General features: G+C 69.4%; 47 protein-coding genes. 23 read left to right on the plus strand and 24 right to left on the minus strand.

The genetic code is table 11. The features are described 5' to 3' along the window. Nucleotides 1-84 precede the first annotated feature (84 nt). Nucleotides 85-765, minus strand: a complete 681-nt coding sequence (gene nucS / locus ACFWP7_RS34905; RefSeq protein WP_384390032.1) for an endonuclease NucS — start codon at nucleotides 763-765, stop codon at nucleotides 85-87. A gap of 243 nt (nucleotides 766-1,008) precedes the next feature. Between nucS and ACFWP7_RS34910 the strand changes: the two genes are divergently transcribed. Then, nucleotides 1,009-1,401: an SCO5389 family protein gene (locus ACFWP7_RS34910; protein WP_384390034.1), complete on the plus strand. Its 393-nt coding sequence runs from the start codon at nucleotides 1,009-1,011 to the stop codon at nucleotides 1,399-1,401. Between the two features lie 132 nt (nucleotides 1,402-1,533). Here ACFWP7_RS34910 and ACFWP7_RS34915 read toward each other — a convergent pair whose 3' ends face one another. After that, entirely contained in the window at nucleotides 1,534-2,562 is a 1,029-nt protein-coding gene (locus tag ACFWP7_RS34915) for an LLM class flavin-dependent oxidoreductase (protein ID WP_384390037.1), read from the minus strand. A gap of 223 nt (nucleotides 2,563-2,785) precedes the next feature. Between ACFWP7_RS34915 and ACFWP7_RS34920 the strand changes: the two genes are divergently transcribed. Beyond that, nucleotides 2,786-3,118, plus strand: coding sequence for an ATP/GTP-binding protein (locus ACFWP7_RS34920; RefSeq protein WP_384390040.1), 333 nt, complete (start codon nucleotides 2,786-2,788; stop codon nucleotides 3,116-3,118). 84 nt (nucleotides 3,119-3,202) lie between these two features. Here the strand turns inward: ACFWP7_RS34920 and ACFWP7_RS34925 are convergent, their stop codons facing one another. The 3 genes from ACFWP7_RS34925 to ACFWP7_RS34935 form a co-directional block, all read right to left on the minus strand. Next, nucleotides 3,203-4,042: an ABC transporter permease gene (locus ACFWP7_RS34925; RefSeq protein WP_384390043.1), complete on the minus strand. Its 840-nt coding sequence runs from the start codon at nucleotides 4,040-4,042 to the stop codon at nucleotides 3,203-3,205. Then, entirely contained in the window at nucleotides 4,039-5,280 is a 1,242-nt protein-coding gene (locus ACFWP7_RS34930; protein WP_384390046.1) for an ABC transporter ATP-binding protein, read from the minus strand. The genes ACFWP7_RS34925 and ACFWP7_RS34930 overlap by 4 nt, the downstream gene beginning before the upstream one ends. Before the next feature lie 253 nt (nucleotides 5,281-5,533). Further along, nucleotides 5,534-6,415 carry a hypothetical protein gene (locus ACFWP7_RS34935; protein WP_384390048.1) on the minus strand — a complete coding sequence of 294 codons (882 nt, stop codon included), beginning with the start codon at nucleotides 6,413-6,415 and terminating at the stop codon, nucleotides 5,534-5,536. A gap of 171 nt (nucleotides 6,416-6,586) precedes the next feature. Here ACFWP7_RS34935 and ACFWP7_RS34940 point away from each other — a divergent pair, with 171 nt between their 5' ends. Continuing rightward, nucleotides 6,587-7,657, plus strand: coding sequence for a hypothetical protein (locus tag ACFWP7_RS34940; protein ID WP_384390051.1), 1,071 nt, complete (start codon nucleotides 6,587-6,589; stop codon nucleotides 7,655-7,657). On the opposite strand, the gene ACFWP7_RS34945 is transcribed toward ACFWP7_RS34940, so the two are convergent. The 5 genes from ACFWP7_RS34945 to mce all read right to left on the minus strand — a co-directional run bounded on the left by ACFWP7_RS34945 (nucleotide 7,638) and on the right by mce (nucleotide 15,270). Beyond that, a complete protein-coding gene (locus tag ACFWP7_RS34945; RefSeq protein WP_384390054.1) occupies nucleotides 7,638-8,408 on the minus strand; it encodes an ABC transporter permease in 771 nt (256 codons plus the stop codon). The two genes, ACFWP7_RS34940 and ACFWP7_RS34945, sit on opposite strands and share 20 nt — an antisense overlap. A gap of 2 nt (nucleotides 8,409-8,410) precedes the next feature. Then, nucleotides 8,411-9,412 (minus strand): ABC transporter ATP-binding protein, encoded by a 1,002-nt coding sequence (locus ACFWP7_RS34950; protein ID WP_384390057.1) that lies wholly within the window; start codon nucleotides 9,410-9,412, stop codon nucleotides 8,411-8,413. Nucleotides 9,413-9,619: 207 nt separating this feature from the next. After that, on the minus strand, nucleotides 9,620-10,555 hold the full coding sequence (locus ACFWP7_RS34955; protein ID WP_384390060.1) for a cellulose-binding protein: 936 nt from the start codon (nucleotides 10,553-10,555) through the stop codon (nucleotides 9,620-9,622). 183 nt (nucleotides 10,556-10,738) lie between these two features. Beyond that, nucleotides 10,739-14,587: a polarized growth protein Scy gene (gene scy, locus ACFWP7_RS34960; protein ID WP_384390062.1), complete on the minus strand. Its 3,849-nt coding sequence runs from the start codon at nucleotides 14,585-14,587 to the stop codon at nucleotides 10,739-10,741. Between the two features lie 242 nt (nucleotides 14,588-14,829). Continuing rightward, a complete protein-coding gene (gene mce, locus ACFWP7_RS34965; RefSeq protein WP_384390066.1) occupies nucleotides 14,830-15,270 on the minus strand; it encodes a methylmalonyl-CoA epimerase in 441 nt (146 codons plus the stop codon). Nucleotides 15,271-15,416: 146 nt separating this feature from the next. Here mce and ACFWP7_RS34970 point away from each other — a divergent pair, with 146 nt between their 5' ends. The 3 genes from ACFWP7_RS34970 to ACFWP7_RS34980 all read left to right on the plus strand — a co-directional run bounded on the left by ACFWP7_RS34970 (nucleotide 15,417) and on the right by ACFWP7_RS34980 (nucleotide 19,220). Further along, nucleotides 15,417-16,619 carry an acetyl-CoA C-acetyltransferase gene (locus ACFWP7_RS34970; protein WP_384390069.1) on the plus strand — a complete coding sequence of 401 codons (1,203 nt, stop codon included), beginning with the start codon at nucleotides 15,417-15,419 and terminating at the stop codon, nucleotides 16,617-16,619. A gap of 53 nt (nucleotides 16,620-16,672) precedes the next feature. Next, nucleotides 16,673-17,629, plus strand: a complete 957-nt coding sequence (gene meaB, locus ACFWP7_RS34975) for a methylmalonyl Co-A mutase-associated GTPase MeaB (protein WP_384390071.1) — start codon at nucleotides 16,673-16,675, stop codon at nucleotides 17,627-17,629. Between the two features lie 340 nt (nucleotides 17,630-17,969). Next, nucleotides 17,970-19,220, plus strand: a complete 1,251-nt coding sequence (locus ACFWP7_RS34980) for an MFS transporter (RefSeq protein WP_384390074.1) — start codon at nucleotides 17,970-17,972, stop codon at nucleotides 19,218-19,220. Nucleotides 19,221-19,240: 20 nt separating this feature from the next. On the opposite strand, the gene ACFWP7_RS34985 is transcribed toward ACFWP7_RS34980, so the two are convergent. Beyond that, a complete protein-coding gene (locus tag ACFWP7_RS34985; protein WP_384390077.1) occupies nucleotides 19,241-19,933 on the minus strand; it encodes a PepSY domain-containing protein in 693 nt (230 codons plus the stop codon). 135 nt (nucleotides 19,934-20,068) lie between these two features. Here ACFWP7_RS34985 and ACFWP7_RS34990 point away from each other — a divergent pair, with 135 nt between their 5' ends. Further along, nucleotides 20,069-20,785, plus strand: a complete 717-nt coding sequence (locus tag ACFWP7_RS34990) for a response regulator transcription factor (RefSeq protein WP_384390080.1) — start codon at nucleotides 20,069-20,071, stop codon at nucleotides 20,783-20,785. After that, on the plus strand, nucleotides 20,782-22,194 hold the full coding sequence (locus tag ACFWP7_RS34995) for an ATP-binding protein (protein ID WP_384390083.1): 1,413 nt from the start codon (nucleotides 20,782-20,784) through the stop codon (nucleotides 22,192-22,194). The genes ACFWP7_RS34990 and ACFWP7_RS34995 overlap by 4 nt, the downstream gene beginning before the upstream one ends. A gap of 327 nt (nucleotides 22,195-22,521) precedes the next feature. On the opposite strand, the gene ACFWP7_RS35000 is transcribed toward ACFWP7_RS34995, so the two are convergent. The 4 genes from ACFWP7_RS35000 to ACFWP7_RS35015 form a co-directional block, all read right to left on the minus strand. Further along, nucleotides 22,522-22,998 carry a MarR family winged helix-turn-helix transcriptional regulator gene (locus ACFWP7_RS35000; protein ID WP_384390085.1) on the minus strand — a complete coding sequence of 159 codons (477 nt, stop codon included), beginning with the start codon at nucleotides 22,996-22,998 and terminating at the stop codon, nucleotides 22,522-22,524. A 92-nt stretch (nucleotides 22,999-23,090) separates the two neighbouring features. Beyond that, nucleotides 23,091-23,888 carry an AIM24 family protein gene (locus ACFWP7_RS35005; RefSeq protein ID WP_384390088.1) on the minus strand — a complete coding sequence of 266 codons (798 nt, stop codon included), beginning with the start codon at nucleotides 23,886-23,888 and terminating at the stop codon, nucleotides 23,091-23,093. After that, nucleotides 23,885-24,535 carry an AIM24 family protein gene (locus tag ACFWP7_RS35010; RefSeq protein ID WP_384390091.1) on the minus strand — a complete coding sequence of 217 codons (651 nt, stop codon included), beginning with the start codon at nucleotides 24,533-24,535 and terminating at the stop codon, nucleotides 23,885-23,887. The genes ACFWP7_RS35005 and ACFWP7_RS35010 overlap by 4 nt, the downstream gene beginning before the upstream one ends. A gap of 1 nt (nucleotide 24,536) precedes the next feature. Beyond that, on the minus strand, nucleotides 24,537-25,169 hold the full coding sequence (locus ACFWP7_RS35015; protein ID WP_384390143.1) for an AIM24 family protein: 633 nt from the start codon (nucleotides 25,167-25,169) through the stop codon (nucleotides 24,537-24,539). A gap of 256 nt (nucleotides 25,170-25,425) precedes the next feature. Between ACFWP7_RS35015 and ACFWP7_RS35020 the strand changes: the two genes are divergently transcribed. The 4 genes from ACFWP7_RS35020 (at nucleotide 25,426) to ACFWP7_RS35035 (ending at nucleotide 30,004) form a co-directional block, all read left to right on the plus strand. Continuing rightward, entirely contained in the window at nucleotides 25,426-25,773 is a 348-nt protein-coding gene (locus ACFWP7_RS35020) for a DUF3817 domain-containing protein (RefSeq protein WP_384390146.1), read from the plus strand. After that, nucleotides 25,770-26,063 (plus strand): MTH1187 family thiamine-binding protein, encoded by a 294-nt coding sequence (locus ACFWP7_RS35025; protein ID WP_365440933.1) that lies wholly within the window; start codon nucleotides 25,770-25,772, stop codon nucleotides 26,061-26,063. Before ACFWP7_RS35020 ends, ACFWP7_RS35025 begins: the two co-directional genes overlap by 4 nt. Nucleotides 26,064-26,257: 194 nt before the next feature. Continuing rightward, complete coding sequence (locus ACFWP7_RS35030; protein WP_384390095.1) at nucleotides 26,258-28,045, plus strand: glycosyltransferase family 2 protein; 1,788 nt, start codon at nucleotides 26,258-26,260, stop codon at nucleotides 28,043-28,045. Between the two features lie 3 nt (nucleotides 28,046-28,048). After that, the gene (locus tag ACFWP7_RS35035) at nucleotides 28,049-30,004 is read left to right on the plus strand and encodes a galactose oxidase-like domain-containing protein (RefSeq protein ID WP_384390097.1); all 1,956 of its coding nucleotides are present in this window, start codon (nucleotides 28,049-28,051) and stop codon (nucleotides 30,002-30,004) included. A 22-nt stretch (nucleotides 30,005-30,026) separates the two neighbouring features. Here ACFWP7_RS35035 and ACFWP7_RS35040 read toward each other — a convergent pair whose 3' ends face one another. After that, complete coding sequence (locus tag ACFWP7_RS35040) at nucleotides 30,027-31,040, minus strand: glycoside hydrolase family 6 protein (RefSeq protein WP_384390100.1); 1,014 nt, start codon at nucleotides 31,038-31,040, stop codon at nucleotides 30,027-30,029. A gap of 190 nt (nucleotides 31,041-31,230) precedes the next feature. Here ACFWP7_RS35040 and ACFWP7_RS35045 point away from each other — a divergent pair, with 190 nt between their 5' ends. The 4 genes from ACFWP7_RS35045 (at nucleotide 31,231) to ACFWP7_RS35060 (ending at nucleotide 34,893) form a co-directional block, all read left to right on the plus strand. Further along, on the plus strand, nucleotides 31,231-31,740 hold the full coding sequence (locus ACFWP7_RS35045) for a MarR family winged helix-turn-helix transcriptional regulator (protein ID WP_384390103.1): 510 nt from the start codon (nucleotides 31,231-31,233) through the stop codon (nucleotides 31,738-31,740). Nucleotides 31,741-31,815: 75 nt separating this feature from the next. Continuing rightward, nucleotides 31,816-32,154, plus strand: coding sequence for a DUF3817 domain-containing protein (locus ACFWP7_RS35050; protein WP_384390106.1), 339 nt, complete (start codon nucleotides 31,816-31,818; stop codon nucleotides 32,152-32,154). An 83-nt stretch (nucleotides 32,155-32,237) separates the two neighbouring features. Next, a complete protein-coding gene (locus ACFWP7_RS35055) occupies nucleotides 32,238-33,938 on the plus strand; it encodes a methylmalonyl-CoA mutase (protein WP_384390108.1) in 1,701 nt (566 codons plus the stop codon). 169 nt (nucleotides 33,939-34,107) lie between these two features. Further along, nucleotides 34,108-34,893 carry a hypothetical protein gene (locus ACFWP7_RS35060; protein WP_384390110.1) on the plus strand — a complete coding sequence of 262 codons (786 nt, stop codon included), beginning with the start codon at nucleotides 34,108-34,110 and terminating at the stop codon, nucleotides 34,891-34,893. 24 nt (nucleotides 34,894-34,917) lie between these two features. Here the strand turns inward: ACFWP7_RS35060 and ACFWP7_RS35065 are convergent, their stop codons facing one another. Continuing rightward, nucleotides 34,918-35,544 carry a TetR/AcrR family transcriptional regulator gene (locus ACFWP7_RS35065; RefSeq protein WP_384390113.1) on the minus strand — a complete coding sequence of 209 codons (627 nt, stop codon included), beginning with the start codon at nucleotides 35,542-35,544 and terminating at the stop codon, nucleotides 34,918-34,920. A gap of 283 nt (nucleotides 35,545-35,827) precedes the next feature. Between ACFWP7_RS35065 and ACFWP7_RS35070 the strand changes: the two genes are divergently transcribed. The 4 genes from ACFWP7_RS35070 to ACFWP7_RS35085 all read left to right on the plus strand — a co-directional run bounded on the left by ACFWP7_RS35070 (nucleotide 35,828) and on the right by ACFWP7_RS35085 (nucleotide 40,169). Next, a complete protein-coding gene (locus ACFWP7_RS35070) occupies nucleotides 35,828-36,814 on the plus strand; it encodes a tetratricopeptide repeat protein (RefSeq protein ID WP_384390116.1) in 987 nt (328 codons plus the stop codon). 646 nt (nucleotides 36,815-37,460) lie between these two features. Next, a complete protein-coding gene (locus tag ACFWP7_RS35075; protein WP_384390119.1) occupies nucleotides 37,461-38,105 on the plus strand; it encodes a DUF6230 family protein in 645 nt (214 codons plus the stop codon). A gap of 185 nt (nucleotides 38,106-38,290) precedes the next feature. Then, nucleotides 38,291-38,890 carry a DUF6114 domain-containing protein gene (locus ACFWP7_RS35080; RefSeq protein ID WP_384390122.1) on the plus strand — a complete coding sequence of 200 codons (600 nt, stop codon included), beginning with the start codon at nucleotides 38,291-38,293 and terminating at the stop codon, nucleotides 38,888-38,890. Beyond that, nucleotides 38,880-40,169 carry a hypothetical protein gene (locus tag ACFWP7_RS35085; protein WP_384390124.1) on the plus strand — a complete coding sequence of 430 codons (1,290 nt, stop codon included), beginning with the start codon at nucleotides 38,880-38,882 and terminating at the stop codon, nucleotides 40,167-40,169. The genes ACFWP7_RS35080 and ACFWP7_RS35085 overlap by 11 nt, the downstream gene beginning before the upstream one ends. A gap of 90 nt (nucleotides 40,170-40,259) precedes the next feature. Here ACFWP7_RS35085 and pyk read toward each other — a convergent pair whose 3' ends face one another. The 3 genes from pyk to pta form a co-directional block, all read right to left on the minus strand. Then, nucleotides 40,260-41,693, minus strand: coding sequence for a pyruvate kinase (gene pyk / locus ACFWP7_RS35090; RefSeq protein ID WP_384390127.1), 1,434 nt, complete (start codon nucleotides 41,691-41,693; stop codon nucleotides 40,260-40,262). A 197-nt stretch (nucleotides 41,694-41,890) separates the two neighbouring features. Continuing rightward, nucleotides 41,891-43,114: an acetate kinase gene (locus ACFWP7_RS35095; RefSeq protein WP_384390149.1), complete on the minus strand. Its 1,224-nt coding sequence runs from the start codon at nucleotides 43,112-43,114 to the stop codon at nucleotides 41,891-41,893. A gap of 38 nt (nucleotides 43,115-43,152) precedes the next feature. After that, nucleotides 43,153-45,243 (minus strand): phosphate acetyltransferase, encoded by a 2,091-nt coding sequence (pta, locus tag ACFWP7_RS35100; RefSeq protein ID WP_384390130.1) that lies wholly within the window; start codon nucleotides 45,241-45,243, stop codon nucleotides 43,153-43,155. A 258-nt stretch (nucleotides 45,244-45,501) separates the two neighbouring features. On the opposite strand from pta, the gene ACFWP7_RS35105 reads away from it, so the two are divergent. Beyond that, nucleotides 45,502-46,530 (plus strand): ATP-dependent 6-phosphofructokinase, encoded by a 1,029-nt coding sequence (locus ACFWP7_RS35105; protein ID WP_384390133.1) that lies wholly within the window; start codon nucleotides 45,502-45,504, stop codon nucleotides 46,528-46,530. 52 nt (nucleotides 46,531-46,582) lie between these two features. Here ACFWP7_RS35105 and ACFWP7_RS35110 read toward each other — a convergent pair whose 3' ends face one another. From ACFWP7_RS35110 to ACFWP7_RS35125, 4 genes are all read right to left on the minus strand, one after another. After that, a complete protein-coding gene (locus tag ACFWP7_RS35110) occupies nucleotides 46,583-47,212 on the minus strand; it encodes a helix-turn-helix domain-containing protein (RefSeq protein WP_384390151.1) in 630 nt (209 codons plus the stop codon). Between the two features lie 189 nt (nucleotides 47,213-47,401). After that, the gene (ppk2, locus tag ACFWP7_RS35115) at nucleotides 47,402-48,358 is read right to left on the minus strand and encodes a polyphosphate kinase 2 (protein ID WP_384390136.1); all 957 of its coding nucleotides are present in this window, start codon (nucleotides 48,356-48,358) and stop codon (nucleotides 47,402-47,404) included. A 39-nt stretch (nucleotides 48,359-48,397) separates the two neighbouring features. Continuing rightward, nucleotides 48,398-48,640, minus strand: a complete 243-nt coding sequence (locus ACFWP7_RS35120) for a DUF6411 family protein (protein ID WP_384390138.1) — start codon at nucleotides 48,638-48,640, stop codon at nucleotides 48,398-48,400. A 79-nt stretch (nucleotides 48,641-48,719) separates the two neighbouring features. Further along, nucleotides 48,720-49,904 (minus strand): phosphatidylserine/phosphatidylglycerophosphate/cardiolipin synthase family protein, encoded by a 1,185-nt coding sequence (locus ACFWP7_RS35125; RefSeq protein WP_384390154.1) that lies wholly within the window; start codon nucleotides 49,902-49,904, stop codon nucleotides 48,720-48,722. A 227-nt stretch (nucleotides 49,905-50,131) separates the two neighbouring features. On the opposite strand from ACFWP7_RS35125, the gene ACFWP7_RS35130 reads away from it, so the two are divergent. Then, nucleotides 50,132-50,305, plus strand: a complete 174-nt coding sequence (locus ACFWP7_RS35130) for a hydrophobic protein (RefSeq protein ID WP_384390141.1) — start codon at nucleotides 50,132-50,134, stop codon at nucleotides 50,303-50,305. A 226-nt stretch (nucleotides 50,306-50,531) separates the two neighbouring features. Continuing rightward, nucleotides 50,532-50,870: a PRC-barrel domain containing protein gene (locus ACFWP7_RS35135; RefSeq protein ID WP_384390157.1), complete on the plus strand. Its 339-nt coding sequence runs from the start codon at nucleotides 50,532-50,534 to the stop codon at nucleotides 50,868-50,870. The last annotated feature ends 52 nt before the right edge of the window (nucleotides 50,871-50,922 follow it).

Raw genomic sequence — 50,922 nt, forward strand, 5'->3', positions numbered from 1 at the left:
ACCAGGTCTTGAAGGCCGACGTCACGCAGGGATCCGGATTAACCAACAGCGTCCGAAGACGGACCCGGCCCTCTCGGCTTGCGCTCAGAACAGGCGCAGTTTGTCGTCCTCGATGCCCCGCAGCGCGTTGTAGTCCAGGACCGTGCAGCCGATGCCGCGGTCGGTGGCGAGGACGCGGGCCTGCGGCTTGATCTCCTGGGCGGCGAAGACACCGCGGACCGGCGCGAGGTGCGGGTCGCGGTTCAACAGCTCCAGATAGCGCGTCAGTTGCTCCACACCGTCGATCTCGCCGCGCCGCTTGATCTCGATGGCGACGGTCTGGCCCTCGGCATCACGGCACAGGATGTCGACGGGCCCGATGGCCGTCATGTACTCGCGGCGGATGAGCGAGTAGCCCTCGCCGAGGGTCTCGATACGGTCCGCGAGGAGCTCCTGAAGGTGCGCTTCTACGCCGTCCTTGATCAGACCGGGGTCTACACCGAGTTCGTGCGAGGAATCGTGGAGGATTTCCTCCATCGTGATGATGAGCTTCTCGCCCGCCTTGTTGATGACGGTCCAGACGCCCGCTGTGTTTTCATCGTCTCCGGACCCCTCCTTCAGAGTGCAGGGCGGCGACATCCAGTTGAGGGGCTTGTAGGCCCGGTCGTCCGCGTGGATCGAGACGCTGCCGTCCGCCTTCACGAGGATGAGGCGAGGGGCTGACGGGAGATGGGCGGTGAGCCGGCCCGCGTAGTCGACGGAGCAGCGGGCAATGACGAGACGCATGGTCCGCAACGCTACTCGACGGGCAGTGGTCCACGCGATTCGCCCTGGAAGACGCCTGTTCGGTCGTGGCTGATTGTGTGCCTAGTGAGAGTTCGCTATGTGCGCATTCTCCTGGTGCCGTCACCGTACGTTGCTTACCGTATAAACAGGAGGTCGCGATGCGTGTACTCAGCGTGTTCGATATCGCGAACTCCCTTCCCTGTCCGGCAACCCCCGAGGTCTGGGGGTGCGAGAGGAGAACTCATGTCGCTCGACGTCTCACCGGCCCTACTCGAACAGGCCGAGCGAGGCGAGGTCGACGAAGCTGAATTCGTCGACTGCGTCCGGACCTCCCTGCCCTACGCATGGGAGATGATCAGCTCCCTGGTGGCCCAGCTGAAGGTGGACGGCGGGAACTTCGCCGACAACCAGACGCCCCCGCCGGACGAGCAGGCGCGTGGCCAGCTGCTGCGTGCGCTCGCGAGTGACGCGATACGCGGCGCGCTGCAGCGGCACTTCGGAGTGCGGCTTGCCTTCCAGAACTGCCACCGGGTGGCGGTGTTCCCGCTGGACGTCTCAGTGGACGACACGCTGGCACGATTCACCTCGGTCCGCAGCCAACTGCTGAACCAGTCGCCGGAGTTCCGGGACTGCTGACGCGGTAGCCGCATTGCTTGCCGCCCCGTACGCGGGAGGTGTTTCTGTACGGGGCGGCAAGCCCCCGCGAATCCGGCTCGTCGACCGGCCCGTACCGGGCCCGTCGGTACCCGGGCGCCGGTCTCCGAGTGGTCACCGGAGCTGGGGGAGCACTTCGGCACCCAGCCGTCGTACGTTCTCCTCGGTGGCCGCCAGATCCCCCGAACCCTCCACGAGCAGCGCGAAGCGTGAGATGCCGGTGCGTTCCGAAGTCGCCGCCAGCCGGTCGGCGCACAGCCTGGGGGTGCCCACCGGGTGCAGCCCGCAGAGCAGTTCGGTGTACGCCAGAGGGTCCCGCATCACGCGGGCGCGGTCGTCGACCGTCACATGGGCGTCAAGCCCCTGCTTCAGCCAGCCCGGCATCGACTTGAGGAGCGTCTCGACGGCGTCGGTGCGGCGGTCCGCGATCTGGCAGACCCCGGCCGACACATGCGCCGCCGTGGCGATCTCGTCGGCGGGCCGCCCGGCCACCCGCGCGAACTGCCGCCACAGGGCCACCATTTCGGCTTTCTCCTCGTCCCCGACGTGCATTCCGAGGAGCATCGGCAGCCCGCGCTCGGCCGCGAGCCGTACGCTCGAAGGCGAGGTGCAGGCGACGACCACCTCGGGGCCCGGCGCGCCGTTCAGCGCCTCCGACGGCCTGGGTACGACGGCGACTTCACGGAAATCGAAGCGCTCCCCGGTGCCTGCGACGGACGGTTCGCGCAGCCAGCGCATCAGCAGTTCGAGCGATTCCGGGAACCCCTGCTCGTACGCCGTGAGACCCGAGCCGAAGACCTCCAGGTCGACCCAGGGGCCACCGCGCCCCACGCCCAGCGAGAACCGTCCGCCGGACGTCACATGCAGCAGCGCCGCCTGCTCGCCGAGAGCCACCGGGTGCACGGTGGGCAGCACGCTCACCGCGGTGCCGACGCGGATCCGCTGCGTACGGCCGAGCAGCAGGGCCGCCAGGGTGATCGCCGACGGGCAGGTGCCGTACGGCACGAAGTGGTGCTCGGCCAGCCAGACCGAGTCGAGTCCGGCCTCCTCGGCGACCTCGGCCGACCGCACCGCACGGTGCAGGGCCTCCCCCTGGCCCTGCCCCGGAAACTGGGCGGCCAGTACAAAACTTCCAACGCGCATCGTACTTTTCCTGCTTCCTTGGCTCCGACGCGGAGCTCCCCCACTCGGCATAACCGCCCGACACGTGCCGAAGACACGGCCTCTCGGAGAGATTTCCGGATTGTCTGCAAAATCGGCCGAAGGGAGGGCGTTCTGTGGGGGTTGGTGGAGTACGTGTACCCCTGTGTGTGCCGCGTAGGCTGGACTTGGCCCCTGCTCCCTGTATAGCTCCGTGAGGTGTCCTGTGTCCCCGCGTCGCAACCGTCCGAAGGGCGTCGGCTCGTCCGGCCCGAGCCCGTCCCCGGACGACGGCGGCCGCTACGGCGGCTTTCAGTCCACGGAGAGCTGGCAGGGCGAGGAATGGAGCGTGCGCCATGTCGCGGGCGCGAGTGCCGAGGGCAAGACCTACCGCTGCCCGGGCTGCGACCAGATGATCCCTTCCGGCATCCCGCACGTGGTGGCCTGGCCGGAGCACTCGGGCGTCGACGACCGCCGCCACTGGCACAAGTCCTGCTGGAACGCGAAGGACCGCCGCACCTCGCGGGTGCAGCGGTCCCGTAACGCGCCCAGGTTCTAGGCGACTTCACACATCCCGGTCACACATCCCGGTCACACATCTCGGTCACACATCCCGGTCGTGCATCCGGGTCGTGCATCCGGGTCAGACGTCCCGGCGTTCGAGAAGCGCGAACGCGCCGGCGATCGCCGCCGCCGTCACCGCGGCGAGCAGGCCGAGCTGCGGCCCGCCCGTACCGTTCTCGTTGTCCAGGTGGAAGATCTTGGCGAGGGCGTTGGGAGCGTTGTACTCCAGCATCTTGTCGCCGATCGTCCGCAGGCTCTCGGACATGAAGAGGAATGCGGGCATGATCGCGGGCACCAGGACGAGCCCGAGCATCGCGGTGATCGCGCCGGCCGAGTGACGGAGCATCGAGCCGACCGCGAGGGCGAGGGTGCCGAGCAGCGAGACGTACAGCGCGCCCATCACCACCGTGCCGCCCCAGGAGACCTCCGACGAGCCACCGTGCACCCCCGAGGTGAACAGGCCGACGATGCCGATCGCGAAGGCCGACACGGCGAACGCCACGACGAAGAAGATGATCAGCTTCGCGGTGAGCACCCGGTGGCGCTGCGGCGAGGCCGTGAACGTCGTACGGATCATGCCCGTGCCGTACTCGGACGAGACCACCAGGACACCCAGGGTGATCAGGCAGATCTGCCCGAGGATCAGACCGAAGAAGGCCGGGATCGTGTACGGGACGTCGCCGAAGTCCTCGTCGGTGGTCTGGATGGCGACCAGGAAGCCGATGCCGACGACCAGGAGCAGGAAGACACCGAGCGTCCACATCGTGGAGCGCACCGACTTGATCTTCGTCCACTCGGAGGCGAGCGCGTGCCCCAGGTGAGTGGGCGTGACCGGGATCGGTGAGGTGTACGAACTGCCGTGCGGCGCCTGCCACTCGGGTGCGGCCTGCTGCGGCATCGGGGGCTGGGGCGTGCTCATCGGGCGTCCTCGGGCTTGGTCAGGTCGGGGGCGGCGGCCGGCGCTGCGGGAGCCTGGGGCGCGGCCTGGGCGTAAGGGTTCGCGGCCGGGGCACCGGGGGCACCCGGAGCGCCGTACGGGCCCGGCTGAGGCGCGCCGGGAGCGGCAGGGGCGCCGTACGGGCCCGGCTGCGGGGCGCCCTGCGGCATCGCGAACGGCTGCCCGCCCTGCTGGGGCGGCGGCGGCGCGTACCAGCCGGGCTGGCCCTGACCGGGCACCGGCATCTGCGGCGGCGGCATCGCGCCGGGCGGCAGCTCCTGTTGGAGCCCGGCCTTCTGGTCGACGGTCGAGCGGTAGTCGACGGCGCCTTGCGTCATCCGCATGTACGCCTCCTCCAGCGAGGCCTGGTGGGGCGACAGCTCCCACAGCCGTACGTCGGCGGAGTGCGCGAGGTCGCTGATCTGCGGCAGCCGCAGGCCCATCACGCGCAGCGCGCCGTCCTGCTCGGGCAGCACCTGGCCGCCCGCCTCGGTCAGTGCGGCGGACAGCTTCTCGCGCTGCTGCGGCTCGGTGTCCGGGGTGCGGACCCGGGCGAAGTCGGCCGAGTTGTGCGAGATGAAGTCCTTGATGTTGCTGTCCGCGAGCAGTTGCCCGCGGCCGATCACGATCAGGTGGTCGGCGGTCAGCGCCATCTCGCTCATCAGGTGCGAGGAGACGAAGACCGTACGGCCTTCCGCGGCGAGGGACTTCATCAGGTTGCGGACCCAGAGGATGCCTTCGGGGTCGAGGCCGTTGACCGGCTCGTCGAAGAGCAGCACCTGTGGGTCGCCGAGCAGCGCGGCCGCGATGCCGAGCCGCTGGCCCATGCCGAGCGAGAAGCCCTTGGAGCGTTTTCTGGCCACCTCCTGGAGGCCCACCACACCCAGGACCTCGTCCACGCGGCGGGCCGGGATACCGGACAGCTGAGCGAGGCAGAGGAGGTGGTTGCGGGCGTGCCGGCCGCCGTGCACGGCCTTGGCGTCGAGGAGCGCGCCGACCTGGCGGGGTGCGTTCGGCAGCTTGCGGTAGGGGAAGCCGCCGATCGTCACCTGCCCGGAGCTGGGGTTGTCGAGGCCGAGGATCATCCGCATCGTCGTCGACTTGCCCGAGCCGTTGGGCCCGAGGAAGCCGGTGACGGCACCTGGCCTCACCTGGAAGGAAAGGTTGTACACGGCTGTCTTGGCGCCATAGCGCTTCGTCAGGCCGACTGCCTCGATCATGCTCCGCACCCATCGAAAGGTTCTGGACGTCTCGGACGTCGGGGCACACGCCCCCGTAAGGGTTAGGAGGATATCGGTGCGCTGACGGTTCCCATCAAAAGAAAGTAAAACAGTGCAGGTCAAGCCGTTTTCTTGACAGGTACGCGTCTGGCCTGGTCAGAGGCGGAAACGGAATCCCCCGGTGCTGAAACGGAATGGATCGGGCCGGATGCGAAGGAAGCGCCGGGCCCGCGTCACCGACTGATCAGAACCGCTACGGAAGCGAGTCGTGCAGCGGCGGCAGGTCGTCGTACAGCCGCAGCTCGGCCGATTCGTCGACGTACGGCAGGAAGTCGGTCTGCGGAAGTACCCAGCCCTCCTTGCCGAAGAGCAGCGTGCCCTGCTCGCGCAGGGAAGGGTCGGCTCCGGCGCGCCGGACCCAGGTCGCCGGGTCGGGCCCGAGCAGCTCACGCAGCCGGGTGGAGTCGGCGAGCAGCGCCGCGAGCAGCGCGGACTGGTCGCCGCCGCCAGGGCGAGGCCGGCCGGTCACCGGGTCGGCGAGCACGCCGTGTGCGCTGAAGTAGATGTACGCGGCGCCGAGCCGTTCCCCGGACGGCATGGTCATCTCGAAGGCGTCGCCCGGGAGTATCGCCCGCCGGTAGTCCGGGAACTCGGTGTCGTCCACCGCCTTGAGCTGCGTCGAGTCCAGCCAGGTGACGACGAGCGTGGCCGACGCGTCCCGGTCGACGTACGGCGTCCCCGCCACGTATCCCGCGGGGCTGATGTGCCCGGAGCAGCCGACGCCGATGCCGCGCACCCCTACCGGCACCATCGGCACGGTCGCCGGAATGCCCAGCCGGGTGAGCTTGTGGGCGACCTGGCCGGGGGAGGCGTTCGAGCCGACGGCGATGACCGGGTGGCGGCGCCCGGTGGCGACCTGGCCGAGGCCGGCGAGGGCCTCGTCGAGGCGTTGTGACTCCTCCCGCTCCTCCACGTACCACTCGCCGAGCCGCAGCGGCCGTACGCCGAGATGGAACAGCTCGCCCCCGGTCAGCAGGGAGGGCTCGGTGGTGGGGCGGCCCGGATACGTGAGCGGCTGCTTGGCGGGGACGTCGTCCAGGCCCAGCGCTCGGAGGCTTCGGTCCTTCGTCGTCACGGTGACGCCCTTCGGGGGTGGTCGCGCGATACAGGCACAGCTTTCCACGCGAGGTCTACCCGGGACGGGCCCAGGTCTTGCCCACCTGAATGGGGTTGGCCGGAACGGACACCGGGAATCATGCCGTCTCATTGTACGAGTGGGGACGAAGTCTGTTACGGGGTATGTGAGTTGAGCTTGTTGAGAAGTGGGCAGCGCCGCTGGGGGCGGGCGGGGCGCGACCGGACGCATCCGCGCTTCCGTACGTCTGTTCGCTGGTGGATCGCCGGACGCACCGTCCACGCCCTGCTCCTGATGACGCTGGGTGCGCTGGCCGGCCTTTCCGTCGCCGTCGCGGCGCTGTGGACGGTGACGGAGCACTCGCCGCGGTCGATGGCGGATCGCTTCTCGGACAAGGAGCGGCTCTTCGACCTCAGCCTCACGGTGCTGCGCGCCTGCGTCGGGACCGACAACCTCGAACCCGAGGTGGACAGCACCGCGCACCAACTGCTCGCCACACTCGCCTCGGTCACCGGGGCGATGGTGCCCGCGGTGCTCCTCGGGATCGTGCTGATCAAGCTGTTCGCGCTGCGGCCGTTCGTCTGGCGGCGCCGGGCCAGCGTCTCGCAGGCCTGGACCGCCGACTTTCCCGGCTACTCGCGGGACCACGCGGACAGCGAGGACGCGATCATCGCCGTCCGTTTCTACAACCGCTTCGACAACCTCTCGGTGGTGGACCTGCGGGCCCGTGTCCACCTGCGTTATCTGGAGCGGTCGCCGCACGACGGCAGCCTGGTCATCTACAAGCAGTGGCTGAAGGTGCTGGACGCGAACGGGGAGCTCGCCGAGGAGCGGTCCTGGCTGGCGGTCGAGCGCGGGGCGCCCTTCACCGTGTGGATACCGGTGGACGCGCCGGTGGCCGAGCTGCCGTTCCGGCACATCCAGGGCAAGGACCTGTCCGGGTCGTACGGAGTGAAGCTGCTCGTGCGGCTGACGGCGCGGACCGTGGGTCTGGGCACCGAGGTCGCCGACGAGCGCTGGTTCGACCTGGCGGGCGGCGACTTCGAACTCGGCCGCTTCGTGCCGCTCCAGCCGGATCTGGACAAGGACGTGTGGCGCTGGGAGGGGTGGACGGACTTCGACGGGGTGCTGGAGTCCCGGCCGGACGGCCGGAACCCCTTGGGGCCCTCCCGACCGGACGCCGAGGACCCCGTGCGTCCGTCCGGCCCGGACGGCGGGAGCCCTACGCGTCCCGCTTCTTGAGCAGGACATACCCCCCGATGACGGCCACCGCCACCCACGCCACCATGATCGCGAGGCCGCCCCAGGGGCCGTACGGAGTGTCGTCGTCGATCGGGGTCACGACCTGCATGATCTTGCTGCCGGCCTGGTCGGGGAGGTACTGGCCGATCTTCTTGGTGGCGGAGACGTTGCCGAGGATGTTGGAGATCAGGAAGAAGAACGGCATCAGGATGCCGAGGGAGAGCATCGGGCTGCGCAGCATCGTCGCGACGCCCATCGAGAAGACGGCGATGAGTGTCATGTAGAGGCCGCCGCCGATGACGGCGCGCAGCACACCGGGGTCGCCGATCGACGCCTTGTGCGAGCCGAGCATCGCCTGGCCGAGGAAGAAGGCGACGAAGCTGGTGATGATGCCGACGACGAAGGAGAGGACCGTCGCCACCGCGATCTTGCCGAAGAGGAACGTGCCGCGCCGCGGGACGGCCGCGAGTGAGGTGCGGATCATGCCGGTGCTGTACTCGTTCGAGACGACGAGCACCCCGAACACGATCATCGCGAGCTGACCGAGGCTCATGCCCGCGAAGCTGATGAACGTCGGGTCGAAGGACAGCTTGTCGTTCTCGCTCAGATTGTCGAAGTCGTTCTTCGACAGGAGCGAGATCAGAATGCCGAGGGCGATCGTGACGACCGCGGCGAGACCGAGCGTCCAGATGGTGGATGCGACCGAGCGGATCTTGGTCCACTCGGACTGGAGGACCTGCGTCGCCGCCATGGTCAGCCCCTCTTCCAGTCGTCGCCCCATTGCTGCTGGGGTGGTGGCGAGGTCCCCAGATGCGGAGCGTCCAGGAGAGCGGCGTCCGGGTGCGGGGTGTCCGAGTGGGCGTGGTACTCCACCGACTCCGCGGTCAGCTGCATGAACGCCTCTTCCAGGGATGCCTGTTGGGGACTGAGTTCGTGCAGCACGATCTGGTGCTGTGCGGCCAGCTCCCCGAGGTGCTCCGGCTTGGAGCCGTCCACCTCCAGCGTGCCGCCGCCCGTCTCGACGACGGTGATTCCGGCGCCGTGCAGCAGGTCGAGGAAGCGCTCGCGCTGGGGAGTGCGGATACGGACGTACGACCGTGAGTTCTGCTGGATGAAGTCCGCCATGGAGGTGTCGGCGAGCAGCCGGCCCTGGCCGATGACGACCAGGTGGTCGGCGGTCAGCGCCATCTCGCTCATCAGGTGACTCGAGACGAAGACCGTACGGCCCTGTGCCGCCAGGGACTTCATGAGGTTGCGGATCCAGTGGATGCCCTCGGGGTCGAGCCCGTTGACCGGCTCGTCGAACATCAGGATCCGCGGGTCGCCGAGGAGCGCGCCCGCGATACCGAGCCGCTGGCCCATGCCGAGCGAGAACCCCTTGGCCTTCTTCCTGGCGACGGCGGTCAGCCCGACCGTGTCGAGGACCTCGTGGACCCGCGCCTTGGGGATGCCGTTGCTCTGCGCGAGGCAGAGAAGGTGGTTGAAGGCGCTGCGGCCTCCGTGCATGGCCTTGGCGTCGAGGAGGGCGCCGATGTACTTCAGCGGTTCCCTGAGGCCGTCGTAGTGCTGCCCGTCGATCCGCACATCGCCCGCGGTGGGCCGGTCGAGCCCGAGCATCATCCGCATGGTCGTGGACTTGCCGGCGCCGTTGGGGCCGAGGAAGCCCGTCACGATCCCCGGTCTGACGGCGAAGGTGAGGTTGTTGACCGCCACCTTGTCGCCGTACCGCTTGGTCAGCCCCTCGAGCTCGATCATGCGGCCACGCTAAGACGGGCGTTGCCGCAGTGCCACTTGGGCGAGCGGGTCTTTGCCGCATGTTCACCGATCCCGGCCGGCGCGTCGGTGCGGGTACGACGACGGCCCGCGCTGCCGGGATGTGGGTGCGGGTACGACGACGGCCCGCATCCTCATTCTCGGGAGTGCGGGCCGTCGTCGTACGAGCAACTGCCGGGATGCCGGGAACTACCGGGACTGCTGAGCCGGGACCCCACGCGAGATCGGCTCGTCGTCGGCCGGCGAGGTGGCGGCAGCCACCGCGGCGCCCGTGAGCGTCGCGAGCATCTCGCGGACGTTCGTGAGCTGGGCGTTGATCGAGTCGCGGCGGTTCGTCAGAGCCGCCAGCTCGCGCTCGGATTCCGAGCGGATGCGGTCGGCCTTGGCGTTCGCGTCGGCCACGATGTCCTCGGCCTGGCGCTGAGCCGTCTCCACCGTCTGGCGGGCGCGGCGCTCGGCGTCCGTGCGCAGCTTCTCCGCCTCCAGGCGGAGCTGCTCCGCGCGGTGCTCGATCTCCGCGAGACGCTTCTCGGCCTTGGCCTGACGGGAAGCCAGGTCACGCTCGGACTGCTCGCGCCGCTTGGCGAGGTTCGTCTCGAAGTCGGCGGCGGCCTGCGCGGCCTTCGCACGGGTCTCCTCGAAGAGGGCGTCCGCCTCCTCGCGCTTGGACTGTGCGTCCTTCGTCGCCTCCTGACGCAGCTGCGAGGCGTCGCCCTTGGCCTTCTCAAGGATCCGGACGCCCTCGTCCTCCGCCTTGGCCTTGCGGTCTGCAGCGAACGATTCTGCGTCGTTGCGGACCTGCTGGGCCGCCGACTCGGCGAGCTCGCGGTGCTGCTCGGAAGCGCGCCGGGCCTCCTCTCGCAGATCCTTCGCCTCCTCCTCGGCGAGGCGGAGGATCTTCTCGACACGCGCGCCGAGACCGGCGTACGACGGCTCTGCGTCGCTGACCTGGGCCTGGGCGTTCTGCGTTTCGAGGTGGAGCTCCTCGATGCGCTTTTCAAGAGCAGTGATACGGGCCAGAGCGCTGTCACGGTCGGAGACGAGCTTCGAAATGCGTTCGTCCACCTGAGCGCGGTCGTACCCACGCCGCACAAGCTCGAAGCCGTAGGGGGAAGTGTCGCTCATGGGGTTCCTGTCGAATGAGACCGGTGAGGTGATAGGGGGAATCCTAGGGGTCAAAGCGGTGTGTCATCGAGCGGATACGTGTTTGATCTGGAGAATGACACTCCTTTTGGGTGGCTACCTGTCGGAGCGCTTGCCAGAGCCTGTGTCAAAGGTCCCTACAAAGCATGGAATCGACGCCTATGGCTAGCCCTCTGACGTCTTGCCACCCGAACGAGTCGCACCCGCGGCAGCCCCCGCCTTGACGGCACCGTCCTTGTTGCCCGACGGGGCCTCAAAGGATTCCAACGCCTCCAGCACGTCCTGGACACGGGAGATCTCCGCATTGATGTCCGCCCGCCGCCGCACCAGCACCTCGAGCTCGCGCTTGCCCTCCTCGACCGTGCGCCGCGCCTCCTGCTCGGCGTCGGCCTTGATCTTCTGAGCCTCGGCGACGAGCGAGTTCTTCTTCTGCTCGGCCTCCTTGAGGAGCCCCTCCGCCTTGCGTACGGCGGCGATCCGCACCTTGCTCGCCTCGGAATTGGCCTCCGACACCAGGTCCTTGGCCTTCGCCTCGGCCTTGGCGAGGGACTCCTCGGCGGCCTTGATGAGCGCGTCGCACCGGTCGCCCGCCGCCCGCATCGTCTCGGCCGACTCGTGGCGCGCCCGCGCGTGCAGCGACTCGATCTCGGTGGTGATCCGGTCGCGCAGCTCCTCCGCACGCTCCCTTATCGCGGTCGCGTCCCGGCGCGCGCCGACCAACAGCTCGTCGGCGTCCGTACGGGCCCGCTCCACCCGGGAGTTGCCCTCGATCGTCGCCTCGGAGACCAGCCGCTCCGCTTCGCTGCGGGCCGCGCCGACCATGCTGTCGGCCTGCTCCTCGGCGTCCGCCGTGGTCTTCTGCGCGGTCTGCTGGGACTCCGAGAGCAGCTTGTCGGCCTCCGACGCCGTCTCCGAGATGAGCGTGTCGACCTGCTCGGCCGCCTCGGAGCGCCGCTTGTTGGCCTCCTTGCGCGCTTCGTCCGTCGTCCGCTCGGCCTCTTCGCGCGCGGCCGACGTGACCCGCTCGGCCTCCGCCTCCGCCTCGGCCTTGAGGCGCTCCGCCTCGGCGCGGATCCGCTCGCTGTGCTGCTGCGCGGAGCCGACCGTCGCCGCGGCCTCGGCGCGCAGCCGCTCCGCGTCCCCGGTCGCGTCCGAGATGAGGTGCTCGGCCTTGGCCACCGATTCCGCGCGGACCCGCTCGGCCTCGGCGTTCGTCTCCACCGTGAGCCGCTCCGCCTCGGACCGCGCCTCGTTGATCAGCGTGTCCGCCTGCGTGGCGGCGTCCGAACGGATCCGGTTCGCGTCCTCGCGAGCCTCGCCCCGCGTACGTGAGGCGTCCTGCTCGGCGTTGGCGATGGCGTCGGACGCCTCGGTGCGGACGCGCTGGGAGTGCTCGGCGGCCTCCGAACGCAGTCGCTCGGATTCGGCGATCGCCTCCGAAACCGTGTGCTCCGCCAGCGACTTGGCGGCCTCCGACGACTCGGACGCCTCCCGCCGCACACGGCTCGCGTCCTCGCTGGCCCGCTCGCGCTCCGCGTAGGCGTCGGCGCGGACCCGGTCGGCCTCCGCCTGTGCCTCGGTCCGTACCCGGTCCGCCGCATGTTCGGCGGCGGACCTGAGACCGGTGATCTCCTCCTGAGCCTGCTCGTGCAGCCCGGCGACCGAGTCGCGCACCTGCTGCGCGGTCTGCTCGGCGTTCGAGACCATCTCGGTCGCGCGCCGGTCGGCCTCCTCGACCAGCCGTACGGCCTCGGCCTGGGCCTCCTCCACCCGCTTGCGAGCGGAAGCGAGCAGCTCCTCGCTCTGCTCGCGGGCCCGCTCGCGCTCCTGGTCGGCCTCCTGGCGCGCCGAACCGAGCAGCTCCTCGGCCTCGCGGCGCCGCCGCTGGGACTCCTCCTGCGCGGCGGCCAGCGCCTCGGCAGCCTCGACCGCCAGCCGCTCGGCCGCGGCCTGTGCCTCCGCCCGTACCCGGTCCGCGCTGTCCTGCGCCTCCGACTTCAGCCGCTCGGCCTCCGCCGCGGCGTCCGAACGCAGTCGTACGGCGATGTTCTCGCCCTCGGCCCGGGACGTGGACGCGTCGGCCGCGGCCTCGTCGCGCAGCCGCTCGGCCTCCGCCTCGGCCTGTGCCTGGAGCGTACGGATCCGCTCGGCGGACTCCGAACGCAGCCGGTCCGTCTCCTCCGCGGCCTCACGGCGCAGCCGCTCGGCCTCCGCGCGGGCCTCGCCCAGCGCCTGCTCCGCCGAGGTGACCCGCTGCTCGGCCTCGGTGTGCAGCCGGGCCAGCCCCTCGGCAGCCTCCTCGCGGCGGGCCGCTATGGCCCGCTCGGTCTCCTCGCGCAACGCCTGAGCGGCCCGCTCGGCGTCCGCCTTGACGCCCTCGGCCTGCTCCTCGGCCTCCGTCCGGTGCCGCTCGGCCTCCGTGCGGGTGCGCTCCAGGGTCTCCTCGGCCTGTCGGCGCAAGGTCGTGGCACGCTCGATGGCCTCGGTGCGCACCCGCTGACTGTCGGTCGTGGCGACCGACCGCTGCTCGTCGGCGTCCGCCTTGGCCTTGGCGAGCAGCTCCTCGGCGGTCTTGGCCGCCTCCTCGATCTGCTGGACGGCCTCGCGCCTGGCCTCGCTGCGGATCCGCTCGCCCTCGGCGTTGGCGTCGCCGCGCAGTTGCTCGGCCTCGCCGCGCAGCCGGCGCGCCTCCTCCTGGAGCTCGACCGTCTTGGCGCGGTACTCCTTGGTGTCGTCCTTCGCCGTGCCCTTGAGCTGCTCGGCGATGTCGTGCGCCTCGGCACGCAGCCGGTCCGCCTCGGCCTCGGCCTTGCTGCGGATCCGCTCGGCCTCCTCGGTGGCGGCCTTGGTGGTCGACTTGGCTTCCTCGGACGCCCTGTTCAGGACGTCCTCGGCGGTACGGGCCGCCTTGGCGAGCTGGGACGCGGTCTCCTCGGCGGTGAGACTGCGCGCGTTCTCCTCGGCCTCCGCGACGATCTTCTCGGCCTTGGCCTTGGCCTCCGCGACGACCTGCTCGGCGTCCGCCTTGGTGGTCTCGGCCTCCTGACTGGCCTCGTTGACCAGCCGGGCGACCTGCTCCTTCGCCGTCCGCGTGCGCTGCTCGTTCGTCGACTCGGCGGTGGCCAGGGCCTTGGCCGCGGCCTCCTTCGCCTCGGCGACGGTCTTCTCCGCCTCGGCCCGCGCCTCGCGCAGCGCCGCCTCCGCCTCGGCCGCGCGCTGCTCGGCGGTCCGGCTCAGCTCGGTGGCCTGACGGCGGGCGGAGTCCGACTCGGTCGCCGTAGAGCTGCGCAGCTGCTCGGCGTGGTCGGTGGCCTCCTGGGCCTGGGTGGACGCCGCGTTCAGCAGCCGCTCGGCGTCCGTGCGGGCCCGGCGCAGCAGCGCCTCGGCCTCGGCGCGGGCCGACTCGGCGTCGGCGTTCAGCCGCTGGCGGGCCTCGGAGGCGACCCGCTCGGCCTCCGCACGGGCCGCGGCCAGCGCCTGGTCGGCCTCGGTACGCGACTCCTCCAGAAGCCTGCGGGCCTGCTGCTCGGTGCGGGAGCGCAGCTGCTCCGCCCACGCCACGTTCTCGTTGACGTGCGACTCGACGGTCTGCCGGCGCTCGCCCAGCTCCTGGTCCAGCTGCTGGCGGCGGGTGACCGCCTCCTGGTGCAGCTCCGCCTGGAGACGGGCGGCCTGCTCGGCGTGCTCCTGGAGGATGCGCTGGGTCTGCGCGCGGGCCTGGCTCATCTCGCGCTCGGCGTCGGCGCGCAACTGGTCGGCCTGGATCTGCGCATTACGAAGGAGCTGCTCGGCCTGGTAGCCGAGGTCACCGCCGTCATAGGCAGGCCGGGTCGCCAGACTGCGGCGCGCCTCGTGCAGCTTGGCGCGCAGCACCTCGACTTGATAGCCGAGGTCCTCGGCGTGCTGGACGGCCTTCTCCCGCTCGGTCTTCAGCCGCTCCATCTCGGCCTCGAACCGAGAGAGGTGGTCGACGTCAGCCGCCGGCTCTCGCTCCTGGCGTTCGTAGCCCCGCACTGCGCGGTCCCATCCGTCCCCTGGTCGCAAGTCTCTCCAAACGAGCTCCGTCCATCCGCCGAACGGGGCCCCCGGGGAATGGTGTCAGATCACCGGCGGAGCATGGGCCGCTGCCCGGACGCTCGTCCCGCCTGTCCCCCGAAAACCTGGACCCCGGCCCTCGAATCCCAATGAGTAAGGACCCGGACCGCCCCGCTGAGGCGGCGGCCGTCCCCAACCCTACCGGCCCATATGTACGAGGGTCAGTGCTCAGGTGACTCAACAGGCGCCGAAGTCACCAGTTCTGTCAGCACGCCATGGCAATCCTTTGGATGCAGGAACGTGATCCGGGAGCCCATCGAGCCGATCCGGGGCTCGTCGTACAGCACGCGTACGCCCTTGTCCTTGATGTCGGCGGCGTCGGCGTCCACGTCCGCGGTGCCGAAAGCGATGTGGTGGACGCCCTCACCGTTCTTCGCCAGCCACTTCGCGACGGTGGAGTCCTCGCGGGTGGGTTCGAGCAGCTGGAGGTAGGAAGCACCGCCGTCGGAGGTCCCGTTGATCCTGATCATGGCCTCCCGGACACCCTGCTCCTCGTTGACCTCGGAGTGGAAGACCTCGAAGCCGTACGTGGCCCGGTAGAACTCGACGGTCTTGTCGAGGTCGAAACAGGCGATCCCAATGTGGTCGATTCGCGTCAGCATGGAGTCAGTGCAGCGCTCCTGAGGCGGTTACGCAACGTGCGCGCGATCACACTCCACGCCGGATGACGGGTGGCCTACCGCTCAGTACATTCAAAGTAAACCCTCGTTCACTCCTCAGCTGTGCAGCTGAAAGGGGATCGCACCTCATGTCAGGAACGAACAGCAGTACCTCGGTGATCGTCGCGGGCGCCCGTACGCCCATGGGACGGTTGCTGGGCTCGCTGAAGTCCTTTTCCGGGGCAGACCTCGGTGGCTTCGCGATCAAGGCCGCCCTCGACCGTGCGGGTATCGGCGGCGACCAGGTGCAGTACGTGATCATGGGCCAGGTGCTCCAGGCCGGGGCAGGGCAGATCCCGGCACGCCAGGCCGCGGTCAAGGCGGGCATCCCGATGAGCGTCCCGGCGCTCACCATCAACAAGGTGTGTCTCTCGGGCCTCGACGCCATCGCACTCGCCGACCAGCTCATCCGCGCAGGTGAGTTCGAGATCGTCGTCGCGGGCGGCCAGGAATCCATGACGAACGCGCCCCACCTCCTCCCGAAGTCCCGCGAGGGCTACAAGTACGGCGCGATCGAGATGCTCGACGCCATGGCGTACGACGGCCTCACGGACGCCTTCGAGAACGTCGCCATGGGTGAGTCGACGGAGAAGCACAACACCCGGCTCGCCATCGTCCGCCCCGAGCAGGACGCGGTGGCGGCCCTTTCGCACCAGCGCGCGGCCGCCGCCCAGAAGGACGGCATCTTCGCGGCGGAGATCACGCCGGTGGAGATTCCGCAGCGCAAGGGCGAGCCCGTCGTCTTCAGCGAGGACGAGGGCATCCGCGCCGAGACCACGGTGGAGTCGCTGGGCAAGCTGCGCCCGGCCTTCACCAAGGACGGCACGATCACGGCCGGCACCTCGTCCCAGATCTCGGACGGCGCCGCCGCCGTCGTCGTCATGAGCAAGGCGAAGGCGCTGGAGCTGGGCCTTGAGTGGATCGCCGAGATCGGCGCCCACGGGAACGTCGCAGGGCCGGACAACTCCCTCCAGTCGCAGCCCTCCAACGCCATCCTGCACGCCCTGAAGAAGGAGGGCCTGGACGTCTCGGACCTCGACCTCATCGAGATCAACGAGGCCTTCGCGGCGGTCGCCGTGCAGTCAATGAAGGACCTCGGAGTGTCCACCGACAAGGTGAACGTCAACGGCGGAGCCATTGCCCTGGGTCACCCGATCGGGATGTCCGGCGCGCGGCTCGTCCTGCACCTCGCCCTCGAACTGAAGCGGCGGGGCGGTGGCGTGGGTGCCGCCGCGCTGTGCGGCGGCGGCGGGCAGGGTGACGCGCTGATCGTGCGGGTACCCAAGAGCTGACCCACGCTTTTCGCCTTCGCCCTTTTCGCCCGCCCTTAGTGAACGGAGCTGTGATGGAGGACGTCGCCTCGCTGGTGGCCCAGGCCAGAGAAGGCCGGCCGCGAGCCGTGGCCAGGCTGATCTCTCTGGTGGAGGGAGCGTCCGAGCAGCTTCGCGAGGTGATGGCGGCGCTGGCACCGCTCGCCGGGAACGCGTACGTCGTCGGCCTCACGGGGTCGCCGGGCGTGGGCAAGTCGACGGCCACGTCGGCGCTCGTGACCGCGTACCGCAAGCAGGGCAGGCGGGTCGGCGTCCTCGCCGTCGACCCGTCCTCGCCGTTCTCCGGAGGCGCGCTGCTCGGCGACCGCGTGCGGATGTCCGAGCACGCCTCCGACCCCGGGGTGTACATCCGCTCCATGGCGACCCGGGGCCACCTCGGCGGGCTCGCCTGGTCGGCACCCCAGGCGATCCGTGTCCTGGACGCCGCGGGCTGTGACGTGATCCTGGTCGAGACCGTCGGCGTCGGCCAGTCCGAGGTCGAGATCGCGTCCCAGGCCGACACGTCCGTGGTGCTCCTCGCACCCGGCATGGGTGACGGCATCCAGGCGGCCAAGGCCGGAATCCTGGAGATCGGCGACGTGTACGTCGTCAACAAGGCCGACCGGGACGGGGCCGACGCCACCGCCCGCGAGCTGAACCACATGCTCGGCCTCGGCGAGTCCCGTGGCCCCGGTGACTGGCGCCCGCCGATCGTCAAGACCGTCGCCGCGCGGGGCGAGGGGATCGACGAGGTCGTCGAGGCGCTGGAGAAGCACCGGGCGTGGATGGAGGAGCACGGGGTGCTCATCGAGCGGCGCCGCGCCCGGGCCTCCAAGGAGGTCGAGACGATCGCCGTGACGGCCCTGCGCCAACGCATCGGCGACCTCCACGGGGACCGCCGCCTCAGCGCCCTCGCGGAGCGCATCGTGGCGGGCGAGCTGGATCCCTACCGGGCGGCGGATTCCCTGGTGGAGGGGTTGAGGGAGGCCTGAGGTCTGGGGGTTTTCGCCCCCTCCGCCCCTACCCGTCCCGTACCTGGGGGCTCTGCCCCCAGGCCCCCGTATCGCGCTGAACGCGCTCGTCCTCAAACGCCGGACGGGCTGAAGGGGTGTTAGCCCCTCCGGCGCTTGAGGAGCGGGGGTTTGGGGGCGGAGCCCCCAAGTGACGGGAATGGGTAGGGGCGGAGGGGGCGAAAAAACCCTCCTCAACCCCCCGCACCTGCTGTTAAGTTAGGCCGCATGTTCCTCCTCATGGCATAGGGCCCGCCCAAGCCGCGCGACCGTCGCGGCACACAGGTGCCCTCAACCGCCCTCTCGCCGAGGAACACTCCACATGCCTGCGTCACTTCCGCGGCGGCCCTCGTACGCCGCCGTCCTCCGCATCCCCCACACCCGCCGCACCTTCACCACCGCCCTCGTCGGCAGACTGTCGTACGGCATGGTCTCCGTGGCCATGCTGTTGACAGTGACCCGGGCGACCGGGTCGTACGCCGTGGCCGGCACGGTCCTGGCGCTGTTCGGTGCCATGAGCGTGTTCCTGTCGCCCGCGAGGGCGGCCCTGATCGACCGGTACGGCCCTCGCCGTGCCCTTCTCCCCATGGCCTCGCTCTACGCGACGCTGCTCGGAGCCTTCGCGGCGACTGCCTGGCGCCCGGAAGCACCGCCGGTGGTACTCGGCGCGCTGGCCGTGGCCGCGGGCGCCTGCACGCCCCCGCTCGGCCCCACGATGCGCGCCGTGTGGGGCGAAGTCGTCGAGGACCGGCTGCTGTTGCAGCGGGCGTACAGTTTGGACGGCGTGGCGGAGGAGATCCTCTTCGTCTCCGGGCCACTGCTGGTGGGCGGGGTGGTGCAGTTCGCGCCCCCGGCCGCCGCCGTCGCGCTCAGCGCCGTGCTGGTGTGGACGGGAACCCTCGGGTTCGTCCTGTCGCCGGTGGTGGCGGGCGTACGGCCCGCTGCTGTGAAGGCCGAGCGGTCCCGAGCCCGGTTGCGCGTCGGCCGGGCCCTCGCGCAGCCCGTCGTCGTCGCCGCGGGTGTCGGGCTGGCGCTCGGCGCACTCGACCTGCTGGTCATGGCCTTCGCCGAGCAACGCCACCACGGGGACGACGTGGTGGCCTGGGTGCTCGCCGCCCTGTCGGCGGGCAGCGCGCTGGGCGGCCTGCTGAACGGTGCCGTCAACTGGAGTACGTCCGCACGGACCCGGCTGCCGCTGATGATCGGCGGCGTGGGGCTCGCCCTGCTGGCCGCCGGACTGGCGCCGGGCCTCGGTACCCTGACCGTCGCCGTGGTCTGCGCCGGCTTCTTCGTGGCCCCGGCACTGACCACGTCCTACCTGATCGCGGACGAGGAAGCGCCACCCGGTTTCCGCACCCAGGCCGGCGCCTGGGTCAACACCGCTGTGAACGCCGGGAGTTCGGCCGGCGCCGCTGGGGTGGGCCTGCTGGTCGGCCACCTGTCCCTCGGCCTCTGCTTCGCGGTCTCGGGCTCGGTGGCGCTCGCCGCGGCCCTGGTCTCCGCGAGCGGCGTACGTCGCCTGCCCGCCTCGCCGGGTACCCCCGCTCAGGCGGAGGTACCCGACCGGGTCTGACCGCCCGCGACGCGGTGGTCTCAGTCGTCGTCCGACGAGCGGTCCGGGGTGACCTGGGCCGTCCGGAGGTCGACCAGCCAGTCGTGTCCGGTGCCGCTCTGCGTCCGGGTCTCCGCCTCCCAGGCGGGGGTGCCGGCGTCCTCGTCCAGGTCGATCGAGGTGACCGTGCCCTGCGCCGCGGCGGCCTTCGCGGCCTCGGCGGCGGAGGTGGAGCTGCCCTTCAGGACGGCCCGGACCCGGGCGGCGGCGTCAGCGTTGTTGTCGCCGTCCTCACGCTCCGTGTGGGAGGAGAGGACCTTGCCCGTGCCGGGGTCGACGTGGACGCTGTGCCACTTGCCCGCGCTGTCGAGGATGTCGATGTCCCAGGTCACGACGTCGGCCTTGGAGGCCTCGCCGTTCTCGCCGTTCTCGTCGGCCTCGTCGTCCAGGTCCGCGGAGACGGCGGTACCCGGTGTGTGGCGCAGGGCCGCGGTGAGCGCGTCGGCCGCCGTCACCTTCGCGGCCTTCACCTCGGTGACGTCGTCGTCCTGACCGTCCGCGTCCTGACCGTTCTCGTCGTCGAGTCCGTCGTCGTCCCGGACCTCGGACGCCGCCCGCGCACCCAACTGCGGCGTCGACGCCCCGTCGTCGCCCGAGACCGCGAGGGCCGTCGCCGTACCGCCCCCGACCAGGGCCGCGGCCACGACGGTGGCAATGACGATGTTGCGCTTCATGAGAGTTCCTCCCGAGTTGATCCCGTGCGCCGTGGTGCGGCGCGATGCGACGGGGACCAATCTGCGCGGCGGACACTGAAGGCAGGCTGAAGCCGCCTGAAGCCTTCTTCAGCTTCGGTTTGCGACGCTTGGCGCATGCGCCCACCCGCCTCCCACCACCACCCTGCTCGAGGCGCTGCGCGCCGCCCCTTTCGATTCTTGATCGTGGAGGACGAGAAGCGGCTGGCCCTGTCGCTCGCCAAGGGACTCATGGCCGAGGGCTACGCCGTGGACGTCGTCCACGACGGGCTCGAAGGGCTGCACCGGGCCGGTGAAGGGACGTACGACCTCGTCATCCTCGACATCATGCTGCCCGGCATGAACGGCTACCACGTGTGCTCCGCCCTCCGCGCCGCCGGCCACGACGTACCGATCCTGATGCTCACCGCGAAGGACGGCGAGTACGACGAGGCCGAGGGGCTCGACACCGGCGCCGACGACTACCTGACCAAGCCGTTCTCGTACGTGGTGCTGGTGGCGCGGGTGAAGGCGCTGCTGCGGCGGCGCGGTCAGGCCGGGGCCTCGCCCGTGCGTGTCGTCGGCGATCTGAAGGTCGACACCGCAGCGCGGCGCGTCTTCCGTGGTGAGGACGAAGTCACCCTCACCGCCAAGGAGTTCGCGGTCCTCGAACAGCTCGTGGTGCGCGCCGGAGAGGTTGTCTCCAAGGCCGACATCCTTGAGCACGTCTGGGACTTCGCGTACGACGGGGATCCGAACATCGTCGAGGTGTACGTCAGCACGCTGCGCCGGAAGCTGGGCGCCGCCCTCATCCGGACGGTACGCGGCGCCGGTTACCGCCTGGAGGCACGATGAGACGCCTCTTCGGCTCGGTGCGGTCGCGGGCCACGCTGGGCGCGACCCTTGTCGTCGCCATCGCGCTGATCGCCGCGGGGACGGCCGTGACGCTGTCCCTGCGATCCAACCTGAGCGGGCAGGCCAGTACGCAGGCCGAGCGGTCCGCGCGGTCCGTCGCCGCCGACCTCGCGGGCGGCCAGTCCTACGACCAGGTGTCGCTGGACGACGACGACCGTCCCGTCCAAGTCGTCGACCAGGCAGGGACGTTGGTCGCCGCGAGCGAGGACCTCGAGCGGATCAGCGGGACGGGCGTCGGCGCCGTACGGCCACAGCCCCCCGCGGCCGGTGTCGGCGACGATGACGATGACGACAAGGAGGGGGACGACGAGTCCCTCGAACCCGGTGAGATCGGCGAGGAGACGGCCTTCAGCGAGGGCTCCGCCACCATCGACGGCGACACCGAGGACTACCGGTTCGCCGCAGTGACCGTGGAGGTGCAGAACAAGGGCACGCTCACGGTGTACGCCGGTGCGCCACTGGCCGCCGAACAGAGCGCCGTACGCACCGCGTTGACCGTCATGCTGATCGGGTTCCCGCTGCTCCTCGCCGTGGTGGCCGTGGTGACCTGGCGGGTGACCCGGCGGGCGCTGCGGCCCGTCGAGGGCATCCGGAGCGAGATGGCCGCCATCACGGCCTCCGAGGATCTCGCACGGCGCGTTCCCGTGCCGGACACCCACGACGAGGTCGCCGGTCTGGCCCGCACGACCAATGAGACGCTGGCCGCCCTGGAGGCGTCCGTCGAGCGCCAACGGCGGTTCGTCGCCGACGCCTCCCACGAACTGCGCAGCCCCATCGCCTCCCTCCGCACCCAGCTCGAAGTGGGCGCCGCACACCCGGAGCTGCTCGACCTGGCGGGGGCCGTCGAGGACACCGTACGGCTGCAGCGGCTCGCCGCCGATCTGCTGCTGCTCGCACGGCTGGACGCCGGTGAGAGGCCCGCGGACACGCCCTTCGACCTCGGGGCGGTCGTACGGGAAGAGGCGGCCGGCCGGGCAGGGGTGACCGTCGACGCCCCGGCCGTCGAAGTGACGGGTTCCCGGGGGCAGTTGGCGAGAGTGCTGGCCAATCTGCTGGACAACGCCCGGCGGCATGCGGGGGAGCAGGTCTCGGTGCGGGTGCGCAGGGACGGTGTGTGGGCCGTGGCGGAAGTCGCCGACGACGGGGCCGGTGTGCCCGCCGACCAGCGCGAGCGCATCTTCGAGCGCTTCGTACGACTCGACGACGCCCGCACCCGCGACGATGGCGGGGCCGGTCTCGGCCTCGCCATCGCGCGCGATGTCGCGGTACGGCACGGAGGAACGCTCACCGTCCGAGAGGCACCCGAGGGAGGCGCACTCTTCGAACTCCGGCTCCCTGGAGCCCCGTAAGGGGCGCGGGGAACTGCGCGACCAGCCACAGCGGACCCGCGGCCACAGCGGACGCGCAGTCACGGCGAACCCGCAGCCACAGCGGACGCGCAGTCACGGCGAACCCGCAGCCACAGCGGACGCGCAGTCACGGCGAACCCGCAGCCACAGCGGGCCCGCAGTCACGGCGGGCCCGCAGTCACGGCGGGCCCGCAGCCACGGCGGACCCGCAGCCACAGCGGACCGGCAGCCACAGCGGACCGGCAATCAACGCCGACCCGCAGTCAAAGCCGACCGACCCGCAATCAAAGCCGACCCGCAGTCGAAATCGGCCTACCCAGCGGAGCGCTACGGCTTGCCGCGCTGCCCGCGCAGATGCTCCGCGATCGGTGTCAGCGTCTTGTGGAGATCCTCCAGCGCCTCCGGCGACAGCAGGTCCATGAAGTGCCGCCGGACGGACGCCACATGGTGCGGGGCGACCTTCTGCATCGTCTCCATGCCGTGGTCGGTGAGGACCGCGAACAGTCCCCGGCGGTCGGACTCGCAGTTCTCCCGGCGCACCAGATCCGCGTTCTCCATGCGCGTGATCTGGTGCGAGAGGCGGCTCTTGGACTGGAGGGTGGCGGACGCGAGGTCGCTCATCCGCATCCGTACGCCCTCCGACTCGGAGAGGTTCACGAGGATCTCGTAGTCGTTCATGGTCAGGCCGAACGGTTGCAGGTCCCTCTCGAGCTGGTAGGTCAACAGCCTGTTGACCTCCAGGTGGGTGCGCCAGGCACACTGCTCCGCATTGGTCAGCCAGCGCGTGGCCGTCTCGGTCTCCATAAGTGAAGTCTACCTAAAATGTTGAAAGGCGAACTAGTGAGGGCGGTGTGACTACGCGCACGCGTTCGATGTCACACTCCGCAGACTACCGCTCACAGCCCGAAGCGACGCTGGAGGTCTCCCAGCTGTCCGGGAAGGCGCGGTACGCCTGCCTGTTGTCCGTGCTGGCCGGGTACCCCGCTCGCGCCGGGTACTCCCGCCTGCTGCGGGACCGCTCCCGTGGCCAGCTCGGCCATGAGGGTTTCGGTGGACTGGAGCAGTACCGTGCCGGCCCCCACGAACTCGAACTGGTGCTCTTCTCCGGAGGCTCCGCCGATGCCCGTCATCGCACGTAGGCCGCCCATGACGCCTGTCATGTATCCGTGGTCGTAGTGGTGGCACGGGGAGGGGCAGTCCGCCCAGCCGACCAGGGCCTGGGGGTCCACCCGGATCGGGGGTTCCATGAACACCACCGGACCGTTCGAGGCGGCCACGAACTTGCCCGTTCCGATAAGGGTCAGGAAGCCCGGCACGATCGACTGCTTGAGGGCCAGAGTTGGCTGAAAAGCGAGCAGATTGCCGGAGCGAATGGTCAGGTTGCCGTCTTCCAGATCGTACGAATTCACGTCGAAGGCCCGGTCGGCGAGCAGCATCTTGCCCGAGCCCTCCGCCACGACCCAGTCGCTCGCGTGCAGAGGCGAATGGAATGACGTACGGACAAGTCGGTCGAGCCGGCCGTGTCCGATGCCGTTGAAGTCGATCGTCCCGTAGTAGGCGATCATCTTGCCCTTCTGCAGGAACCACTGGCTCCCCTTGAGCTCCACGCAGAAGGTGTAGTTGTTCACGTTGTCGTCGACGGGCAGTGTCATCGCGTCGTACACGGTCGGCCCCGAAGCTCCGTATCCGCTCACAGCTTTTCCTCCGAGGCCTGGACGTACACCGCGCCGTTGCCGCTCAGCTCCAGTTGGAACGCCTCGCCCGAGCCGCGGCCCACCATGTCGCGCCAGCCCAGCGCGGTGGACAGCTTGTTGCGTACGTCGCCGTGGTGCGCGACGTACGCCTGCGGGTCGACGTGGACCGGGCGCTGCGGGGTGATCGGGATCTCGAACACGCCGCCGTGCGCCATGACGGCGACCGCGCCGTGCCCCGTCAGGGTGGTCGTGAAGAGCCCCTGGCCGGTCACCTGACCGCGCACCATGCCCATCACCCCGCCCTGCGAGCCCATGAACATCGTGCCCTGCTGAAGTGCGCCGTCGAAGGCGAGCAGCCGGTCCGCCTCCACATACAGGGTGTCGCCGGTGAGGCCGATCACCTGGATGTGGTGGCCGCCGTGCCCGAAGAGCACCGTGCCGGAGCCCTCGACGGTCATCAGCGGGGTGGCCTCGTTCGCCAGGCGGCGGCCGAGCATCGACATCACCCCGCCCTGGCCGCCCTGGATGTTGGGCGTGAAAGACACGTCGCCCTTGTAGGCGAGCATCGCCCCGCGCTGACTGAACATCCGCTGGCCGGGCAGCACGGTGGCCTCGACCACCTTCGAGTTGATCTCACGGAAGGGCATGTCACACATCCCCAGCGATCGTGTTCCGCTCACTGGGCTGCACGTAGACCAGGCCGTCGCCCTCGAAGCGGATCTGGAAGGCCTCGCCGCCGCCCTCGCCCAGGAACGTGCGGAAGGTCACGCCCGACTGGAAGGACTGCCGCACATTGCCCTGGTGCGCGATGTACGCGCCCGGGTCGACGGTCAGCGGGTACTGCGCACTCACCCGCAGCACCACCGCAGGGCCGTCGGACATGATCGCCGCCTGGCCGTGGCCCTCGACGGTCGTCGTGAACAGCCCGTTGCCCTGGGTGGCCCCGCGCATGCCCGTGAACGATGTGCCGGTACGCAGCCCGGCATCCGTCACGAGCAGATTGCTCGACTCGACGTACAGCTTGTCCCCCTGGAGATTCACGAGGTTGATCTCGGAAGCCCGGTCCGCGAACCAGCAGGTCCCGTGCCCCTTCACCTCCATCACCGTCATCTGCTCACCGGTGAGGCGCCGGGTCACCATCCCCCGTACACCCTCACCGCCGCCGCTCATCTTCTTGAAGGCCATCTGGCCGTCGTACGCCACCATCGAGCCGTTCTTCGCCTTTACGGCGTCCCCGGTCATGTCGACGGCCAGCACCTTGCTGCCTTGAAGTCGGAACATCGCCACGCTGTGAAGGTAGCCGCCGGGTGGGGCCCGCCAAAAGGGCCTACGGGTGGATCTCGTCCCGGATCGGACCCTTAGGGGTTGGGGGATGAGGTGGGCGCGCCGCCCCGCACCCCACACCGGGACGGCTGGAACCCAGGTGCCACAATGGCTCGGACGCTTGTGCCTGGGTTCACAAAGCGACGTTCCTGCCGAAGCGCTTCTCCCACCGAAGCGCATCTCCCACCGAAGGTGACCCGTGGACTTCAAGACCCTGGACATCAAGACCGCCAGCGCCCTCCGCCGCCTCCGCCTGATCTCGGCCCCCGAGGCCGTCTCCTTCCTTCTCCTGCTTGTCTGCTCTGTGCTGAAGCGGACCACGGACTTCAACGCGGTGCCCGTCATGGGCTACGTCCACGCCGCCTTCTTCGTCCTGTACGTGATCTTCTGGGCGGACGCCTGGAACCGCACCAAGTGGGGCGTGAAGACCGCCGCCCTCTACTTCATCCTCTCGGTCCTGCCCACCGGCGGTTTCTTCGCCGAGCGCAAGCTCAGGCACGAGGCCGAGAACGCGGTCATCGCCTCCCGCGCCCGGCGCGAGGGCGTGGTGAAGACGTCATGATCGTCGCCTTCTCCGTGACACCGCTGGGCGTTGGCGAGGACGTCGGGGAGTACGTCGCCGACGCCGTCCGGGTCGTACGCGAGTCGGGGCTGCCCAACCACACCGACGCGATGTTCACCTCGATCGAGGGCGAGTGGGACGAGGTGATGGCCGTGGTCAAGCGCGCCGTCGCCGTCGTCGAGGAGCGCGCCCCGCGCGTCTCGGTCGTCCTGAAGGCGGACATCCGTCCCGGTGTGACGGACGGTCTGACGTCCAAGGTGGAGACGGTGGAACGCCACTTGTCCGCGTAGTCCCCCATACGAGGAACGTACGAGGAACGTACGAGGAAACCCCGGCCCTTCTGGGCCGGGGTTTTGTCGTGTCCGGTCAGGCGGGGGCGGTTACTCCTTCGGACGCGCCCAGTTCGACACGCCACCAAATCTCCACTTGTGTATGGGTATCGGCTCGTTCGATCACCGGACAAGTTCAATCACTGGAGGGCGCTGTGCGGCCCGAGGGCTACGACTACGACACCTACAGCCGTCTCGCCGGACCGCTCACGCAGCCGCCCGGCCCGGCGTACCAGGTGCAGTACACCAAGCTCCTCTCGCGAGAGCCGCACCGAATACGCGCTGTCCTGCTGATGACCTTCGCGCCGATCCTCACCGGCGTACTCCTCGTCTACCTGGTGTGGCCGAGCCACTGGGTGGAGCGCGAAGGCGGCGCACGCTGGCTGGTCGGACTCGACATCGCGATGCTCATAGCCATCGGGCTGATCGAGCTGTTCATGGTCGTCAACGTGATCAGCATCGCGCACGCCACGATGGTGGCGCGGGACCCGATACCCGTCGAGGCCCAGGAAGGGACGCGGGTCGCCTTCCTCACCACGTACGTACCCGGCAAGGAACCCCTCGCCATGGTCCGCGCGACGCTCGAAGGCGCGGTCGCGGTCACCCACACCGGCCCCGTGGACGTCTGGCTCCTCGACGAGGGCGACGACGAACAGGCCAAGGCGCTCTGCGCGGAACTCGGCGTCCGGCACTTCACCCGGTTCGGCGTCCCGGAGTGGAACCGCGACAAGGGAGTCCACAAGGCCCGTACCAAACACGGCAACTACAACGCGTGGATCGCGATGCACGGCAAGGAGTACGACTTCTTCGCCTCTGTCGACACCGACCACGTCCCGCTCCCCAACTTCCTTGAGCGGATGATGGGTTACTTCCGGGACCCGAACGTCGCCTTCGTCGTCGGACCGCAGGTCTACGGCAACTACGAGAACCCCGTCACCAAGGCGGCCGAGTCCCAGCAGTTCCTCTTCCACGCGCTGATCCAGCGGGCCGGCAACTGCTACCGCGCGCCCATGTTCGTCGGCACCAACAACGTCGTACGCATCACGGCCGTCCGCCAGGTCGGCGGGCTGTACGACTCCATCACCGAGGACATGGCCACCGGGTTCGAGCTGCACCGCCACAAGAACCCGAAGACCGGCAGGCACTGGCGGTCCGTCTACACCCCGGACGTGCTCGCCGTCGGTGAGGGGCCCGCCTCCTGGACGGACTTCTTCACGCAGCAGATGCGCTGGTCGCGGGGGACGTACGAGACGCTGTTCAAGCAGTACTGGAAGGCGCCGTTCACGATGCCTCCCGGCCGCCTCTTCTCGTACACGATGATGCTCGTCTACTACCCGATGACAGCCGTCAACTGGCTGCTGGGCATCATGAGTTGCTTCCTCTTCCTGTGGTTCGGCGCATCCGGCACCCAGGTCGCCGCATCCGTCTGGCTGATGCTCTACAGCGACGCGGCCGCCCTGCAGATCGGCCTCTACCTCTGGAACCGGCGGCACAACGTCTCCCCGCACGAACCCGAAGGCTCCGGCGGTCTCGCGGGCATGGCGATGTCGGCGCTCTCCGCACCCATCTACCTCAAGTCGCTCGGCGAGGCCCTGATCCGCCGCCCCAGCCGCTTCGTGGTCACCCCCAAGGGCGGCGAGGCCAACCCCGACCGGCTGCTGACCTTCCGTATCCACCTCACCTGGGCGGGGCTCCTCGGTGTCTCGCTCGCCGCGTCCGTCGTCCTCGACCACACCCACGTGGCGATGCGCACCTGGGCGGTGCTGGCCATGGGGATCTCGCTCGCCCCGGTCGGCGTGTGGGTCTCCACGCTGCTCAAGGAACGCAGGGCCCGGCAGCTGCCCCGCGCGACGACCGCACGGATCACCGAGGCCGTCGAACCCGCCCTCGCGACCAGCGGCAGCTCGACCGCGGTCACCAGCTCCACGACAGGAGGTAACTAGGCCATGGCCTACCAGCCCTCGCAGAAGACGAAGAAGACCGTGCTGGGCATCGGCGGCATAGTCGTGCTCGCCGGCCTCAACGCGCCCGCCACGCTCGGCTTCGCCAGCGAGACGTACTACGAGTACAAGATCGCGCAGCCCGGCTACAAGGCGAAGTACGGCTCCTGGAGCCACCTCGACATCCCCGACGACTACCGCACCAACGCCATCCACGCCGCCCTGCTGCACACCGGCAAGGTGCTGATCGTCGCCGGCTCGGGGAACGAGAAGCGCAAGTTCGACAAGGGGTCCTTCGACACCGTCCTCTGGGACCCGACGACCGACACCTTCAAGAAGATCGCCACTCCCGACGACTTCTTCTGCTCGGGGCACGCCCAACTCCCCAGCGGCAGAATGCTGGTGGCCGGCGGCACCGCCCGCTACGAACTGCTCGGAGACGAGGTCGAGCGGGCCGGCGGCGGTATGCGCGTGAAGAACGAGAACCCCGACAAGGCGGTCCTCCTGAAGAAGGGCACCCGCTTCCGCTCACCGGCCGGCGTCGAGTACGTCAGCAGGGTCGACGTCCGGATCCCCAAGGCCAAGCGCACGCAGAAGGTCACGTACAACCGCGCGGGCGTCATGCAGCCCTGGAAGACCAGGATCGTCGCGAGTGAGACCCGCGTCTTCGTGGAGGCCACCGAGGACGGCCCGACCTCGGCCACCGACAGGCAGGCCCAGTACGAGATCGTCGGCCTGAAGGGCAAGGACGCCGACAACACGTACGGCCTCTCCGAGAAGATCACCCTGGAGAAGCAGGACTTCCAGGGGATCAGAGCCGCCTACGAGTTCGACCCGACGGCCGAGAAGTACATCCCCGTCGACCCCATGCAGAAGGCCCGCTGGTACCCGACGCTCGTCGGGCTCGACGACGGGCGGGTGCTCGCGGTCTCAGGCCTCGACGACGTCGGTGTGATCGACCCCGGCGACAACGAGATCTACGACCCGAAGACGAAGAAGTGGACGCCCGGCCCCAAGCGCTACTTCCCCACCTACCCCGCGCTCTTCCTCACCAAGGGCGGCAAGCTCTTCTACCCGGCGTCCAACGCCGGTTACGGGCCGGCCGAGATGGGCCGCGAGCCCGGCATCTGGGACCTGAAGACCAACAAGTTCGAGAAGGTCCCCGGGCTGCGGGACCCGGACGAGACCGAGACCTCCGCCTCCCTGCTGCTGCCGCCCGCCCAGGACCAGAAGGTGATGATCCTCGGCGGCGGAGGCGTCGGCGAGTCCAAGAAGTCGACCCCGCGCACCGCCGTCGTCGACCTCAAGAAGGGCAGCCCGTCCTTCGAGGACGGGCCCAACCTCCCCCAGGGCACCCGGTATCTGAACAGCGTGATCATGCCGGACGACTCCGTCTTCACCACCAACGGCTCCGAGGACTACCGCGGCCGCAGCGCCAGCAACATCCTCAAGGCGCAGTTCTACGACCCCAAGGGCAACGCCTTCCGCGAGGCCGCCTCCCCGAAGGTCGGCCGCAACTACCACTCCGAGGCCCTGCTGCTGCCCGACGGCCGCGTCGCCACCTTCGGCTCCGACCCGCTCTTCGACGATCAGCAGAACACCAAGCTGGGCCACTTCGAGCAGCGCATGGAGATCTTCACCCCGCCCGTCCTGCACAAGAACGGCAAGAACCGCCCAGTGCTGGGTGACGGCCCGAACGTTCTCGACAGCAAGCGGCGCGCGACCTTCGCCACCCAGTACCCGGAGCGCGTGGTCAAGGCCCGGCTGATGCGCCCGAGCGCGGTCACCCACACGACGGACGTCGAGCAGCGCTCCATCGAACTCGGGCTGACGAAGACCAAGAACTCGGTCACCGTGGACGTACCCAGCGACCGGGCTCTGGTCCCCCCGGGCTGGTACATGCTGTTCGTGACGGACGGGGAGGGGACGCCGTCGGAGGCGAAGTGGATCCAGGTCAGGTGAACGGCGTAGGTGAAGTGCCCTGCTACGCCTTGGAGTTGCGAGCCAGCCCCAGGGCGTAGTCGGGCCACCACTGTCCGGCGGCCGGGCCGCCCCGGCACTCACCGTCCGACTCCCCGGGCCGCTTGATCCACAGATAGGCGTCGAGGGCGGACTCTCCGGTCCGGGTGGTCGGCCTGGTTCCCAGGGCCCGGCCGGGCGGGTTGCACCAGGCCTCGCCGCGGTCGCCGCCCAGCGGCCCGTTGCCGCTGCGGCTGCTGTCGATCACGAAGTGCTTGCCGCCGAGGTCCTGCGACAGCTGGACGCCGTACTTCTTGGTCACCGCGTCCGTCTGGAAGTTGGAGACGTTCAGGGAGAAGCCGTCCGCGCCGCCGACCCCTGCGCGTTGCAGCGGTTCGACGAGTTTCCAGGGCTCGTCGATCCAGGCGGGGTTGCCGGCGTCCAGGTACACCTTGGTGTGGGGCTGCTGCTTCAGCCGCACGATCGCCTCCGAGAGCAACTGCTCGCGCTCCGCGTGGTATTCGCCCGGTGTGCAGCCGTCCACGATGTGTGCGACGGCGTCGGGTTCGAGGATCACGAGCGCCTTGCTGTCGCCGAGCGCTTGCGCGAACTTCTCGATCCACGCCCGGTAGGCGCTCGCGTCGTAGGCCCCGCCCGCCGAGTGCTGCCCGCAGTCACGGTGCGGAATGTTGTACGCCACGAACACCGTCGTCCGCCCCTCCTGCGCCGCCGCCGAGGTCGCCGCCCCGATCGTCCCTCCCGGCTCGTCGCCCGCGGGCCACAGTGCGGCGGGCTGACCGGCGATGCGCTGCAGCAGCTCGGCGTCCTGCGTACGGCCCTGTCTGCTCCACATCTCGATCTGCTGGGCGGCGGGACTGGCGGGGTCGACCCAGAAAGGGGACGGGGACTGCGCGGTGGGCGTCGCGTCCTGGGGTGCGCGCCGGACGACGGAGGCCTCGTCGACGCCTGGCGTGGACGAGCAGCCCGCCGCGAGCCCGAGCGCCGCGAGTGCCGCGAAGGTACGGATCAGCCGGGACATCCTGCCCCCTTGGGCGAAGGTGACTATCAGTGACAATTCATCGGCAATCGTCGCATAGGGCGCTTAGTCGACATGGATACGACACTGGGACGGCGGGGTGCGCGCGGTGTACTGCCCCGCGTTCCACGGTCGGGGACCGAAAGGCGAGACAGGGCTGACCACGATGTGACCGGCCGGTAAGGTCTTTGGCGTGTCGAAGCCGCTCAGCCTTGCCTTTGATCCCATCGCCCGTGCCGACGAGCACTGGAAGCAGCGGTGGGGCTCTGTGCCGTCCATGGCGGCGATCACCTCGATCATGCGCGCGCACCAGATCCTGCTCGCCGGGGTGGACGCGGTGGTCAGGCCGTACGGGCTGACGTTCGCGCGGTACGAGGCGCTGGTGCTGCTCACCTTCTCCAAGGCCGGCGAACTGCCGATGTCCAAGATCGGCGAGCGGCTCATGGTGCATCCGACCTCCGTGACGAACACCGTGGACCGGCTGGTGAGGTCCGGGCTTGTCGACAAGCGCCCCAACCCCAATGACGGGCGCGGCACGCTCGCCTCCATCACCGAGAAGGGGCGCGAGGTCTGCGACGCGGCCACCCAGGACCTGATGGCGATGGACTTCGGGCTCGGCGCGTACGACGCCGAGGAGTGCGCGGAGATCTTCGCGATGCTGCGGCCGCTGCGGGTCGCGGCGCGGGACTTCGACGAGGAGTAGGGCGGGGGAGGTCTCCTCCGTTGTGAGCCGGGGGTGCCCGAAGATCGCCCGAAACCGGTGGTTACGCTCGTCTCCATGAAGAAAAGCGTGCTGACCCGCTATCGCGTCATGGCCTACCTCACCGGTGTGCTGCTGGTCCTGCTGTGCCTCGGCATGATCGCCAAGTACGGCTTCGACATCGATGGAGCCGTCGACTTCACCCGCCTCGTCGCCATCGCGCACGGCTGGCTGTACGTCGTGTACCTGATCGTCGCCTTCGACCTGGGCTCCAAGGCGAAGTGGCCGGTCGCCAAGCAGCTGTGGGTGCTGCTCGCGGGGACCGTTCCGACGGCCGCCTTCTTCGTGGAGCGACGGATCTCGCGCGAGCTCGAGGGCAAGATCACGGATGCCACTCCCGTGGTCGCCAAGGCGTAAGCGCGTAAACCCTGCCGCCGTATGGGCAACCTGCGGCGGTCAGCCATCGACATTTACTAGGACGTCCTAGTAAATTCGAAGGTATGGACGCTGACGCCATCGAAGAGGGCCGCCGACGCTGGCAGGCCCGGTACGACACTGCGCGCAAGCGCGACGCAGACTTCACCACGCTTTCCGGTGATCCCGTCGAGCCGGTGTACGGGCCCCGGCGGGGAGACACGTACGAGGGCTTCGAGCGGATCGGCTGGCCGGGGGAGTACCCCTTCACCCGCGGCCTCCACGCGACCGGCTACCGAGGGCGCACGTGGACCATCCGGCAGTTCGCCGGGTTCGGGAACGCCGAGCAGACCAACGAGCGCTACAAGACGATCCTCGCCAACGGCGGCGGGGGCCTGTCCGTGGCCTTCGACATGCCCACCCTCATGGGGCGCGACTCCGACGACCCGCGCGCACTCGGCGAGGTCGGGCACTGCGGGGTCGCGATCGACTCGGCGGCCGACATGGAGGTCCTGTTCCAGGACATCCCGCTCGGTGACGTCACGACGTCGATGACGATCAGCGGTCCGGCGGTCCCGGTCTTCTGTATGTACCTGGTCGCGGCCGAGCGGCAGGGTGTCGACCCGGGGCTGCTCAACGGCACGCTGCAGACCGACATCTTCAAGGAGTACATCGCGCAGAAGGAGTGGCTCTTCCAACCCGAGCCGCACCTCCGCCTCATCGGCGACCTGATGGAGCACTGCGCGGCGAGCATCCCCGCGTACAAGCCCCTGTCCGTCTCCGGCTACCACATCCGCGAGGCCGGCTCCACGGCCGCGCAGGAACTGGCCTACACGCTCGCCGACGGATTCGGATACGTCGAACTGGGCCTCTCCCGCGGCCTGGACGTGGACGTCTTCGCACCCGGCCTGAGCTTCTTCTTCGACGCGCACCTCGACTTCTTCGAGGAGATCGCCAAGTTCCGGGCGGCGCGGCGGATCTGGGCACGCTGGATGCGCGATGTGTACGGCGCCACGTCCGACAAGGCGCAGTGGCTGCGCTTCCACACGCAGACGGCGGGGGTCTCCCTGACCGCCCAGCAGCCGTACAACAACGTGGTGCGTACGGCGGTCGAGGCGCTGTCGGCGATCCTGGGCGGCACCAACTCGCTGCACACGAACGCTCTGGACGAGACCCTCGCGCTGCCGTCGGAGCAGGCCGCGGAGATCGCCCTCCGTACGCAGCAGGTGCTCATGGAGGAGACGGGCGTCGCCAATGTGGCCGACCCGCTGGGCGGTTCCTGGTACGTCGAGCAGCTGACGGACCGGATCGAGGCCGACGCCGAGAAGATCTTCGAGCAGATCAGGGAGCGGGGGCTGCGGGCGCACCCGGACGGACAGCACCCGATCGGTCCGATCACCTCCGGGATCCTCCGGGGCATCGAGGACGGCTGGTTCACCGGGGAGATCGCCGAGTCCGCGTTCCAGTTCCAGCGGTCGCTGGAGAAGGGCGACAAGCGGGTCGTGGGCGTGAACGTCCACCACGGCTCCGTGACCGGCGATCTGGAGATTCTCCGGGTCAGTCACGAGGTGGAGCGGGATCAGGTGCGGGAGCTCGCGGGGCGGAAGGCCGGGCGGGACGACGCGGCGGTGCGCGGTGCGCTGGAGACCATGCTCGCCGCGGCGCGTGACGGGTCCAACATGATCGCGCCCATGCTGGACGCCGTACGGGCGGAGGCCACGCTCGGGGAGATCTGCGACGTGCTCCGGGACGAGTGGGGGACGTACACGGAGCCGCCGGGTTTCTGACCGGCGTCGTGCAATGCGACGAGGGACAGCCACGGCCGCTCACGGCGCCGATCACCGGCGCGGGGAGCGGCCGTAGGTAGTTGTACTCATGACCGGCCGCCTCCCGGGCGGGACCATGGACCGGAACCACGGGCCGCAATGGTGCCGGCGGGGCAACTGGGGGGACGGTATGGGGAAGTTCCTGATAGGCGTGTGCGCTGTGTTCGCGACGGTCGGAGCACTTGTGCTCGCGTACGCGGTGGGGGCGCCGCTGTCCGTGCTGCTGGGGGCCGCGGCCGGGGTGGTGAGCCTGCTCTGGCTGCTCGTTCTGCTGACGGTGCCGTGGAACCTCTACTTCGGGGCCCACTCGGTGCTCGGCGAGATCGCGGTGAGCCGGGAGAAGGGGCTCGTGGTCTCCAAGGAGCGGGACGCCGAGGCCGCGAGGATCGCGCGCGTGATGCTGCGGGTCGCCATCGCCGGGCACCTGGTGACGGCGGGGCTCGTCGTCGCGGTCACCGCCGCCACCGGCAACGCCACCGGCTACTGGTTCGCCGGGTTCTTCCTGCTGAGTACGGTCTTCCGGCCCGCGGGCGCCTACTTCGCGCAACTGCGGCGACGCCTCGGCACCCTGCTCAAGGATGTGAAGTACCCGCGCGACGACGTGGTGGAGCTGCGGGGGAACGTCACGCGGCTGTTGGCGGGCGTGCGGTCGCTGGAGGAGAAGACCGAGGAGCAGTACCGCTCCCTCGCCGAACTGCGGCGCACGGTCGATGCCTTGGGCGTCTCGGTGTACGAGCGCGCCGATGACGCGGACCGGAAGATCATCGCCCTGGGCCGGGAGTTCGAGGCCACGGTGAACCGACTCACCAACAACGAGGAGATCATCGCGGGGTTGAAGGCGTTCCTGCGGTTGCTGCGGGCGGGGGACGGGGTGGAGGGGGGCGGCCGGTCGGCGAACGGAGGCCTGCTGACGTAGAGGCCTCTTACCATTGCGGTTCGACTACTCCGGTTCCGCCGCGCCGGCTAGGCCCAGCAGCAGCACCCGGGTGAAGCCGCGTACCCACTCCTCGTTCGCGGGTTCCGCGCTCACCAGGGTGCGGTGGACGACCGCGCCCGCGACCATGTCGAAGATGAGGTCGACGGTGCGGGCGGCGGACTCGGGGTCGGGCTCCGGGGGGAGCTCGCCGCGGAGTTGGGCGCGGGTGCGGCCCTCCAGGACCAGGCACTTCTGGCGGTCGACGATGGAGGTGCGGATGCGTTCGCGCAGGGGCTCGTCGCGGGTCGACTCCGCCACCACGGCCATCAGGGCGGTCTTGGCCTCCGGGCGGGACAGGATCGCCGCGAACTGGAGAACGACTCCCTCGATGTCGGCGGCCAGGCTGCCCCGGTCCGGGAGTTCGAGTTCGTCGAAGAGGACCGCCACCGCGTCCACCACGAGTTCGTTCTTGCCCGCCCAGCGGCGGTAGAGGGTCGTTTTGGCGACGCCGGCCCGGGTCGCGACGTCCCCCAACGTCAGCTTGGACCAGCCCAGTTCGACCAGTACCGCCCGTGTCGCCGACAGGATCGCGGCGTCCGCGGCGGCACTGCGCGGGCGCCCCGTACGGGGGGCGGAAATGCGACTCTGCATGTCAGTGACCATATCCGGCCAGTCTCTGGGGTCCATGCGGCCGCTGTGGCCGCTGTGGCCGCATCCGGCGTTTACCCGAAGCCGTGAGGGAGATCACCGGAGAAGGGCGTACACCAGGGGCTTCCGACAGTTACGCTACGACCCGTAGCGAAAGCGCGAACGCGGCGACAACCGCACTGGCGCCAGGTGGGGACCCGGCGCTCGGCAGGACCGATCACGACGCAATCAGGCTGGCTTTCACAACGCTTTTCACACGCGTGCGCGGAGGGGGGAAGATGTACTCATGCAGCCACGGAACATGTCCATGAGCGGAGTCGTCGACCTCGCCGCGGTGAAGGCGGCCCAGGAGGCCAAGGCCAAGGCGGAGCAGGCGCGCGCCGAAGCCGCCAGGCAGGGTGGCGGGGGTGGGAGCGGGGGCGTTTCCCCCGCCGCCCTTGTCATCGATGTCGACGAGGCGGGGTTCGAGCGCGACGTCCTGCAGCGCTCCACCGAGGTCCCGGTCGTCCTCGACTTCTGGGCCGAGTGGTGCGAGCCGTGCAAGCAGCTCAGCCCGGTGCTCGAGCGGCTGGTCGTCGAGTACAACGGACGCTTCCTTCTTGCCAAGATCGACGTCGATGCCAATCAGATGCTGATGCAGCAGTTCGGGATCCAGGGGATCCCGGCCGTCTTCGCGGTGGTCGCCGGGCAGGCGCTGCCGCTCTTCCAGGGGGCGGCGGGCGAGGCCCAGATCCGCGGGACCCTGGACCAGCTCGTGCAGGTCGCCGAGGAGCGCTTCGGGCTGACCGGCCTGGTCGTCGATCCGGACGCCGAGCCCGGCAGTGCCCCCGCGGCGGCTCCCGAGATTCCGGCCGGACCGTACGACGCGCTCCTCGAAGCCGCCGTACAGGCCCTGGACGCGGGTGACTTCGGTGGCGCGGTACAGGCGTACAAGAACGTGCTGAGTGACGACCCGGGCAACACGGAGGCCAAGCTGGGTCTCGCCCAGGCCGAGTTGCTCCAGCGGGTGGCGGGCGCCGACCCGCAGCAGGTCCGCAAGGACGCCGCGGAGAAGCCGGGCGACGTGCAGGCGCAGATCGCCGCCGCCGACCTGGACCTCGTGGGCGGGCATGTCGAGGACGCCTTCGGGCGGCTCACCGCCACGGTGGCGCGCACGGCGGGCGACGACCGGAACGCCGTACGGCTGCGGTTGCTTGAGCTCTTCGAAGTCGTCGGCGCCGACGACCCGCGGGTGATCGCGGCGCGCAGGGCGCTGGCGCGGGCCCTGTTCTGACCGGAGCCGCGGCGGGTTCTCTGACCTGTTGCTAAACGTCCGGACATGTGATGCCCGGGTGAAACATGTGTCGCTGGGGAGAGAAGTGGCCGCGCTTTACCAAATCTTGGTAAACGCGGCCGCTGTTACTTGGAGTAAGACAGGGGTGTTGATCTGTCGGATTCTGTCCGAGGATCAACCGGTGTGTCACCTGCCTTGACGCCACCCTGTGTTGTTGACCGATACCGGCGGGTCGTTGTTCGGTTATCCGCCCGTTACTAGCCAGTAACGAACCCCCTTGCGGGGGCGGCGAGAATGCACCAACATCGGCGACGCTCGGTCCATTCCCCCCTACCTCGACAGCCAATCGGGTCAAGGGGTTTTCTGGGTCCCCACCGAGTAGGGCAGGCGGCAGTGGCGCCGGCTCTTGGGCAGGGGGGTCTTTGCCGTTCGGCGGAGCCTGCCCAGCAGGTTGTGCGTGATGTGCGTCAGGCGCGACCAGTGGTTGTCGCTCGGGGGTGATCGTCAGTGATTCGGGCACGGTAAGCGCCTGAAAGTACGGGCGCTCTCCTTCCCGAGGACGTAGCACTTCTCCCATCCCTGCCCGGCTGAGCCGCTACTACGGGGCAGTCAGGGCCAGGAGATGTACGTCCGAGAAGGAGGAAATATGGAGTCCCAGGTGCGTGGCGGGACAAGATGGAAGCGGTTCGCTGTGGTCATGGTGCCCAGCGTCGCCGCGGCCGCCGCGATCGGCGTCGGGCTCGCGCAGGGTGCGCTCGCCGCGTCGTTCAGCGTTTCTGGCCAGGAGTTCAAGGTCAAGGCCGGGCATCTTGAGGGCCAGGGCTTTTCCCAGTACGGCGCTATCGACACCGGTTACACGTCGACCGACGGTAAGAACAAGACGGTCCGTGCCGTGGCGGTCTCGTCGTTCAAGACCGCCCAGATCACGAACATGTGCCAGTCGGTCAAGACGGAGATTCCCCTCATAGGGAAGACGATCTACCTCCGTCTCGACGCGGGTCCGGACGCGAACCACAAGGTCGAGGCCGAGAACCTCTATATCGATGTCGCCCAGCTGGACGCCGACGCGACGTTCAAGGGTATGGAGATCGGCGTCGCGGTTCAGGACCAGAGCAAGGGTCCTGCCGTGAGGACGGGTGACGGCGTGCTGCCGGGCGGCTTCGCCCAGCAGGCGGACTCGGCCGACCTCACGGGCGTCGAGCAGACGGCGTGGGCGACCACGGCCGGCACCTTCAAGCTCAGCGGCCTGAAGATGCGTCTCGGTACGAGCGCCTCGATGGAGTGCTTCTGACGGTTTCCGTCACAGTGGTGCAACTGGGTGGCTGAGCTGCCCAAGGGGGCGGGGAAGCCGTCGCTTCTCCGCCCCGCGCACCCGCCCGATGCCCCACACCGGGTGCTTTCGCCCATACTTTCCGGCTTCACCACCCCACGGCCGAGCCGGTACGTACTTCCACCGGACCCAGGGAGCTTTTTTCCATGAGTGCCGAGACTCCGGTCCAGAGCGCCGGGAACTTCACCCGCGCGCGTCTGCGATTCCGTGACTGGCGGGGTAACCGGCCGTTCTGGGCCGGTCTGTTCACCCTGCTCGGCGGGGTGCCGATCGCCTACTTCCCGTACGCCACCCTCAAGCTGGGCAGCATGTCGCTGGCCATGGCGACCACCGCGGGTGCCGGCTCGCTGATCATCGGTGTTCTGCTGTTCACGCTGGGCCTGACCATGTGGTTCCAGCAGGCGACACGTGTCTTCGCCGGTGTCGCCGCGATCGTCCTCGGACTGGTGTCCCTGGTGGTCTCCAACATCGGCGGCTTCATTCTCGGCTTCCTGTTCTCGCTGATCGGCGGCGCGCTCTCCGTTTCCTGGGTGCCCGCCGACGCGTCGGCCGACGGCGCGAAGACCAAGCGGTCGCGGAAGCACGGCCCGGCGGGGGGTACGCACGAAGGAACCGCTCCCGCCGACAGCGATGCCGCAGGTACGACCGACGCGGGCGCTCCGGAGCCGGGCGAGCAGTTGACCGAGAGCGCCGGAGCCGACAACGGCAGCGGCAGCGGCAACGGCGGGGGGTACCGTGCCGACTGACGAGGTGTCCCAGGACGACTCCGCGGCCATGCCCCGTACGAAAACAGGGCCGCGGCACGCCGCCCCGAAGAAGCCGCTGTCCACCAGGTTCCACGTGCCGGCAGGCAGGGCCGTGGCCTTCGCGGCGATGCCGACCGCCGTCATCATGGGGATAGGTTTTACGGCGACTCTCGCGAACGCCGACGACCAGCCGAGCACCTCGAAGAGTCTGACGGCCGAGGAGTACCAGGCCTGCGTCGAGCTCCTGGACGGCGAGGACGCGTCGGCCACCCCGACGCCCTCCGCCTCCGCTTCGGCGAGCGCCTCCGAGTCCGCCGACGAGACCGAGCCGAGCCCTTCCGCCACGCCGTCCTCGGGTACGGGCGAGACCTCTTCGTCGGATTCAGGTTCCGACGACGAGGCCGAGCCCACGCCGTCGGCGTCCGCGAGCAAGACCTCCCAGGGCAGCGGAAGCGCGGCCGACACAGCCACGGCGACCCCCTCGGCGTCCGAGAGCACCAGCAACCCGCTGGACCCGCTGGGCATCGGCGACGCACTCAAGGACATCCTCACGCCCGACGAGACGGCGAGCGCCACCCCGACGCCGTCCGCCCCGCCCTCGGCGAGTGCGAGTGAGGACACGTCGGGCAGCGACAGCTCCGACACCGCCACGGACACCGCCGAGAAGGCCGACGAGCCGGCGAAGGACACCACCGACACGGCGTCCAAGGCGGCCGAGGACGGCACGGAGGCGTCCAAGGAGCCGACCGGCGAGGCCACTTCATCGGCCAGCCCCAGCCCGTCCGCGAGTGCCAGTACGGACGCGGCGGACTGCCCGGTGTCCACCGACGCAGAGGGCAATGTCGACAACCCGGTCATCCTGCCCGACGACCCCTGGTATCTCGATGCCAGCTCGCTGCTGCTCAAGGGCGCCGACTACCAGGGCGTCGTGAAGGTGAAGACCGCCAACGGCACGGTCAAGGAGGTCCTCAAGTACGTGATCTCCGGCGGTACCGACATCGGCGATCTGCACCAGACGGTGATCGACAAGCATGCCGGCAAGACCTACCACGTGCAGGCCGGCAAGGGCACGACGTCCACCATCACCGACGGTGACACGGTCATGTACACCGAGAGCATCTCGGGCAAGCTGTTCGGACTGATACCGATCACGTTCGACCCGGAGCACCCTCCGCCGTTGAACATCCCGCTGATCTACTTCACCGACGTGAAGGTCGTTCAGGCGGGCCAGTTCGGCGGCACGCTGACCATACCCAGCATGCACACGTACCAGGACTGAGCTCCCCGAGCCCATCCGGGAGCCGCAACATACTGAGGGCGCCCCCTGTCACAGGGGGCGCCCTCAGTGCCGTACAAGCACCGCCGCAGGTCAGACCGTGCGGGCGCTCTCGCCCAGGTGGTGCACGCGGACCATGTTCGTCGTACCGGGGACGCCAGGAGGCGAGCCGGCGGTCATGACGACGATGTCGCCGTCGTTGAAGACGTTGAGCTTCTGGAGTTCCTGATCGACGAGGTCGACCATTTCGTCAGTGCTGTGCACGAAGGGCACGACGTGGGACTCGACGCCCCAGCTCAGGGTGAGCTGGTTGCGGGTGCCCTCGTCCGTGGTGAAGGCGAGGATCGGCTGGGAGGCGCGGTAGCGGGAGAGGCGGCGGGCGGTGTCGCCGGACTTGGTGAAGGCGACCAGGCCCTTGCCGCCGAGGAAGTCGGCGATCTCGCAGGCGGCGCGGGCGACCGAACCGCCCTGCGTGCGCGGCTTCTTGCCGGGGACCAGGGGCTGGAGGCCCTTGGAGAGGAGCTCCTCCTCGGCCGCCACGACGATCCTCGACATCGTCTTGACCGTCTCGATCGGGTACGCGCCCACCGACGACTCGGCGGACAGCATGACCGCGTCGGCGCCGTCGAGGATCGCGTTGGCGACGTCGGACGCCTCGGCGCGCGTGGGGCGGGAGTTGGTGATCATCGACTCCATCATCTGGGTCGCGACGATCACCGGCTTGGCGTTGCGGCGGCAGAGCTCCACGAGGCGCTTCTGCACCATCGGGACCTTCTCCAGCGGGTACTCGACCGCCAGGTCGCCGCGGGCCACCATGACGGAGTCGAACGCCGCGACGACGCCCTCCATGTTCTCGACCGCCTGCGGCTTCTCCACCTTGGCGATGACGGGGACCCGGCGGCCCTCCTCGTCCATCACCTTGTGGACGTCGTTCACGTCGTGGGCGTCGCGCACGAAGGACAGGGCGACCATGTCGCAGCCCATCCGCAGGGCGAAGCGCAGGTCCTCGACGTCCTTGTCGGACAGCGCGGGCACGTTCACGGCGGTGCCGGGCAGGTTGATGCCCTTGTGGTCGGAGATCACACCGCCCTCGACGACGATCGACTTGACCCGGGGGCCGTCGACCTCGACGACCCTCAGCTCGACGTTGCCGTCGTTGATGAGGATCTGGTCGCCCTTGGAGACGTCGCCGGGCAGGCCCTTGTAGGTCGTGCCGCAGATCGACTTGTCGCCCGCGACATCCTCGGTGGTGATGGTGAACTCGTCACCGCGCACCAGCTCGACGGGTCCCTCGGCGAAGGTCTCCAGGCGGATCTTGGGCCCCTGGAGGTCGGCGAGCACACCGATGGCCTTGCCGGTCTCGGCGGCGGCGGCGCGGACGCGGTCGTACCGCCCCTGGTGATCGGCGTGCGTGCCGTGGCTGAAGTTGAAGCGGGCCACGTTCATGCCGGCCTCGATCAGCGCGACGAGCTGCTCGTGGGAGTCGACCGCGGGGCCGAGAGTACAAACGATTTTCGAACGGCGCATAGGGCGATCCTATCGGTTTGTTTCGCTACGGAATATTCCGTCTGGCGGAAGATACAAATGGGCGGACGGGCGCTCAGGCGTATCCCTCTTGTCCCTCGTATCTCTCGCCGGACTCGGGCCTATCTCTCGCGGACTCGGGCTTGTCCGTCCCGGACCCAGGCTTATTTCTCTCGGACTCAGGCTTATCTCTCTCGGGCTCACGCATCGCTCTCTCCGACCAGTGCGTACGTCTGTGTCGCGATCTCCAGTTCCTCGTCCGTCGGCACCACGGCGACCGCGACGCGCGCGTACTGCGGCGAGATGAGCCTGGGCCCATCCGCTCGTACGGCGTTCAGGTCGCCCTCGACCGCCAGGCCCAGCTCCTCCAGGCCGGCGATCGCCGCCTCGCGCACCGGGGCGGCGTTCTCCCCGACTCCGGCGGTGAAGGCGACGGCGTCCACCCGGCCGAGGACCGCGTAGTAGGCGCCGATGTACTTCTTCAGGCGGTGGATGTAGATGTCGAAGGCGAGCCGGGCCTGCTCGTCACCCTCGTCGACACGACGGCGGATCTCGCGCATGTCGTTGTCGCCGCACAGGCCGATCAGCCCGCTCTGCTTGTTCAGCAAAGTGTCGATCTCGTCGGTGGACAACCCCCCAACGCGCATCAAATGGAAGATGACCGCCGGATCCATGTCTCCGGAGCGGGTACCCATCACGAGCCCCTCCAAGGGCGTGAGCCCCATCGAGGTGTCCACGCACCGGCCGCCCCGCACCGCGGAGGCCGACGCCCCGTTGCCGAGGTGCAGCACGATGACGTTCACCTCCTCCGGCGCTTTGCCAAGAAGCTTCGCGGTCTCCCGCGACACGTACGCGTGCGAGGTGCCGTGGAACCCGTACCGGCGGATGCGGTACGCGTCGGCGGTCTTCACGTCGATCGCGTAGCGCGCCGCGGACTCCGGCATCGTCGTGTGGAACGCGGTGTCGAAGACGGCGACCTGGGGGAGGTCGGGGCGCAGCGCCCGGGCGGTGCGGATGCCGGTGAGGTTGGCCGGGTTGTGCAGGGGCGCCACCGGGATCAGCCGCTCGATCTCGGCGATCACGGCGTCGTCGATGACCGTCGGTTCGGTGAAGAACTTGCCGCCGTGTACGACCCGGTGGCCGATCGCGAGCAGCTCGGGGGAGTCCAGGCCCAGCCCGTCCCTGGCCAGTTCCGCGGCGACGGCCTCGAGGGCGGTCTCGTGGTCGGCGAAGGGGGCGGTCTGCTCGCGGGTCTCCCCGCCGAGCAGCGGGGTGTGCTTGAGCCGTGAGGTCTCCTCGCCGATGCGCTCGACGAGACCCACCGCCAGTCGGCTGCTGTCCCGCATGTCGAGCAGCTGGTACTTCACCGACGAGGAGCCGGAGTTGAGGACGAGGACACGGGAAGCAAGGGGGGCCGAGCGCAGCGCGTCGGGTAGGGCGGTGGTGGGCGACGGGTGGGAGCTCACTGGGCGGTTGCCTTCTCGCTCGGGCTCTGGGCCTGGATCGCCGTGATGGCGACGGTGTTCACGATGTCCTGGACGAGCGCACCGCGTGACAGGTCGTTGACGGGCTTGCGCAGGCCCTGCAGGACCGGGCCGACGGCGATCGCGCCGGCCGAGCGCTGCACGGCCTTGTAGGTGTTGTTGCCGGTGTTGAGGTCCGGGAAGATCAGCACGGACGCCTGCCCGGCGACCTCCGACTCCGGCATCTTGGTGGCCGCGACGGACGGCTCGACGGCCGCGTCGTACTGGATCGGCCCCTCGATCCGCAGCTCGGGGCGGCGCAGTCGCACCAGCTCGGTCGCCTCGCGCACCTTGTCGACGTCGGCGCCCGTGCCGGACGTACCCGTCGAGTACGACAGCATCGCGATCCGCGGCTCGACGCCGAACTGCCCGGCGGTGGCGGCCGACTGGATGGCGATGTCGCAGAGCTGCTCGGCGTTCGGGTCCGGGTTGACCGCGCAGTCGCCGTAGACGAGGACCTTGTCGGCCAGGCACATGAAGAAGACGGAGGACACGATCTTCGTGTCCGGCTTGGTCTTGATGATCTCGAAGGCGGGCCGGATGGTGGCGGCGGTGGAGTGCACGCAGCCCGACACCATGCCGTCGGCGAGGCCCTCCTGCACCATCAGCGTCCCGAAGTAGTTCACGTCGGCGACGACGTCGTACGCCAGCTCGACGCTCACGCCGCGGTGGGCGCGCAGCTGGGCGTACCTCTCCGCGAAGCGGTCGCGCAGTTCGGAGGTCGCCGGGTCGATGAGCTGGGTGGCGCCGAGGTCGATGCCGAGGTCGGCGGCCTTCTTGCGGATCTGGTCGAGGGGGCCGAGCAGTGTCAGGTCGCAGACGCCCCGGCGCAGCAGCACCTCGGCGGCGTGCAGGACGCGCTCCTCGGTGCCTTCCGGCAGCACGACACGGCGCTTGTCGGAGCGGGCCTGCTCCAGGAGCTTGTGCTCGAACATCATGGGCGTGAGGCGGTCGCTGCTCGGCGCGGAGACGCGCTTGAGGAGGTCGCCGGTGTCCACGTACCGCTCGAAGAGTCCGAGCGCCGTCTCCGCCTTTCTCGGCGTCGCGGCGTTCAACTTCCCTTCCAGGCCGAAGAGTTCGGTCGCGGTGGGGAAGGAGTTGCCGGCCACCGAGACGACCGGGGTGCCGGGCGCGAGGCGGGCAGCGAGGGTGAGGATCTCGTCGGTGGGCCGCTCGTTGAGGGTGAGCAGGACGCCGGCGATGGGCGGGGTGCCCGCACTGTGCGCGGCGAGCGAGCCGATGACCAGGTCGGCGCGGTCGCCGGGGGTGACGACCAGACAGCCGGGGGTCAGGGCGCCCAGGAAGTTCGGCAGCATCGCGCCGCCGAAGACGAAGTCGAGCGCGTCGCGCGCGAGCCCCGCACTGTCGCCGAGGAGCACCGTGCCGCCGAGCGCCTGGGTGATCTGCGCGACGGTGGGCGCGGAGAGCGCGGGCTCGTCCGGGAGTACGTAACTGGGCACCGGGAGACGGCTGTCGAGCCGCTCGTGTATCCCGGCGCGGTCGGCGGGGGCGACCCGGTTCACGATCATCGCGAGAACGTCGCAGCCGAGTCCGTCGTACGCGCGGTAGGCGTTGCGCGTCTCGGCGCGCACGGACTCCGAGGTCTGCCCCCGGCCGCCGACGACCGGGATGACGGACGCGCCGAACTCGTTCGCCAGACGGGCGTTGAGCGCCAGTTCGTCGGGGAACTGGGTGTCGGCGAAGTCGGTGCCGAGGACGAGGACGACGTCGTAGTCACGGGCGACGAGATGAAAACGGTCGACCAGCGTGGACACCAGCTCGTCCGTGCCCTGCTCGGCCTGGAGCGCGGATGCCTCGTGGTAGTCCATGCCGTAGACCGTCGCCGGGTCCTGGGTGAGGCGGTAGCGGGCGCGCAGCAGCTCGAAGAGCCGGTCCGGACCGTCGTGCACGAGCGGACGGAACACCCCCACCCGGTCGACCTGGCGGGTCAGGAGTTCCATGACTCCCAGCTCGACGACCTGACGGCCGTCGCCGCGGTCGATCCCGGTCACGTACACGCTGCGCGTCACGCGTGCTCTCCATCCGTTCGTCTCTTCGTCGTCTCTTCGTCGGGAGACTGTTGTCAGTGGTTCTGGCGGTGTTTTTTGGGGCTCGGCAAATAGCCCACTAAGGTGAGCGGGAGCCTCTTGACAATACCTCTGTGGGTGGCTAAGGCGCCCGCCAGGGAGAACGTCCTGGTGGGGCGTACGGAAGCGACGATGCCCTTCGCGCCGTGAAAGAATCGGACCGGCTCACACGTACCGGCAGCGAGCAGGAGAAACAGCACGATGCGCATCGGAGTTCTCACCGCAGGCGGCGACTGTCCTGGCCTGAACGCAGTGATCCGGTCGGTCGTGCACCGAGCGGTCACCAACTTCGGGGACGAGGTCGTCGGCTTCGAGGACGGTTACGCCGGCCTGCTCGAAGGCCGCTTCCGCACCCTCGACCTCGACGGGGTCAGCGGCATCCTCGCCCGCGGCGGCACCATCCTCGGCTCCTCCCGTCTGCAGCGCGACCGGCTCCGGGAGGCCTGCGAGAACGCGCAGGACATGGCCCGTGAATTCGGCATCGACGTGCTCATCCCGATCGGGGGCGAGGGCACGCTGACCGCCGCCCGGATGCTCTCGGACTCCGGAGGCCTCCCCGTCGTCGGCGTCCCGAAGACGATCGACAACGACATTTCGGGCACGGATCGGACCTTCGGCTTCGACACGGCGGTGGGTGTCGCCACCGAGGCGATGGACCGGCTGAAGACCACCGCCGAGTCCCACCAGCGCGTGATGGTCGTCGAGGTCATGGGCCGGCACGCCGGCTGGATCGCCCTGGAGTCCGGCATGGCGGCCGGCGCCCACGGCATCTGCCTGCCCGAGCGCCCCTTCGACCCGGCCGACCTGGTGGCGATGGTCGAGGAACGCTTCGCGCGCGGCAAGAAGTTCGCCGTCATCTGCGTCGCCGAAGGCGCGCACCCCGCCGAGGGCACCATGGACTACGGCCACGGCGCGATCGACAAGTTCGGCCACGAGCGCTTCCAGGGCATCGGCACGGCCCTCGCGTTCGAGCTGGAACGGCGCCTCGGCAAGGAGGCCAAGCCGGTCATCCTCGGCCACATCCAGCGCGGCGGTACGCCGACCGCGTACGACCGCGTACTCGCCACCCGCTTCGGCTGGCACGCCGTCGAGGCCGCCCACCGCGGCGAGTTCGGCAGGATGACGGCCCTGCGTGGCACCGAGATCGAAATGGTGCCGCTGGCGGACGCGACCGCTGAGCTGAAGACGGTGCCGAAGGACCGGATGGACGAGGCGGAGTCGGTGTTCTAAAGGGTTCTAAAAGGGTCCTAAGGCCGTCTCCGCTGGTGGTTGGCTCGGGGCTTCAGTACGTGGTTCTCTGGACCATCGACCAGAAGTGGTCGACGATCCGGTCCAGGAAGTCCCGGCCCGACTCGCCGGCGTCGGTGGCGGCCGAACCGTCGCCCCAGCTCAGCGAGGCGACCATCTGCCCCTGGTAGTCGGTGTGCATCTCCTCCAGGACGTCCTCCAGGAGACGCCGGTCAAGGGACACCATTTTGGCGACCGGGCGGACGTACGCCTGCCAGCGCGTCGTCATCGCGCTGCGCAGCAGCTCCGCGAGTTTGTCGTCGCGCCCCGTCACCGTGACGAAGTCGCGCAGCGAGAGGTCGAGGACCTCGGCGAGCGTGGCCGACTGTCGCTCGTTGCCGCGCCACTCGCCGGACTCCTCCATCCGCTGGTACGCGAGGAGTTCGAGGCCGACGGAGCGCGCGAGGTCGTCGGCGGCGAGGCCGCGTGCGACGCGGTGCTCGCGCAAGGTCCGTGGCGCGCCGATGAGTTCACCCAGCGAGCACCACAACACGCCCGCGAGCGCGGTGAGTTCGGGCGCGCTCGGCTCGGCGATCCCGCGTTCCCAGGCGGCGACCAGGTCCGGGGTGACGTAGGGAAGCCCGTACGAGGCTCGCATCCCGTACGCGACATGCTCGGGCCCCATTCCTAGCGCCGCCCGCAGTCTGCGGGCGGCCGGGGCGTTGAAGGGTGGGGTGGGCTGATGGGCCTGCGGTCGGTGCACGCGGTCAAGGTATGGGCCGGGGGCGGCGGTGACTACGGTCTGTTCGGCCACAATCACGGATTGTAGGAACATACGGTTTCGGCCGTCGATCCCTGGGTGGCCGCTTCTGCGTCAGGCGGTTTCAGGGTGGTTGCCGGGGCCCGTGGTGCCGTGGGACAGCGGAGTGGGGGAGAGTGCCGTGTCCTCCTCGCCGGGTTCCAGGAGGGTGTCGGCGGGGCCGACGATGAGCGGGTCGGTGGTGCCGACCGCCTCGGGGTCCTTGTCGGCGTAGTCGACGCGCGAGAGCAGTCCGCGCATGGCTTCCAGCCGGGCGCGCCGCTTGTCGTTGCTTTTGACGACCGTCCACGGGGCGTGCTCCGTGTCCGTGGCGCGGAACATGTCGACCTTCGCCTCGGTGTAGTCGTCCCACAGGTCCAGCGACGCGAGGTCGGTGGGGGAGAGCTTCCACCGGCGCACCGGGTCGACCTGCCGGATGGCGAAGCGGGTGCGCTGCTCGGAGCGGGACACGGAGAACCAGAGCTTCACCAGCAGGATCCCGTCGTCGACGAGCATCCGCTCGAAGGCCGGGCACTGCCTGAAGAACAGCTCCCACTCCTCCTTCGAGCAGTAGCCCATCACCCGCTCCACACCGACGCGGTTGTACCAGGAGCGGTCGAAGAAGACGATCTCTCCCGCCGTCGGCAGATGCGCGATGTACCGCTGGAAGTACCACTGACCGCTCTCCCGGTCGTTGGGCTTGTCCAGGGCGACCACCCGCGCGCCGCGGGGGTTGAGCCGCTCGGTGAAGCGCTGGATGGTGCCGCCCTTGCCGGCCGCGTCACGCCCCTCGCATACGACGACCACGCGTGCGCCGGTGTCCTTGACCCAGTGCTGGAGCTTGAGCATCTCTATCTGCAGGACGCGTTTTTCCCGCTCGTACCTTTTGCGGCTGACTTTGCGGTCATAGGGATGGTTCTCCCGCCAGGTCTTGATCGGCCGCCCGGTCTCGTCCAGGACGATCGGCTGCTCGCGGCGACTGGCGTCGACGGTGAGGCCGTCCAACAGGCCTTCCGCGTCGGTGCTGTTCATGCGCGGTCAGCCCTTCGCGTCGGTGCTGTTCATGCGCGGTCAGAAGGGCATGCGGCCGCGGGTGCGGCGGCCGGCCGAGCTGCTGCGGCCGACGGCACGGGAACTGCTGTGGAACGGCTTGCTGAGCAGCCTGCCCAGGAAGCCGGGCGCCTTGTCGCCGGCCCGGGCACCGACGCCGAGCGTGCGCTGCGTGCCGCGCTCGGGGTGGCGGGAGAGGCGGGGGACGAAGAAGGCCAGTACGGCCAGGACCACGCATACGGCGACGATGGCGACGATCAGCATCGGTGGACTCCTTCGTGTTGTCGGTCGGATGCAGGACGAGTGCCCTGTTGTGCCGTCCCCATGTGATCCGGAGGGCGATCTACAGGAACCGGCGGATGGGGGCCACGGACGCCTCCCACAGGCGCTGCGCTGCGGAGCGGCGTTTCCAGCGGCCCTTCTCGATCCGCTCGCAGGCGCGCAGGTCCTCGTCGAAGTGCCCGTCGAGGGTGGCGGTGAACTCCTCGTCCAGGACGGCGAGCATGACCTCCTCGTCGTGGTCGAGGGAGCGGCGGTTGAGGTTGGTGGAGCCGACCAGGGCCGCGACCCTGTCGACGGTGATGACCTTGGCGTGCATCATCGTCGGCTGGTACTGGAAGATGCGCACCCCGCAGGCGAGCAGGTCCTCGTAGAAGCGCTGGCCGGCCAACTGGCAGACGCGCTTGTCGGTATGGGGGCCGGGCAGCAGGATCTCCACCTCGACACCGCGCCGGGCGGCGGAGCACAGCAGGTCGACGAAGTAGGCCTCGGGGGCGAAGTAGGCGGTGGCCAGGCGCAGTCGCTCCTGGGCGGACTCGATCACGACCCGCAGGAGGGTCTGCATGTCCTGCCAGCCGATGCTGGCCGAACCGCGGACGACCTGGACCACGGCGCCGCCCTCGGACGCGTGGTCGGTGAAGCGGTCGCGGGTGTCGAAGAGGGTGTCGTGGCACTCGGCCCAGTTCTGGGCGAAGGCGGCGGCGATGCCGTCCACCGCGGGTCCGCGTACCCGGGCGTGGGTGTCGCGCCACTCGTGCTCGTTACGGGCGTCACCGCACCACTCCTCGGCGATGCCCACCCCGCCGGTGAACGCCGTCTCCTCGTCCACGACCAGCACCTTGCGGTGGCAGCGGTGGTTCTGCTTGAAGGGCGAGAGGTACAAGGGCTTGCGGAACCAGGCCACTTCGGCCCCGGCCTCCTCCATCATCTCCAGCAGGTCCTGCTCGATCAGCCGGCTGCCGAAGCCGTCCAGCAGCAGCCGCACCCGTACACCGGCACGGGCCCGGTCGGCCAGCGCGGTCGCGAACCGGCGGGCTATCTCCCCGCGCCAGTAGACGAACGTCATCATGTCCACGGTGTGCTCGGCGCCGCGGATGCTCTCCAGCATCGCCGGGAAGATCTCGTCCCCGTTGCGCAGCACCGTCAGGGAGTTGCCTTCGGTGGCGGCGATACCGATCAGCCGTTCCAGGCGACGGCGCAGCCGCTGTCTGCTCGCGGCCGGGGACAGCTTGTCCTGGGCTGGGGACAGCTTGTCCTGGGCTGGGGACAGCTTGTTCTCCGCCGGGGGCAGCCGCGGGGAGGCGGTCGCCCCGGACCCTTCCGTCTCACTGCGTGTGCTGGTCACGGCGCTCCCTGCCGGTCGAAGAAGAACGATAGCGGCGGACCCTGTAACCCCGAATAGCAGACTCAAACCCGGAAATCGGTATGCATGATCGGTTAGGGCCAGGGCACCTGATTGTCCGGAGGTTGATAATCATGGTTCCCCTGCTTCTTGTTCTTCTTCTCGCTCTCATCCTTTTCGGCGCGGGCTTCGCACTGAAAGCACTGTGGTGGATAGCGGTGATTGTTCTCGTGGTGTGGGTGTTGGGGTTCGTCCTCAGGCCCGCGGCCGGTGGCGGAGGTAAGCGCAGCCGCTGGTACCGCTGGTAGACGGCGGTTTCACGCGCAGCAGGGCGAGGGTTCGGCGCGCAAGCGACCGTGGCTGAAAAGACCGGGTAGTGCGCCGCTCCCGACGGACCGCACGGATTTCAACAAGACTTCCTGTGCATGGCGGGGACCGTATCGGGAACCCGCCTCCCGTCAGCAAAGACACCGGCGCTCACCAGCGTCCGGCGTAATTCTGTAAAGCTGAACGAAGGGACTTATCGTGACGGACATGTGGGGTTACCAGCCGACGTCGGGTTACCAGGCGGGCCTGGATCTGACGGGCTTCAAGGTGGAGGCGACCGACGGCCACATCGGCAAGGTCGACAAGTACTCCGAGGAGGTCGGCTCCGCCTACATCGTCGTCGACACCGGTGTGTGGATCTTCGGCAAGCACGTGCTGCTGCCGGCCGGCACCATCACCAGCGTGGACACGACCGACAAGAAGGTCTTCGTCGGCCGTACCAAGGAAGAGATCAAGAACTCCCCCGAGTTCGACAAGGACAAGCACATCGGGGATGCGGGCTACCACGAGCAGGTCGGTGGCTACTACGGCACCCCGCGCGACTGACATCTGACTCGGACGCCACCCGCACGCGGCGTTGGCCGGCCCCTCTGGGGTC

The organism is Streptomyces sp. NPDC058470, assembly GCF_042721055.1.
Lineage (GTDB): Bacteria > Actinomycetota > Actinomycetes > Streptomycetales > Streptomycetaceae > Streptomyces.

Excerpts from the sequence above, each read along its gene's own strand:
- ACFWP7_RS34925 (WP_384390043.1), bottom strand. The coding sequence starts at position 4,042 with ATGAGCACGCCCCAGCCCCCGATGCCGCAGCAGGCCGCACCCGAGTGG.
- ACFWP7_RS34970 (WP_384390069.1), top strand. The coding sequence starts at position 15,417 with ATGTCAGGAACGAACAGCAGTACCTCGGTGATCGTCGCGGGCGCCCGT.
- ACFWP7_RS35025 (WP_365440933.1), top strand. The coding sequence starts at position 25,770 with ATGATCGTCGCCTTCTCCGTGACACCGCTGGGCGTTGGCGAGGACGTC.
- ACFWP7_RS35120 (WP_384390138.1), bottom strand. The coding sequence starts at position 48,640 with ATGCTGATCGTCGCCATCGTCGCCGTATGCGTGGTCCTGGCCGTACTG.
- ACFWP7_RS35105 (WP_384390133.1), top strand. The coding sequence starts at position 45,502 with ATGCGCATCGGAGTTCTCACCGCAGGCGGCGACTGTCCTGGCCTGAAC.
- ACFWP7_RS34980 (WP_384390074.1), top strand. The coding sequence starts at position 17,970 with ATGCCTGCGTCACTTCCGCGGCGGCCCTCGTACGCCGCCGTCCTCCGC.
- ACFWP7_RS34915 (WP_384390037.1), bottom strand. The coding sequence starts at position 2,562 with ATGCGCGTTGGAAGTTTTGTACTGGCCGCCCAGTTTCCGGGGCAGGGC.
- pyk (WP_384390127.1), bottom strand. The coding sequence starts at position 41,693 with ATGCGCCGTTCGAAAATCGTTTGTACTCTCGGCCCCGCGGTCGACTCC.
- ppk2 (WP_384390136.1), bottom strand. The coding sequence starts at position 48,358 with ATGAACAGCACCGACGCGGAAGGCCTGTTGGACGGCCTCACCGTCGAC.
- ACFWP7_RS35070 (WP_384390116.1), top strand. The coding sequence starts at position 35,828 with ATGCAGCCACGGAACATGTCCATGAGCGGAGTCGTCGACCTCGCCGCG.
- ACFWP7_RS35010 (WP_384390091.1), bottom strand. The coding sequence starts at position 24,535 with ATGCCCTTCCGTGAGATCAACTCGAAGGTGGTCGAGGCCACCGTGCTG.
- ACFWP7_RS35130 (WP_384390141.1), top strand. The coding sequence starts at position 50,132 with ATGGTTCCCCTGCTTCTTGTTCTTCTTCTCGCTCTCATCCTTTTCGGC.
- ACFWP7_RS34995 (WP_384390083.1), top strand. The coding sequence starts at position 20,782 with ATGAGACGCCTCTTCGGCTCGGTGCGGTCGCGGGCCACGCTGGGCGCG.
- ACFWP7_RS34950 (WP_384390057.1), bottom strand. The coding sequence starts at position 9,412 with ATGATCGAGCTCGAGGGGCTGACCAAGCGGTACGGCGACAAGGTGGCG.
- ACFWP7_RS35015 (WP_384390143.1), bottom strand. The coding sequence starts at position 25,169 with ATGTTCCGACTTCAAGGCAGCAAGGTGCTGGCCGTCGACATGACCGGG.
- ACFWP7_RS35060 (WP_384390110.1), top strand. The coding sequence starts at position 34,108 with ATGGGGAAGTTCCTGATAGGCGTGTGCGCTGTGTTCGCGACGGTCGGA.
- meaB (WP_384390071.1), top strand. The coding sequence starts at position 16,673 with ATGGAGGACGTCGCCTCGCTGGTGGCCCAGGCCAGAGAAGGCCGGCCG.
- ACFWP7_RS34955 (WP_384390060.1), bottom strand. The coding sequence starts at position 10,555 with ATGAGCGACACTTCCCCCTACGGCTTCGAGCTTGTGCGGCGTGGGTAC.
- ACFWP7_RS35000 (WP_384390085.1), bottom strand. The coding sequence starts at position 22,998 with ATGGAGACCGAGACGGCCACGCGCTGGCTGACCAATGCGGAGCAGTGT.
- nucS (WP_384390032.1), bottom strand. The coding sequence starts at position 765 with ATGCGTCTCGTCATTGCCCGCTGCTCCGTCGACTACGCGGGCCGGCTC.
- ACFWP7_RS35075 (WP_384390119.1), top strand. The coding sequence starts at position 37,461 with ATGGAGTCCCAGGTGCGTGGCGGGACAAGATGGAAGCGGTTCGCTGTG.
- ACFWP7_RS34945 (WP_384390054.1), bottom strand. The coding sequence starts at position 8,408 with ATGGCGGCGACGCAGGTCCTCCAGTCCGAGTGGACCAAGATCCGCTCG.
- ACFWP7_RS35080 (WP_384390122.1), top strand. The coding sequence starts at position 38,291 with ATGAGTGCCGAGACTCCGGTCCAGAGCGCCGGGAACTTCACCCGCGCG.
- mce (WP_384390066.1), bottom strand. The coding sequence starts at position 15,270 with ATGCTGACGCGAATCGACCACATTGGGATCGCCTGTTTCGACCTCGAC.
- ACFWP7_RS35135 (WP_384390157.1), top strand. The coding sequence starts at position 50,532 with ATGTGGGGTTACCAGCCGACGTCGGGTTACCAGGCGGGCCTGGATCTG.
- ACFWP7_RS35040 (WP_384390100.1), bottom strand. The coding sequence starts at position 31,040 with ATGTCCCGGCTGATCCGTACCTTCGCGGCACTCGCGGCGCTCGGGCTC.
- ACFWP7_RS35035 (WP_384390097.1), top strand. The coding sequence starts at position 28,049 with ATGGCCTACCAGCCCTCGCAGAAGACGAAGAAGACCGTGCTGGGCATC.
- ACFWP7_RS34985 (WP_384390077.1), bottom strand. The coding sequence starts at position 19,933 with ATGAAGCGCAACATCGTCATTGCCACCGTCGTGGCCGCGGCCCTGGTC.
- ACFWP7_RS34910 (WP_384390034.1), top strand. The coding sequence starts at position 1,009 with ATGTCGCTCGACGTCTCACCGGCCCTACTCGAACAGGCCGAGCGAGGC.
- ACFWP7_RS35050 (WP_384390106.1), top strand. The coding sequence starts at position 31,816 with ATGAAGAAAAGCGTGCTGACCCGCTATCGCGTCATGGCCTACCTCACC.
- ACFWP7_RS35110 (WP_384390151.1), bottom strand. The coding sequence starts at position 47,212 with ATGGGGCCCGAGCATGTCGCGTACGGGATGCGAGCCTCGTACGGGCTT.
- ACFWP7_RS34930 (WP_384390046.1), bottom strand. The coding sequence starts at position 5,280 with ATGATCGAGGCAGTCGGCCTGACGAAGCGCTATGGCGCCAAGACAGCC.
- ACFWP7_RS35065 (WP_384390113.1), bottom strand. The coding sequence starts at position 35,544 with ATGCAGAGTCGCATTTCCGCCCCCCGTACGGGGCGCCCGCGCAGTGCC.
- ACFWP7_RS34990 (WP_384390080.1), top strand. The coding sequence starts at position 20,069 with ATGCGCCCACCCGCCTCCCACCACCACCCTGCTCGAGGCGCTGCGCGC.
- ACFWP7_RS35055 (WP_384390108.1), top strand. The coding sequence starts at position 32,238 with ATGGACGCTGACGCCATCGAAGAGGGCCGCCGACGCTGGCAGGCCCGG.